The following is a 57,671-nucleotide window of genomic DNA, read 5'->3' as shown; positions in this document are numbered from 1 at the left end:
CGGGAGCTCAACCTGTGAGGACCATGGTCTGGAATTGGTTCAAACTCCATGGCGCAAGGAAAAAATCATGAATGGAGAGATGATTATTATCCCTTCTGTGGCGGCTCTGGAGCCAGGAGAGGAATCTGCAAAGACATGGCTTGAGGGAAAACATATAGGTTCCCTTTTCGAGACGCCTTTGAGCTACGAAGGTAATATCGTGGGACTTCTGGGGATTTCCTCTTCAAAGGACGGTGTAAAGTGGGACGATGTTGAAACAGCCTTTATGCAGCTCACGGGGCAGGTATTTACAAATGCGTTTAAACGCCAGAACTTTGAGCAAGCGTTACAAGAAAACGCTAAAGCATTGCGCATTGCCAATGACCGATTGCAGGAGCTCGACCACCTCAAGTCAATGTTTATCGCATCCATGTCTCACGAACTCCGCACGCCGCTTAACTCAATCATCGGCTTCACTGGAATCATGATTAAGGGCATGTCGGGTGAGCTGAACGATGTACAGAAGAGTCAGTTGGGCAGGGTTTACCAATCCTCCAAACATCTACTCGCGCTGATTACGGATGTTATAGACATTTCTAAGATCGAATCTGGCCGGGTAGACGTGTTCATCGAGCCATTCTCACTGTCCGAAGTGATCCAAGAGGCCGTGACCGTTGTTGAACCCGCGCGTGAGAAGAAAGGGCTTGCGCTTCAAGTCAATATGAACGGTGAAATCCTTATGAAGACCGACCGTAAACGGGTTCTGCAATGTCTGCTCAATTTTCTGAGTAACAGCATAAAGTACACGGAGAAGGGAACGGTTACATTAAGTGTTGTTCGTCAGGACAGCCAAGTGGAGATAGAGGTTAAGGATACAGGGATCGGCATCGAAGAAAAGGACATGCCTCGTCTGTTCGAGCCGTTCGAGCGAATGGAATCTCACTTGAAGGTCAAGGCCGGAGGGACCGGCTTAGGGCTCTATTTGACCAAAAAACTCGTCTCCGAGATGTTGCATGGCGAAGTGTTCATGCACAGCAAACCGGGACAAGGGAGCACATTCGGTATGCGTATTCCGATTGATCTGAATAACTTTTCCAAAAATAATGATAATAATGCAGGGAAAGATTTATGAAACGCGCCTTAATTATTGAAGACAATGATGACAATTTGGAGCTTATATCTTTCATTCTTAATGCATACGGTTATGAATATAGTTCAGCAATGAGTGGAATGGAAGGATATAACAAAGCCCTTACTGAGCATCCGGATTTCATCCTTCTGGATATCCAGCTTCCAGATATTTCCGGCACCGAAGTGTTGGCAAAGCTACGGGCTACAGAGGCGACAAAGTCTATCCCCGTCATCGCCATGACGTCATATGCAATGGCTGGAGACCGCGAGAAGCTTATGGACGCGGGGTGTAACGGATATATTGAAAAGCCCATAGATCCGGAGATAGTTATACAACAGATCCAGTCCTTTCTTGATAATACGTAATTAAGTCCTGCTCAGCGGAAGTGGTAATGCCACAAATTCTGTTATTTCGGAGGATTAAGTGATAAGTACATTAATCTTAATAGTAGAAGACGATGATAATTCCCTGACGCTCCTGGATACTCTGCTCACCAGTCAGGGGTTCAAGGTTTTAAGCGCGACAAACGGTCTTGAAGCCTGGAATCTGCTTCAGAAGCAGATTCCGGATCTGATCATTTCAGACATCCTCATGCCGGAGATGGACGGATTCACCTTATGCCGCAAGTGCAAGGAGACTGAAAAGCTGCGGAATATTCCGTTTGTATTTTACACCGCGACTTACACCGATGACTCCGAAGCCCGGTATGCCTACGAAATAGGAGTGTCCAAGTTTTTAATCAAGCCCATGGAAGTAGATCTCTTTCTGAAGGAAATAATTAAGGTGTTGGAAGAACACAGTTCTTCCAGTCCAGACATTTCCCCCATCCCGCCTAAGGATACGAGTAATCACGATAGCAGGCACACCGCGATCCTAACCAACAAACTGATCAAGAAGGATAAGGAAGTTAAGCTAGGGCGACATTGTGTGGAGATGAGCGAAGCGCAATATCGGCAGCTCGTGGAATTCGCACCCCTCGGCATCATGCGTACTTCGCCAAAGGGTGAGCTTCAAAGCGCAAACCAGCATCTGGCAGCCATGCTCGGTTACATCTCTTCCGATGACATGGTCGAACGGGTGGAAAATGTATCCCATGTCCTCTGCCGGAATAAAGAAGAGTGGGATCGCCATCTGGAGTTAATCCAAACAAACGACCAAGGTGGTTTTCCAGAATGCGTGCTCAAGAGCGTTGAAGGCAGGGATATATGGGTAGAGATACACGGTAGAGCTATTTCCGTAGAAAACGGAGAAGTAGAGGCATATGAATTTTTCATCATCGACATCACCGAACGCAAACAGGCTGAAGAATTCAGGGTCCAATCGGAGAAAATGAGGGCTATTGGCAGCTTGGCGGCTGGTCTCGTCCATGAGGTCAGTACCCCATGCAATTACATTCAGAACAACATTAACTACGTCATGGACACCTTCGCGGTCGTGCAGAACGTGATTCGGAAACTGAAAGAGCTGCCCGGGGCCGATCAACACGAGGATGTTGCCGCCCTTTTGAGCCAATTAGAAACGGAATCTCTGCTGACTGAAATTCCCGAGGCCTTGAACGAATCCAAGCAAGGTATTGAACATATTATCAGGATCGTGCGTTCGGCTAATCAATTTGCTCATCCTTCTAATAACAAAATGACCAGTGCCAATATGAACGAAGCCGTCCGCAACTCGGTTACCATAACCACCAACGAGTGGAAATACTCCGCCGATGTGAAGCTGAACCTAGATCAGAACCTTCCGCCCGTACCTTGTGTCGTGGATCAAATCCACCAAGTAATCATAAATCTAATCGTCAACGCGGTCCATGCCATAGTTCCGAAGCTTAAATCCGGAGAATTTGAAAAGGGTGTGATAACCCTAGGCACTTCGTTCGACGACTCATGGATCATGTTGACTTGCTCGGACAATGGAACAGGCATTCCAGAAAAGGTCCGTGACCTCATTTTCAACCCGTTTTTCACTACTAAGGAAATCGGCAAGGGAACGGGACAGGGATTAACTATAGCCCGTACCTTAGTAGTTAAAAACCATGGAGGAGAGCTAACATTCGAAACCGAGGAAGGTAAGGGAACAACTTTCACCGTTCTGCTTCCGAGACCCAAAATAGAGCCTTCTGAAAAGTTAATCACTCCGCAATAAAAATGCCCTTGGTAAGTCAGACTTGCTTTGTGCATACATGAGTTATCTTTCTAATCCTTTTCTGGTATAATCATTGTGAGTGCCAAGTCATTGGAGGCAAACGTGATGATAATTAAGAATTTTAGCAAAAAAACAATCGCTCTATCCGCAGTCATTGTGTCTCTTCTCTTTCTTCTTTTATTTGGTGTAGACTATTATTATAAGAATTTGCTGATCAAAGCAGAAAGATTAAGATATCATGATAAAGCTCTGGTTTCTGCCCGTTCTTTGTCTAATATTATTAATTCTAGATTAGCCTTATTATTGGGACTTAAAAATTTTACCAAAACAATAATTATTCCAGAGAATAAAACGAAAGATAAGTCGAGTTTTGATTTTTTTGCAGCTGGACTCTATTCTTCTGCGAAAGGGATTCGAAATTTTGTCGTTGCTCCAAAAGGGGTTAATACGTTTGTATACCCGATTGAGAGTAATAAAAAGGCAGTAGGTCATAATCTACTCAAAGATGAACGTCCAAATGTGCAGGCAGATGTGCAAAGGGCTATTCTTACAAGAAGAATGGTATTGAGTGGTCCGTATGAGTTAAGGCAAGGAGGACTTGGTCTTGTCAGCCGCATGGCTGTTTTTAAAGACGATGTTTTTTGGGGATTTGTTTCTATGGTTTTAGATATGCAGCCGATTTTAAATGAAGCGAATATCTCATCTCCAATGAACGGTTGTAAGTTTGCCCTAATCGGCAATGATGGAATAGTTTTTAAGGGAGATGAAAGCGTACTTAATACTCACCCTGTTTTGGTAACAATTCCTTTGCCGGATGGGAAATGGGAATTAGCCATTTCTCCTAAACTGGGTTGGGGGAATAGTTATTTTTTGCATCTATATATATGGCGTGTTTTGGCTTTAGTGTTTTCTTCGACAATTTTTTTGTTTATTTATTCAATGTTGATGCAGCAGAATCGACTTGAACAGTTAGTCTTGAAGAAAACAAAAGAGATTGGAGAAAGCGAGGCTCGGCTGGATTTTGCACTGCAAGTGAGTCGTATAGGAGCGTGGGATTTGAATTTGCAGAATCATGCAACAACACGCACCCTGCTTCATGACCAGATTTTTGGATATGAGGAGCTGCAACCTGTTTGGACATATGAAATGTTTTTAGAACATGTTTTGCCGGAAGACAGGGTTACAACTGATCTGATTTTCCAGAAGGCCATTGCAACACGTACAGCATTGGCCTTTGATTGTCGCATCCATCGTGTCGACGGTGAAGTGCGGTGGATTCACGTGGCTGGTGATCATAAGTTAGATTTTAACGGCGAGAACCTGACAATGACGGGTATTCTGCGGGATATAACTGAGTTTAAGCAGGCTGAGCTAGCATTGAAGCAGAGCGAAGAACGTTTTACATATGCAATTAATGCTACTCAGGATGGCCTTTTTGATTGGGATCTTAGCACTAACGTAATATATTATTCATTACGTTGGAAAAACATGTTCGGATACGCTTATGATGAACTTTCCAACGATTTTTCGGCGTGGAAAGACTTGATGAGCCCAGAGGATGCTGAGGCAGTATGGAATATGCTGGAACAGCTTATCAATAAAAAGCGTGATCGTTTTAAGATTGAATTCAAGATGAAACATAAAGATGGGCACTGGGTGAATATACTCTCCAAAGCGACGGCCATTTTTAACGAGGATGGTCAAGCTGTCAGGGTCGTTGGGACTAATTCTGACATTTCAGAGCGAGTTGATATGGAGCACAAGCTTGCGATGGCTCAAAGACTCGAAGCCGTTGGTCAACTGGCTTCTGGTATTGCTCATGAAATAAACACTCCTCTCCAATACATATTAGGCAACCTGACATTTATGAGAGACTCTTGGTCTGAAATTGAGGAGGATCTCAAAAGTCCTAAACAACTTGAAGGAAGGATATTTATAGATAGCGTTCCTGTCGAGGATACTTCACTTCAGCTTGCTCTGGAGTGGAAGAAATCCATTCTTGATAGTATAGAAGGCGTGGGGCAGATTTCAAAGATTGTTCAGGCCATGAAACTTTTTGCGCATCCTGATATTGAAAGTGTCCAGCTCACAGATTTTAATGAACTAGTCAAAAACACTGTTGTCATTGCGAAAAATGAATGGAAGTACGTTGCCGAGGTTGTAATGAATCTTGATGAGGATCTCCCATATATCGTATGCAATTCCGGTGAAATTAATCAAACGATTTTAATTCTCCTTGTGAATGCTGCCCACGCAATAGCCATGAATAATGGTAATAAGCCCGAAAAGGGCCGAATAACACTCACCACATTTCAAGAGAATGGAAACGTAGCGTTATCCGTACAGGATAACGGTTGTGGTATTTCGACACAAAATATAAATCGTGTTTTTGATCATTTCTTTACAACAAAAGAAGTTGGCAAAGGTACTGGGCAGGGGCTTGCCATTGCACACACCATAATAACAAAGCATAAGGGGTCTATTGTGTTGGATTCCCAAGAGGGCATTGGCGCGACTTTTACAATCAAATTACCATTAAAAGTGGATTGATTCTTTCGAGACAGGCAACGTCACTCTATCCCCCAGACCTTATTCTTTTGTCAAATCTTTCAGACCTAACTCCTATTGCTTACGAAAAAAAACATTTGAAATATAAGTGTTTAAATTATCAATTTTATGTGTGACAGTCTGCCTGTCATATTTAAAATAATACTCTAGTATGCAATGAATTCTCCCAAATAAAAAATAAAAACCGCACCATTCATCTGAATTCTACCGGGATCTTTATAAGGAAGGAATAGGTTTATGCTTTTCTCTGGAAAATCCAAAACATTTTGTTTAATCGTTTTGGATGTTTTACTGATTTTATGTTTGTCAGGATGTTTGTTTGGTGCTTCCGATGGAAATGAATCACTAAGCGATGAGAATATTAATTTGATCTTCGTGGTAAGTTCGGATTTGGCTTACAACGGTCCCGGTGATATTAATCCAGACACTGCAAACCTTACCAGTCAGGGGTTGCAGCGAGCGCTCCGCATGGGCACGTACTTGAAGAATCACGTGCTGGGAGGGGAAAATGTAACCAGCATTTATGCGCTCTCGCCGATGACTCATTTGCAAACCGTAAATAACTACCCGGACATGACAGCCATAGGATCAATACAGCATTTTGCCCTTCTTAATCGGCATACTGTAGCCATCCCTCCTGCTGCTGGATATTCTTCCTATACCGCTAACAGCTACCCCATTAAAGTGTCATATGGAGACGGTTCTGTGCCTGGCGGTGTTGTGGTTCCTGATGACTATTGCCCTGATTGTATCGGGTTGGATTTCAACGACATGAAAGATAATAACGTTGGTATAGCAACGGGTATTATCTATGAAAACAATCCGGGATTTTATGTTTTTTCTGCGCCATGGGAGACTTCCAGCGCTCTGATGGATAAGATCAATCGGTATCATGGACTTGCTCTGGATATACCGGCGAATTATAGCGGGCCGGATGTTGTTTATGTGATCTCCATCTCGCCTGATGGAAAGGCGAGTCTGATTATTTATGAAAGTTATCTGAATCCTCCTTCCACATACCCTGAACTTCCTTCGCCGATTGTAAGAGCTCCATGTACATATTTGCAGCAACCCTATTCTAAAATTTCGGTTGCTGGTACTAAAGCTCCTGCTAATATTAATAAAAGTGAGACTGTTTATATTGTCCGGCATGCAGAAGCGCATCCAGATCCGAAGCATGGTTTTGAAAACGGAAACTTTGTGGGGGCAGGACAATGGCGTGCGTTGGATCTTCCCAATGCTTTCTCCGGCAAAATAAGTCCCGATATGGTTTACTCCTGCGACCCCGCACAGTGGTATTCAACAGAAATTATCAATCCATCAGATTATATCAACGTTTCGTATGTCAGGCCATCATTAACCGTATGGCCTTATGCTATAGCCAATAATTTACCTTATCACTTGGTTTCCAGTTTCTTAGTTATGAAGCCGAATCAAGCAAAGAATGCCAGTGATTTTTTCTTTACCGGTGGAACTTTCACTGGGAAGTCTATATTGCTCGCGTGGGAATCAACAAGGATTAAGCCGATAATAAATAAGCTTCTCGAAAGCTATGGCTTAGCCGCAGGCTCATTACTCAATGAGAATTGGCCAGTCACGGATTACAACACCATCTGGACTGTGACGATTGATGCGAGCGGTAATCTTACGGTGGAAAACGGGCTGTGTGAAGGTATTGATTCTAATGCGCTGCCGGAACAGGCTCCTCATTTTTAATCTTTTTCGCTTAGTGCAGATTCCGCTATGCTTGCTGTTATTTCTTAGCTAAGTTATTCTGGAAAGTTAGGCCCATTAAAAAAGCTAGTCCTTGATTCGTTGTCACCGGATGAATTTGAAATCAACCGTCAGGATATTGATCACAACCTTAATATGTGGAAGTCATATTTAGTTAAAAAGGTTAAAGGGTTATGGAAAAATTTTCTAAAGTGATTTTGCTGAGCGTTATATTTACCTTTTTAGCTGCAAACGGTTTTGCCAGTTGGAATCAGGCTTCTCCGGTAACGGAGCGTGTGAAGCTTACAGCGGCTGCTATTTCTAGCGTTAAAGCCGTCGTTGTTGGAACAGAAGGAAAGATTTATTATAATAAAAATTTAGTTGCTGAGGATAGCACGTTCGAGGCTGTACCGTCCCCTGTGGGGGCTGATTATGCTGCTGTGGATGTTGTGACGAACCCTACCGGCACTGATTACAATGCATTTCATGCTGTCACTGTTGATGGCTATATGGCTTCCGATGCTGCTGTCTCGGGGACATTTACTAAGATCTCTCTTATTGGTGACAAAACAGTAGATTCTCATATTGATCTTGCAGATGGTGAGGAGGTGATTGATGTGCTCGCCACTCCTTCGTTTACGACCGCTAAAAGCATTAATATACCTAGGCGACTATATATACTCACAAACAAAGCAAAACTTTTTTTTATATCGATCTCTCAAAATAAACTCGTAGAATACACTGTTTCAGAAGTGAGTTTTACTTCTGATTCCTCCAGTCTTACTGATTTTACACCCACCAGTATTGGCTGCGGGTATAGAAAGTTGTATATCGGCGGTAATGAATTTGATCCCGATAATGATGAAACTACTGCAAGAACCAACTGTGCAACTATAAATTTGGAAAGCATCACCAGCGAATATGGACCTCTCACCATTCTTGCTAAGAAAATACCTAATATCACCGATATCACAGGTTTAGTTTGTGGAAGACCAAGCGGTCACAGCAAGGACTCCCTGCTTGCTGTCGGTCATGAAGGGCAGGCTGTTTTTAGTAATAATGGTGCTGAGACAGCCGCACTATTCACCGGCACAAATTCTGCCTCTTTCACAGATGTAACTTATAATTTTGAAGATGCAGTCGGATACGCCGTGGGTAGGGCTGGAGCTATTTATGAATTGGGAAGTGTCGTTGGCACAATCAATCATAGTCTTAGTTCCACCAGTACAGCAAACTTGCTTGCTGTGGTTGGTGGAGGTGGCCCGACAGTTATTGCTGTGGGTGAATATGGTACATTTTTAAAATCTAATATCAGTTATTGGGACCGTATTGCAGGTTGCAGTAAAGCTAGCACAACACTGTTGGGGGATAATAGTGAAAAAGGGAGATATTACCTTATAGGAACCGACTATTGTCCATATTATAGCAGGGATAGTGGTGAGACTTGGAAAAAGCACAGAAGACATATCGAGATTACAAAGAAACCCAAACAGCGCTTGCTGAATTCTAATTATTCCACCTTAACAACTGAAGATGTTGAGAAAACAAGCTTGCGGTTTTATTCTAAAAATAAGACGTGGAAAATCCTCGTCTCGGCATGGGTTGCTGCGGATATATACGCAGATATAGCCGCGAGACCTACATGGCGTAGTTTTTTATTAGGTTCTGAAGGGGACATAATGAGCACATGCTCTGAGTGGGGTTCCACTAAGACTGTAGATGTTCATAGTGGTTATTATTCCAGCATGGCTGCAACAGAGAACGGACTTTATACTTTGACAGGTAGTAGAGATAACGATGAAATAAAGGAAGACAGGTCGCTATTTGTTGTCGCTAGGGATGAGAAATATGACGGCAATTATATTATTAAAAAAAATCCCAAAAAAGAGAATGGTCATCAATTAAAAAGTTTAGAACAGAAGGCCATTTCTAATTCTCCGAAACTTTATGGATCATACAAGGGCTTATTCATAATTGCTAAGGACGGACCTATTAAATACATTAATGACATAGGCATGGCAGACAAAAATCCTGCGAACATTAAGGACAAAATGGTTCCGGTTGATATTGGGTTTGGTACTCACGAAGCGACCATGAGCCATACCATGACAAATAATGTAAATTGGATAACTGGAGAGATTGACAACCTATTTGTAATTGATGGCTGTACCCCTCCTCATGTCTGGAATTATTCTGGTGCTACTCCTGAAAATCCTACTGCTGGAACATGGAGAAATCTTGTGGGGATACCAGACAGTCCTTACGCCGCTCCTCAAAATCCTTTGGCAATTTCTTGTCAAGACAATTGCGCCATGGTCACAGGCAAAGCAACTCAAGATGGTGAAACTAAAAATTACATCTATCGAACCGAATCCAGACATTTTACCAAAATAGGTTATCAAAAAAAGCTTCAAGATATAAACGCTCTTTACACTGACACTGATGGCAGTGTGTATGCTGGTGGAGAAAAAGGCTTGCTCCGTAAGGGAACAGTGAATGCAAAAGGGACCGGCATCACATGGGGCAACCAAATTGTTATTTCTGAGAGCATCGATAAAAATAAAGCTGACGCTGATATTTTACAGATAGTAGGCTCGGGTGAAAATGTCTTTACCTTACATAACGGTACAATAGGCATGAGAGTTTCGTCAGGTGAATTTATAAAATATGACACAAACAATATTGATGAAAATAATATATATACGCAGATAGCCGCTATGCCTCGTACAAAGGGGGTATACGCTATTGATAGTAAGACCAGCATGTTACAGGCTATCACTGACGATGGAGCTTCAGTAGTTAATCAGAAATACTCAGATGGTAAAATGGTAACTGTATCAAATACTAAGTGCCTTGCTATCTCCGCTGATGGTAACACTATATATACCATTAAATCTGATGACTCTGGTAAAGTGAGCGAATACGTGTCGATGACTGAAATTGATGACGACGGGAATTCTATATCTTTTGATGGGGAAGAGACAACAGTTGATAGTTCTGAGGGGGTTAGTGCTAATGAGTATATAAATATTCAACTTCAAGTGCTGACGCAATCAGGGGAAGAGGATAAGTGGAATTCTAAGTTGATAGATATTCTTCCGGATCAGGAAACTATTAGTACGTTTACCTCTATCACTGTGCTTAGTCCCACAAGAATTATTATTACTTGCAGTAACCCCAAAGCCGTCTTTGAATATGATGGTACCAAGTGTACCATGCTTAAATTTGGACTTTCCGAAGCACCTTTGTGTGCTTCTGGAACAGAGGATACTCTTTTAGTAGGAGCAACAAACGGCAGGGTTTATCAGGCAGCTATTACTGCAAACGCTTGGACTTCTTTGCTTGCCGGAACCGATTCCAGCTCCGACATAAAAGCGATCACGAGTTCTCTTGATAAAAATTTTGCCGTGGCTGGAGGACATGAAGGTTTCGTATCAGTAACTTTCTTTGCGGACGGCGGCACAGACTCTGATGTTGACGGAGGCGTGGGCGAGGTCGAAGGACTTCTCGAATCGGCCACTTCAGACCCCGGCGCCACCCCTGAATCTTTGGCTGAAATTTATAAAACTCCAGTTGACGCTGTTCTTATATCCGCTCCGCAGATCTTTAAAACCGCTCCTGGGAAAATAGTTGCTGGCAGTGTACATAACTTTGCATTCTCCGTAATTCCCACAGAAAAAATGGCTGTGAAAGACTTAGTCCTTGCTAAGTTATATCCGGGGGATAAGGCCAATGTCAGATATAATATTACTTACTCAAAACCAACCGGCATGACAGACGGAGATTATTGGATAGTTAATCCCGCTGGTGCTGTTATGCAAGCCAGTGACACTTTAGTTGCCAATAAAGCCTATACTGTAAACTTCAGCATTAAGGATGGTGGGCCATACGATGCTGCGATATCAATTCCCGGTATCATTGAAGACCCTGTTGTACTTGGTTCTTACATCGTCCCGCCAACACCACCCACACCGTCAACTCCCGTAAGTGAAGGTTCTTCCACTGGTTGCGTTATGAACCCAGCCGCTGATTTTGGTCTGGAGTGGATGCTTATTGTTCTCATTCCTGTATTTGTTTTCATGAATAGACGTTTAAAAAAATATGGTAAATTTTAGGATATAATTATTATGTCTCCCCAATCTGTAAAGCATTGTAAGGATTCTTTTCTTGATATCCTGTTTCCCGATTTTGTAGTTACGAAAGATCCAGAGTCTCATATGGCGTATACTGGTCTTTATAGGATGATTCCATCCGGGCAAAAGAGCTTTCGATCTCTGAATCCGGTCCGGTCTGGTGTGCACCCATGGCTTTTGACTAAGCCGTTACTGTAATAAAGTTGAACCCGGGCAATGTTGACATTGTCCGGGTTTTTTTATTTTCAATATTAGAATTATTAAGCTGTTGTGCGTGTTTAAAAAAGATGTATACTTTTGGGAGGTATAGATACTTTTATTTTAGAGCCTGTTTCAAGTTCTCCATTAATAATTAAATTTCGAGGCACAAGGGCGTTAATTTCAATCCCCGCATAATCCAAAGTAACCCGGGCATGAAATCCTCCGACGGTTATGGTTTTTATTACCGCTTCAAAGCAGTTTGGATGTCCTTGTTCAAGTAGCTTATTTCCAAGTATAATTTCTTCCGGTCTGAATGCCATGTGGCATTTTTCATTGCTTATTTGTTTTTCGCATTGCAGCGACAGTTCCCCTGAACGCATACAGCCATTTTCAGGAGAGCATACATAAATGTTCGTCATGCCTACGAAATTAGCTACAAATTCAGATCCGGGTGTATTGAAAATATCCCGGATTAATCCTTTGCGGATTAATTTCCCATTTTTGATGATAGCGCCATTGGTTGCCAGATAGAGGGCTTCATCAAAGTCGTGGGTGACCATTACAAAGGTAATTCCGGTTTCCCTGTGAATAGATTTTAGCAGATCCTGAACTTCTTGTCTGAAAGCAGGATCAAGAGCGGAAAGAGGTTCATCCAAAAGCAGTACGGCAGGATCGACCAGCAGTGCGCGGGCGATGGAGGCCCGTTGTTTTTCTCCGCCGGAAAGGTTTCGGGGAGTGCGGTCCAGCAGGTGTGAAATGTTCAGCATTTCGGCTAGTTCATGAGCTTTTTTGTCAGCCTTAATTTTTTCAATATTTTTATATCTGGCACCGAAAGTAATGTTGTCTTTAACACTGAGGTGCGGAAAAAGGGCATAGTCCTGATAAACAATAGACAGACCACGTTTTTCTGGAGCCGTGTGGGTAATGTCAGTCCGGTTTATTTTAATTGATCCGCTCGAAACAGGGATGAGTCCGGCAATGGTTTCCAGCAGTACAGATTTTCCGGAACCGGTAGGGCCCAGCAGTGTAAAAAAATCACCTTCGTCTATTTGAAGGTTGATATTCTCAAGAGAAAAGTTTGGAAGATTTACATCTAAGTTTTCAATGGTAATCATATTTTCTTACCTTTTAATCCTCTTGAAAGAAGTCTGAGAGCTGCAAACAGAACGAGTGAAAGGGCAATAAGCCAAATCGCAACAGGGCGGGAGTATGAAAGGCCGTAAGCTGTGAATCTTTCGTACATAAGCACCGGAGCGACCATTGGATGGTAGGCTATAATAACCACTGCGCCGAATTCGCTGAGTGCCCGCGCCATGCACATGATCATCCCTGTGAGCAGAGATTTCCACGCCAGCGGGAATGTTACCCTGAAAAATGTCTGGCTTCTGTTTGCTCCGAGAGTCCGGGCTGCTTTTTCAAGCCGTTCAGGGACACTTTCAAAACCGTCCCGCGCCGCATTTATATAGAAGGGCAGTCCGACAAATAGCAGAACAGCCACAATTCCTGTGGTTGTTCCCATAAGCCGGATTCCGGCATCCAGCAGTCTTTGTCCTATCCAGTGGTTTCGTCCGGCAATGCTCAGCAGGGCTATGCCGATAACTGGATGCGGGATCATGATCGGCAGGTCGATTATGGAGTTAAGTAACTCTTTTCCTTTGAAATTGTTACGGGCCAGCATGAACGCAAATGGGGTTCCTATTGCAAAAGCTAATATGGCTGCAAGCCCGGAACAGGCCATACTGCGAATAATTGCCTCGCGGACATCCTTATCCATGATGGTATCAATTATTTCTGTAGGGCTTGAGCCAAAAATCAACTGGCTCAGTGGGAGGAGGATAAAGCCGAGAACAAGGAAAGCCGAGATAATATTGCTTACTGAAATATTGTGGAATTTTTTCATGAGGCTCTTAATAAGAAAGCCGGACGAATATTTCGTCCGGCTTTCAGATGTTGTGGGCTGATTATTTTTTTACTTTTACGAGTTTTTGCAGGGATGCAGGCATTTTTTTGAGCATTGCATCGTCGGGAATGATTGCAGGAACAAAAGGAGGCTGGCCCATTTCCTTGAGGATTTTGAGACCGCCTTCAGGAGAAAGCATATAAGCTAGGAATGCTGTTGCTGCCGGCTTGTTCGGCGCGTCTTTCAGTTCGGTGATGCCGTAAGTAATAGATTTACCGGTGCGAACAATAGTTGTGCCGGGTTTTTTACCGCTTACGGTTACTTTGGCCTGTTCGTAGAACTTATTATATTTGTAGTCGGAAAGATTGATGTGCTTATTAAGGGTGATGTATTTCAATCCATGCTGAACTGCTACGGAAAGGTATTCCCATGCGTAGTCCATGTTGCCTGTTTTAAGCAGAGAGATAAGCTCAACAGATTTGGGACGAACCCATTCTTTTTTGCGGACTGAAACCAGTTTTTCGTAAAGACCCGGTTTGTTGTAAAATTTTTCAGCCAGTTGCAGAACCATAACACTGCGGTATCCGCAAGGATCAAGGTTTGGATCAGAGTGACCCCAGATTACGCCGGGCTTCTGGAGGATGTCATACCAGTTGTCAGCATTAATTTCTGAAGCAAATTTGCTGTTGTCTGTATAGCAGAGAACAAGCTGGTTGGTAGCAAAGCGGATGTTGAAATCTGCATACTTGGGGATGAGGTTCTTATCAATAACCACGTAGTCGGCAGAAGCCATAATGTCCGCAGGTTTGCCCACTTCTGAAATCATACGGGCCATTTTGGTGGAACCGCCAGCTTCCCTTTTGATGTCAACGCCGGGGTGCATGGCTTCAAATTCTTTTTCCATTTTTGCCAGAGGAACAGAAAGTGATCCGGCATGGAACATGATTACATCGCCACTGATATCTTCACCTGCAAATGCAGGTGCAGCAGAAATAAGAGAAAGCATAAAGAGTGTAACTCCCAGTAAGAATAGACGCATATTCGCTCCAATTTAAATTATTATATATTATTAAGCATATATAATTACCGTATATTTTGAAGGGGAATTATTGTCAATTACTGTTGGAAGGTTAGCACAAATAAAAAAGTGTAATTATTTTTAGTTTCATCAAAGATATCAAAAGACCCCATCTGGATTGAGGTCTTTTGATTAAAAGTCAGTTTTCCGTTGTTAGGGGCGGGGAATGTCTGCAACGAATTTTTCAAGGAATGTGGCCAGATCCTGAGCTTTTTTATTGGAGATGGTTGGAACGTCCTTTGCGAGTGTTTCTACCTTATCCAAGGGGACATTGATGGCTTTGTGTACTGTGAAAGTTTCGATTTCGGAATCTTCGGGTACGCGTCCGCATCCGCCGACAATTCCGATGAATTCGCCATCAACGATGATGGGGGTACAAATCTTGAACATTCCTGCGTCGCATTGTTCGATGACGCTTTTTTCTGTTGTCCGGGCCAGCTGGGCCATGTGCTGGTGGGCCACTGAACAGATAGCTTGAATGCCTTCAGGGTGGGATTTAATTTCAGAACACAACGGATTTACGAAATTTTTGAAGCCGGTGAAGGTCATTCCCTTGGCATCGTATGCACTCGCATTGAAACCCCAGTCATTATGGATTGTTTTTTCCAGATCATTCCACTGATCTTTGGATAATAAGTCGGTCATGAGCATAAGAAACCTCTTACTTTAGTGTGTTTATGATATGAACTATAGTATCGTATTCGAAAAAAAAAATTCGGGCAAGTGGGGGGGGAGGGGATTGGCTGGCATGTACGAATGATTGCATATTCCTTGACATGTTAGAGTTTTAATAAGTATTAGCCAGTGGCAATAATTTATTAAGGGGAAATATATAATGTGCTCATTCAAAGCCTCCGCTACTAAGCCGCTGTTGGTTTTTTTGACTGTAATATTTTTTCTGTGCCCTTGTTCTGTTCGTGGCGAGGATAGTGATTCTTCCGGTCCAAAACTTTATTTTCAGAATCAGCAGGTGGACCCTTTAAAAGAATCTCTGAGCGGAACTCTTTTGCCCTCTGACAAGGCATCCCCTCCCTCAGAAAAATCAGATGCTTCTAGTCCTGCAACAAGTTTTGCAAGAACTTTTAAAAGGCTTTTTTCTTTTTCAGCCCCAACTGACGTTGTAGAGTACAATTACTACGTCGTTCAATTTATAGGTCCTGTTCAATCCTCATGGAAAAAGTCTCTTGCAGGTTTTGGAGCAGTGTTTTTTGATTATATCCCTCAATATGCGTTCATAATTAAGCTCGGTACTGCAAAGGTTGATGATGTCAAAGAACTGGAGTTTGTGCGTTGGATCGGCGAATATGCTGCTGATTTGAAGCTGTCCAGAGATGTATATGACATCACGCCTGATAAATTGCGGGAGCAGGAAGCTATGCTGAAAGTCAGGGTAGTTGCGTTCCCCGGCGAAGATATGGTCCTGCTTGGAAGTAAAATCAGCTCGGCCGGAGGGACTGTGCTTTCGAGTTCTTCGTCAGAGTGGCGTATTCTGATTAATGTTAAAATATCCATAAAAAATGTAGACGGGCTTAAAGATATAAAGGGTGTGAAATGGATTGAAAGGGCATCTGAGCTTCGCACTGATAATAATATTGCCCTCGGTATAATCGAAGCTCGTTCAGAACAGGAAAAAGTATGGCCGGTTTCCCGTAGTAAGCTTTTTGGTGAAGGTCAGATTGTAGCTATTTGCGACAGCGGGATTGATACTGGTGAGGTCTCCAGTATTCATGAGGATTTCAGCGATGGTCAAGGCGGAAGCCGGATCAACAGCAATGTAGTATTTCCAGGATCAAGTATTATTGACTACAGCGGTCACGGAACTCATGTGGCAGGGACTGTTCTCGGCAACGGTATGAAATCAGGTTCATCACCTCTGGCTAATTCATTTCCGAGTACATGTTATGCGGGGGCAGCACCAAAGGCCCGGCTTTATTTTCAAACTGTGGGGCCGGCTGATGGAGGGGCAAATCTGCCCGGAATACCTGCGGATCTGTTTGATATTTTTGACCCTGCACATGATGCCGGAGCACGTATCCACAGCAATAGCTGGGGGGCTTCCGGACCGGGAAATTATGACAGTTTATCTGTCAGCGTTGATCAGTTTATGTGGAGTAATAAAGATTTTTTAATTCTCTTTGCTGCAGGAAATGCCGGTAAAGACAAAGATTTGGATGGGGTTATTGATTCTTATTGTATTGATTCTCCGGGAACAGCTAAAAATTGTTTGACTGTCGGAGCTTCTGAATCCTATCGAATCGGCAGCAGTGAGGGGTATGGTTCCCAAGGCTGGAATATCTTCAATTTTTATGCTGAGCCTTTAGCTTCTGATCTGATTTCTAATAAGCCTTACGGTTTAGCTGCTTTTTCAAGTCGTGGGCCGACTATAGATGGTCGCTACAAACCGGAAATTGTTGCCCCGGGAACAAATATCCTTTCAACCCGTTCCTCGAATCAGTTGGGAAATGGATGGGGGTTTTTCAACGAAGATTATTACTGGTCGGGCGGAACCAGTATGGCAACCCCGCTAGTTGCCGGAACTGCCGCCGTTTTGCGTGAGTATTTGATCAAAGAGGAAGGTTTTACCGATCCAAGTGCCGCTCTGGTTAAAACTAGTCTTATCCACGGGGCAGGGTCACTTGTTCCCGGTCAGTACGGGACTGGTTCTACACAGGAAGTTTCCGGAGCACCTGATAATGTTCAGGGCTGGGGAAGAATGAACTTAGAGTCTTCTATCAATTCTGATGACAAGTATGAAACTGAATACCATGATATCGAGGACTTTGCCCCTTCAGACACAACTTATTCCCGGGTTTTTTCTTTTAAAGTGGAGAATAACGAGAAACCTTTCAAAGCTGTTCTTGGATGGACCGATTATCCAGGATCAGTTGCCGCGTCCGGCGGGTTGGTTAATGATTTGGATCTCAGGGTTCAACAACCTGATGGAACATGGGTCTATCCAGATAACGCTGTCAGTCTAAGCCCATTGACAAAATATCTGTATGCTACCGCTATTGACGGTTACTACAAGGAGGACGTAACCGGCTTGCGAGTTACACCGCCTTCTTATCCCTGTACCCTTGAGGCTGTAGGTCTTGCTTTCTCCAACCCCCTTGGTTTTATTGAGAATGTTGAAATTGTCATATATAAATATGATGGTGGAGTTGGGGATGAACTTTTCCGAAAATCATTTGCATATGTTCCATCTGGGCAATACGCCCTTCCGGTCGGATTGACTCTTACAGAAGGCAGCGTTGTGGTTGCTGTGGAAAAGCAAAACAGCTCATTCGGAGTTGGCTATCAGAATCTTAATCCCACGACCCTTGGAATGGTTAAGGTTGGGGGCATTTGGCAGGAGGCTGCTTTTACGCCGGTTATTGGCGTTAATTTCAGGACGCAGATAGCAGCAACTAATTTTGATCGTTTGAACAATACTGTATCTGTAACTGTTGAAAGTCCGCAGGCCGGCACATATAAGGCGGAAATTACCGCCAATAACATTCCTTTTGGCCCACAACCTTATGCTCTAGTTATGAGCGGTATGGTGGGTGACAATCCTACAGAAGGCGAGATTGAGTTGAACACTGATCAGCCCGGTGCTCCAATGTCGACCTTTTTGAGCAAAGCGCATTCGGCTAGCTCTGCTGTAAACGTAAATACTGTATACGGAACTGCTCTTGAGAGTGTTTATAGTGATAAGTCTTCATTTTGTGTTCAAACTGTAGCGGACAGTGTAATCAGTATTCGGTATTCTGTAACCGGATTGCCCACGGTGGAGGCAAAAGAATTAACGCTGGCTAAGTTGTTTACCAACGGAACTAATAAACAATTCAAATATGCAAACCTTGAGGATTATACGGACGGCAACTGGTGGCTTACAGATGTGTTAGGAAAATTTGTTGAGCCTGTTCAGGCTTTGAATTCTACTACTGCATATTATGTTGTTTCAGTTCTTAAGGACAACGGTTCTTATGATGATAACCCGGATCTGGGAGTTATCGACGACCCGCAGATTCTCGGTATGAGCTCGCCTGATACGGGCGGAACAGGATGCACTGTGGGAATGGATAATGAGTATGGCCCGATTCTCCTGATGCTGATCGCAATTCTGTCTCTGGTGTTAGGTCGGTTTTCCAAACTTAATTCCGGGGAACCTTTCATCACCGTAAAGTTCCGAAAATAGCCAAGAAGTGTTCCTGATAGGGTAATAAATTTAAATGGTTTACGAGTAAAATCGTAGACCATTTTTTTGTGCTGTTGTATGTCACTCTTATTTAAAGTATCGTTCTTCTGTTGCCGGGATTATAGCCGTATTTATTGTATTAGCAGTAATGAATGTATTTAACTTCTAGGAGAATCTTTTTTGTGGCTTAATCATCAGTTAAGCTATGAAAACCGACCACAGGACTAATATGCGGATTAGCAAATTAAAAATAGTTTCCTTTACTCTCTTGTCAGTTTTAATTTGTATTGAAATAGCTTTTGCAAAAGATAAAACATATTGGCCAAGTTTCGATTGTCCACCACTTTTCATGTACAATTCATCAGGAGAACGTTCTGGGTTAGGCAATACACTTAATGAATATATTCAGAACATGTTACCCAGTGACACACATATCAATGCAATTGGATCTCCAGTAAAAAGATTATTAGATGCAAAATCCGGGAAAAATATAGTCATTACAGGAATAGTTAAAACTACTGAACGAGAAAAATATTTATATTATTCAAAATATCCTTGTATGGTTTCATGGAGTATAGTTGCTGTTATTAGAAAAGAAGATAAAAATAAATTCACAAGCAACGGAAAATTTTCATTATATACCAATCTAAACAATACTAATAATATATTTAGCTATATGAAAGGAATATATTATGGGAAACTTTTGAATATAATAAAAGAAACAAATTCTAAAAATCACGGAGTCGCAGCTTTCGACACTATTGATCAAATAAATTTACTTCTTCACAATAGAATTGATTTCTTCTTTGCTGACCCACTTGTAGCCTATTATACACACCAAGATGATATAAAGAAATCGAATATAGAGTTCATTGAATGTTTAGAGCTGCCAGTTACCCCTATATATCGCTATTATGCTACGCCTAAAACCAAATGGGGAGAGGTCATGATTCGTAAAATTGATGCAATTTTAGAAGACATGATCTGTTCTGGTCGTCTTGAAACACTCGTAAAGAACTGGACTCCTGACAATTTCAAAAAGAAATTAGAAAAAGCATATCAAAATGATATTACAGATAAAGTTCTGTGTGACTAGCTGAGTTTTTAAGTGTCGTCATAATGTCAAAGGGCTAGCTAATTATTTAGCTAGCCCTTTTTTATTGAGGAGGGGCAGTGTCCCCTCAATGGTGCATGCTTTTTAATGAAACCTGAATGATAGTGTTAATAACATATTGATATTATTAACACTATACGCTAGAAAGAGTGAGAAATATAATAATCTTGAATAAAGGTTTGCAGGGCAATCGCTGCTGTAAAATAAAATTCGTATATTCACGGTTTTGGCGTTTGATATATTTCTGATTCTGGATTGAAAAGTATGCTGTCGGAGGGGGAAGGCCCTTTGATTTTAAATTGAGGGATGTAAGTTCTTATGAAATTATCTGCTGAAATAGGAAATCCTAAAGCTGAGAACAGTTTTAAAAAGAAAGGGATATCCCGCCGCGATTTTATGAAGTTCAGTGCAACAACAACTGCTGCAGTTATGAGCATGGGGCCCGCTTGCCTGCTGACTTCATGTTATCAGGGAGATGGTGGTCTTGACCCATTCAATAATGGCAGCAATGAAAGAGATTTGATTGTCGTTATAAGTGATCTTCATCTCGGTGCTGATATAAGTTATACAGAAACTAAAGACAATTTGATTCCTCTTGAAAATTTTCTCAAAAGGGTTGAAGATTCAACGAATGTTAAGGAACTGGTTATTGCGGGAGACTTGCTTGACGAGTGGTTTGTACCGGCAACAGTAGATACCTATCAGGGATATGATCAGTTCGATTTTGTTGAGCGTATAGCCGTAACGAACAAAAGGGTGTTTGATGCTTTTAATCGTATCATTACAGCTGGAAAAATTTTAGTTACATATGTTCCGGGAAATCATGATTTAACGATTACGGATGCAAATGTTGAAAACGTATTGCCCGGAATAAATCAGGCTCGTGATGCGGGGTTGTTGGGCCTGGGAACATATTCACCCGTTGGGCAGCCTAAAATTGCGATTGAGCATGGCCATCGATACAACTTTTTTTGTTCACCGGATCCGATTTCCAATCAAGTTGCCGCACCGGGAACAATATTGCCTCCGGGTTATTTTTTTACACGAATTGCAGCTTTGCATGTTGTACAGAACTGTAAAAGCGGAGCCGATGTAATACCCCTTGTCATTCCTGACCCTGCTGGGACTGATAGTCAGACTTTGTTATATAAATATTGGGTAAAATGGGCTTGGACGTTGAAGGCATTTCCTATAAAAAATCTTTTTAACGAAAGTATTATTGTTACAAATGTTAACAAATTTACCGTTACATATAAAGTTGAGGATTTACTTCCTTCGCAAGCTGTCGCGAAAGGTGTAATTTTGGTAAATCTTTTTAACGGAATTCAAGATAACTGGGCTGCAAGGTGTCTTCTTAATAATGTTCCTGTACCAATCCCTACTGCCGAGGCAATTGATAATGTTATTTCTGCAAGCCAAACGGATAGTATGGCAGTAACCCAATATTTTATGAATCCCGCTTCTGATAAAAAACTTGTTGTTTTCGGTCATAGCCATGTCCCTAAAATGAATGTCTCTACAAGTGATAAAGGGGAAAAAACAGTCTATGTAAACTCAGGAACATGGATTGATCATAATCCCGATAACGTCACAATGACTTTTGTAGTCATAACTCCACAGAGGGCGGATGAAAACTCACAAACAGCTGTAAAACTATATAATTTTGAAAATGAGGACGTAACTGAAATGGCTAAAGATTCAGTACGGCTTTAACATAAAACAGTTTTTTTTTGCTGTAGGATTTATTTGCTTTCATTACGATATTGACGAACCTCATTTTTTCAAGTGAGGTTCTTTTTTTATCTGAATATGGCATGAAAGGAAGAACATTCCTTTATATATGATGTGTTTTAACTGGTATAATATGCGTTAGAAGACATGATTGGATAATGCAGTTAACCATTGAGTGTTGAGGGGTGAGTATGCGTGATTTGTCTTTGAAACAGGTTGATTTTGGAGAGTTTACGATTCGGTATTTCGTTATTGAGAACGTCCCTTACTTTTGTCCTGAAGATATTAATGCCGTGATGGCTACAGCTTCAGAAGAGCTTGCAGTCGGCGAGAATGCAGTATGGGATAAAGTAGAAGTTGGACGCCGTATTTTTAGTAATGATCTTTTTTTTGAATGGTTTGCAGTTCAGTTTGAGGGATACGATTATGCTGAGGATATAGTTATCCCAGATCCTCTCCCTTGGTAAACTGAGTTGTAAACAGCTTGTTGGTCATGATGACTCGAGCATCCATCTTTATAAGATGGGTGCTCTTTTTTTGTTCAAGATCGAAACGATAACAAGCATATTTGTAATAAAAAAATTGAGGATTAGCCATAGGGCGTTATAGCTTAATGTGATTGATAATATTTTGTGTTGCAGGTTTTTTAAATAATTGACGTTTACTTGGGGATAAGTAACTGACTGATCCTTTTTAACAAGTGTTGTGCTGTAGAATTTTTTTGAGCAAATTATTTATATTTTGTGGATAGTTCATTTTATTAATTAAAAGAATAGAAGGTCTTTTGTATGAAGTTCAGTATTTTGAATAAGATAGTATTGATGTCAGTATGTATGGTGCTTTTAACTGCATCATCCATTTTTTTTACGGTTGATTATTACATGTCCCAAGGGTTTGCAATTGAATCAAGCAACAACATCAAGACCTTAAAAAAAGTTGTCGATAATCATATTGCCACGCTTTCGAATGGGTATCTTGAAGAATCTAAAATGGCAGCTAACGAGGACGAGCTGGTTGAAGCTGTTCAGTCGAAAAATTATTCTAAGCTAAAATCAGTGATTGACTCATTTTTAAGAGAAACAGGAGCCGATCTGATTACTGTGACAGATGCTGATGGTAAAGTTCTTGCCCGCGGTCATTCTGATAGGCGTGGAGATAATGTAAACAGTCAAGCTACGGTGCGGTCCGCGCTTAGCAATCAAAGTCAGGTCGGGATTGTCAGGGGAACAGAAGTTCCTTTCTCATTACGTGCTTCTTCACCGGTTAAATATGATGGCAGAGTAATTGGAACCGTTTCTCTTGGTGTTTCCTTGAACAAGGAATCCTTTGTTGATGATATTAAAGAATTTACAGGTCTGGAAGTTACGGTTTTTAATAAAGAAACACGCGCAATGACAACAATATTTAAGTCCGGGCAACGAGTCGTCGGCTCCAGAATTAGTAATCCTGAAGTAATTGCGACTGTTCTTGATAGAGGGGCAACTTTTTTAGCTCGTAACAATATTCTCGGCAAAGAATTTCAGACAGCATATTGGCCTATAAAAGGAATCTCCGGGCAAAATTTAGGTATGTGGTTCATTGGAATGCCTGTTGAAGCATTAATGAAGGCGGAGTCTAATGTTGTTAATTCATCATTGCTTGTAATTCTGGTAATTGTTCCTCTTATGATTCTTGCAGCATGGTTGATAGGAAAATCTTTAGCGAAACCCATCGTTCTTACTACTGAATTTGCTTCTTTTGTTGCGGAAGGTAATTTGGATCACGAACTTACTGTTACAACCAGAGATGAGGTCGGAGTCCTCGCAGGCGCTCTGATAAAAATGGTTGCAAATCTTAAAGACATGATTGCACATGCTCAGGAACAGACTCGTTTGGCTGCAGGCGAGACAGAAAAAGCTCACCAAGCCATGGCCGAAGCAGAGGAAGCTAGAGCACAGGCTGAAACAGCCAAGCGTGAAGGCATGTTGCAGGCGGCTCGCGAACTTGAAGGAGTTGTAGCTATAATTTCCACAGCATCAGAAGAATTATCAGCTCAAATAGAGCAGTCGTCCACAGGTTCCGACATACAGGCTCAGCGTACAAGTGAAACTGCAACTGCTATGGAGCAGATGACGGCCTCTGTATTAGAAGTTGCAGAAAGCACAGGTCATGCTTCGGGTACGGCGCATGATGCGAAAGCCACTGCATCCTCCGGTGCAAATATTGTAGATACAATGATTGGTGGAATCAGTGAAGTCCAAAAACATTCTGAAAATCTTCAGAATGAAATGGTTCAGCTTGGACATAGCTCTGAAAAAATTGGAGAAATTATAGATGTAATTTCTGATATTGCTGATCAAACTAATCTGTTGGCACTGAACGCCGCAATTGAGGCCGCACGTGCAGGTGAAGCCGGGCGGGGTTTTGCTGTAGTAGCGGATGAAGTTCGCAAGCTTGCTGAAAAAACAATGACAGCAACAAAAGAAGTTGAAGATGCTATTTCAGGTATCCAGAATGGCACACGCAACAGTATGGCTCAGTGTGAAGACACTGTAAAAGAAGTTGTTTCAGTCTCTGAAATGGCGAAGAATGCCGGTGAATCGCTAATAGGAATTCAGAAGTTGACCGATGAAGTTTCTGATCAGATCAGGGGCATAGCCACCGCTTGTGAAGAGCAGTCGTCCACGTCTGAAGAAATAAATCGCGCAATAGATGAAATTAATAATATCTCAACTGAAACAAGTGATGCGATGCGTCAGTCTTCTGAAGCTGTGATGAATCTAGCTTCGCAGGCACAACGTCTTCAAAGTATAATTGAAGAAATTAATAGTGATAATAGTTAATCCTGATTCTACGCGAGTAGAACATTCTTCTTGTATGTAATAAGAGCCGTTCCGATTTAAATCGGAACGGCTCTTGCTTTTTTATCTTAAATGTTTTGCAATGAATTTTGAGAAAAAGTTATATTTTGCATGCTCTGAAAGTCTTTCGGGAACGGCAATTAATTTGATAAACATTTAGTGCGATGGTATTTGGGTTTGCAGGACTTGCATCGCGAACTTTCACGAGAGGTTTTGATATGCGTAAACTCTTGTCATATTTCCTCGTATTAATTCTGACGGCAACGGTTGTTCTTATTCCGGCCTGTTCCCAAGCTCCTCAGCCTGTTCAGTCCAAGCCTCTGCGTGTGGGATGGTTTCTATGGCCCGGATGGTACCCCATTGTTATTGCCAAAGAAAAAGGTTTTTTCGATAAGCACGGCGTGCAGGTAGAGCCAATACTTTACTCCTCTTATACGGACATATTTTCCGACTTTGCGGCTTCCAAGATTGATGCTGCTCACGGAGGGCTTTACGAACTTTTGAAAATCAATGTTCCGGATATGAAGGTGGTTCTGGCCACTGATAACTCAGACGGAGCTGAAGGAGTTGTTGTAACCTCGGATATTGTTACTCCGGAGGATTTGGCAGGAAAGCGCATAGGCATTCAAGGAGCGCTGTCCGGAAGCGAGTTCATAATCACCACTTTGTTGCGCCGTCACGGTCTTTCGCGAAACGATCTTATCCTTGTAGATGTCGGGCCGGAAATAGTTCTGGATACTATGCCTGAACAGATTCAAGGGGGGTACACATGGGAACCTTATCTCTCAAAGGCTGAGGCAAAAGGTTATAAAGTACTTTTTACCACGGCTGATACGCCGGGAATGGTTCCTGATGTAATCGTTTTTCAGGGGGCAGTTGCGAAAAAGCGCCGCCCAGAGGTGCAGGCTTTTGTGGATGCGTGGTTTGAGGCACAGGAATACTGGATGGCAAACAGGGAAGAGTGTGATGCTATCATTGCCAAGGCCACCGGGCAGCGTGCCGAAGATATTTCTATAGAAGGTTGTCGAATTTTGTCGCGCTCGGATAATCAGAAGGCTTTTACTAAAGAGGATGAGCGTACTTCGCTCTTCGACACCGGCGCTAAGCAGGTAGATTTTTTTATAAGTGTAGGTGACGTTTTCACGGCTCCTGATCTGAACAAAATTCTTGATCCGTCATATGTGCAAGGCATGGGAGCCGACGTAAAATGATCAAGTTTATCCGGCGCATTCTCAGCTTCAGAATTACACTGTCTATGTGTATAAGCTTGGCTGTGCTTCTTTTTGCAAGATCTGTATTGGCAAGCCATGCAGAGGAGCCTGTTTTTTTATTTTTTTCTAATGCTACAGAGGTGGTGCTGGTTTCCATAGCGTTGCTGGTAGTGCTTTTGGCGTTACGTGCTTTTTTATGGACAACGGGGCTACGGACCAAGCTGATCAGTTCCTTTTTATTTATATCGCTGGTTCCCATTTGTATTTTATCCATTTTAGATCAGAAAGTGACCTCTGAAGCCCTTTCGGAGAACAGCCGTCAGGCCATGCTTGCCGCAGCTTCGCATACAGCAGAATCTATCGATTCTTTTATCTTGGCAAATCTTTCCACTGTTCGAACAGAATCTACAATCTCACAATTTGCGCAATACCTGTCTCTGCCTCCTGATAAGCGGGCAGGCTCTCCTGAAGAGCTGGCGGCTATGGGTATTCTCACCTCGCTCAAGCGGCGTGATCCGACCAACATAACTTCTCTAGCTCTTTTGGATTTGAGTGGTCGCGCAGTGGCTGACACTTTCGGGTTTGATACAGGGTTGGACAAATCTAATCGGGATTATTTTTTAATTCCCATAGAAACGGGATTGCCTTACGTCGCTGCTGTGGGGGTATCAGAAAGTGCGCAGCAACCGTCTTTATATTTCAGCTCTCCGGTGCGTGATACCTCCGGACGTATACTGGGTGTACTGCGGTCCCGTTACAATGCTGCTGTTCTCCAGCAGATGATTCTGCCGAGGATGGACATTGAGGATCATGCTTTCAGCGCCGCTCTTTTCGGTGACGAGGGACTCCGATTGGCGGACAGCCATCGACCGGATTTAGTGCTTACTCCTACTTTTTCACTGTATCAGAACGTCAAGGCGCAGATTGCATCCGAGAGGCGTATCACTGTTGAATCCGATCAAGGGCTTGTTATTGGTATGAGCAAGAAGGAACTGTCTGATCCCGGTGTTACATTTTTCCACACTTCTCTATATGGGCCAGACAGCGAACCTACGTTGAACGTTAAGGTTCGCCTTCGCTACATGCCGTGGACCATAGTGCTCGGTTATTCCGAAGCTGCGAATCTGGCTAAAATTGCTACGCAGTCGCACTATGCCCTTGTGGTTGTGTTGTGCATAGTACTGGCGGTCCTTATTGTCGCCGTACGCGTTACCCGCGGCATCACGCATCCGGTCCTTGCGCTCACTGGCGCCGCCCGGGCTTTGTCCGGAGGAGAGGATAAGGTCTTTATTCCTATCGAATCCGACGATGAAATTGGCGAATTGGCCGCGACTTTCAACCAGATGAGTAAGGCTCTCTTTCAATCTCGTCAGCGTTTACTGGCTTCGACTGAAAGATTGCAGTCTCTTCTCGATACTTTGCCCGACACTGTTATTTTGCACGATGCAGAAGGTGCTATTTTCGATGTAAGCCAAAGCTTTGAGAATACGTTCGGTCATCCTCAGAATGAGGCTCATAATCTGAGTATTGAAGATCTCAGTGGTGGTGGATTGACTGAGAAGGACGCTCTGCTTTTGATAGATTCGTGCGTCGAACATGGCTTGCAGGCCTTTGACTGGGTAGCACGCCGTAAGGATGGAAGTGAATTTCCTACTTATATAAGGTTGCGGCGGCTCGATTTGCCTGAGGGATTGCGTATCATGGCTGTGGTTACAGATATAACTGAACGTAAACAGGCCGAACTTGATCTGCTCAATGCACGAAATTATATAGCGAACATTATTGATTCTATGCCGTCGGTATTGGTGAGTGTGGATGCCGAGGGGGATATTACTCAGTGGAATATTCAGGCTGAAAAGGCCACTGGATTAAAGAAGAAAGCGGTTACCGGACATCCTCTGGGAGAGATTTTGCCTTATCTTTCTGACGAGATGGAGCGGGTTCGTGAAGCTATGCGCTGTCGTTCCCCTTTGGAGGATTCCAAGCGGGTCCATATGGTTGACGGGGTGATACGATATGAAGATATAACCATCTTTCCCCTAATCGCTAACGGAATAGACGGGGCGGTTATCCGTGTTGACGATGTAACAGAACGCGTCCGCCTTGAACAGATTCTGGTGCAGTCCGAGAAGATGCTTTCTGTGGGAGGGTTAGCCGCAGGAATGGCTCACGAAATTAACAATCCTCTGGCCGCCATCCTTGGGTACACTCAGAATATAAGGAATCGCCTTTTTGGGGAAAAGAAGAGTAATATTGATGCTGCAAATGAGTGCGATGTTGCCTTGGATAAGTTGCGTGCCTATCTGGAATTGCGTGAAATTCCTAAGATGCTTGACGGTATTCATGAATCTGGAAACCGGGCGGCAAAAATTGTAAGCAATATGCTCAATTTCAGCAGAAAAAGCGGTGATAATTTCACCAAACACGACATAGCTGTTCTTCTGGATCAATCTATAGAATTGATTGTGAGCGATTATGATCTTAAAAAATCTTATGATTTTAAGCAAATAGCAGTGTATCGGGAGTACGATCCAAGTTTGCCTCCTGTATATTGTGAAGGTAATCAGATTCAGCAGGTTTTTCTTAACCTTTTTAAGAACGCCGGCGAGGCTATGACTGAAAAGGATTACAAAGACGGCAGTCCTTTTTTCGTGTTGCGGACTTCTGAAAAGGATGGCATGGCAGTCATTCAAATTGAAGATAACGGCCCGGGCATGAATCCAGATATTTGTAATAGAGCTTTTGAGCCTTTTTTCTCCACTAAGGCTACGGGAAAAGGTACAGGTCTAGGTTTATCGGTTTCCTACTTTATCATAACCGATCAGCACGGCGGTAGTATGGAAGTCTTTTCTGAACCGGGTCAGTGGACCAGATTCGTAATCAAGCTTCCGTTGCTTCGCGAAAGTGATATAAATAACATCGAAAAAAAACACATCTGATAATCTTCACATCTGTTTCCAGTTAGATAAATTAGCTATATAGGAGCTTTTTAATGGATAATATTGTTTCTGAATCTTTAGTTGTTTCACCTGTTAAACGTAAAGACGGCACTTATTCTTTGCGGTTATGTATTAATCAGGGACAACTCACTGTCGGTATGTTGAAAACGGTCATGGATACCATGGCTAAGTTCAATCTGACTTCGCTGAGAGCGACGACCGGACAACGCATGAATCTTGAAGGTATTCCCGAAGCAAAACTAAGTGAAGTCGTGGCAAGTCTAGGCACAGCTGTTGAGAAAGCACCTCCCGGATTATCAGTTTGCAGTGGCGCTGGAGTCTGTCTCTACGGTGTGCAGGAATCTCGTGCTGTGGGTGATAAAGTATTGGCCTTGGTCAAAGAGAACGGGCCTTATCCGTTTAAAGTTAAAAGCGGCGTGTCCGGTTGTAAGCTGGCGTGTGGTTTAAGCTTTATCCGTGATATCGGCTTAGTTGGAGCTCCCAAAGGTTGGGATGTTTATTTCGGCGGCGCAGCGACAAGAAACGCGGGTGTTGGAATTCAATTGGGCAAAAATGTAAGTGAAGACGAAGCCTTGAGCATGATTGGTAAAGCTCTAGTTTATTACCGCGAAAACGGTAGAAAACGCGAACGCACAAGCGGCACCATTAAACGTTTAGGTGCAGATGCATTGCTGGCTGCCGTAAAATAAAAATATAAGTTTAATAGTTGTAATTAGAAAGGCTTAGAAGAAAATCTTCTAAGCCTTTTTTTATGTCATGTGATCAGGAAACAGGTTTTAGTATTTAAATTATGCAGAAAAATGTTCTGGCTATTAACTTCGAAAACCAGGAGGTTGATTGATTTTTGCCTCAGTCTTGCCCTGAAGCTTCCGGTCCAGATGGATATAGCGCTTTACAGCTCTTTCGGTTAGGCGCTCCAGAATATTTGCAAGGTCTGATTGTTCCACAATCTCTTGAAATTCGGAGCTCTCAATGAGAACCGGAGAAAGCTTGTATCCTTGTTTAGAATCTGGAGCAAATGTGATAGATTCAGGGTTAATATCAATCCGATCTCCGACAGTTTCTTGTAAAAAATCTAAGGCAGTTCGTTCGAAGAAATTGTGAATGTCCACAGTAGATTCAGCCTTATCAATCATATCCCGATATGCTGGTTCCAGTTCGCGTTCATAAGCATTGAAGGAAACTTTATCCATAATTCGCCTCCATAATGTGTGATACCTCTGATGACCTGCTCAGAAGCTGGGTTTAGGGGGAGTATAACACACATGCGGAGGGATGGACAAAGGAAATGCGGATTATTTGATTTGGTCTAGTTTTCTGTTTGTTTTTATGAACTATTTTAAGATAGGTTTATGTCTTCGGGGGCGGATAATTATAAACATCAGGAGAGATTATGCAAAATAAGGTCATTAACATAAAAGAAAAATTATCAAAATTTTCTGAACAGTGGTCGCCACGTGTCGTGGCAGAAATGAATGATTACCAGTTCAAGGTTGTTAAAATAAAAGGTGATTTTACGTGGCACGATCATAAAGACACGGATGAAGTCTTTATGGTGATTGATGGTAAAATGAATATTGATTTTCGGGATGGAAGAGTTGAACTCTCTGCCGGAGAGATGTTTGTTGTACCTAAAGGGGTAGAGCACAAACCTTTTGCCGAAAGCGAATGTCACGTTTTATTAGTGGAGCCTTCCGGTGTGATTAATACGGGAGAGAGCGGCGGGGAGTTTACTGCGGATAATGATGTTTGGGTTTAAAACAAAAAACCCCGACAGACACAAAGTCCGCCGGGGTAATCTAATTTCAAATATTCCAGATATATATAATTAATTAAAATTAATCATCAAGCTGAATATCCTTACCAGCAAGAACGCGATTCATATTTCTAACCGCACACATCTTGCCGCACATGGTGCAGGAATCTTCGTGCTCAGGTTTGGAGGATTCGCGGAACTCTTTAGGGCGAACGGGGTCCATAGCGAGTTCGAACATGCCGTTCCAGTCTAGGGCGGCGCGTGCTTTACTCATTTTGTCGTCCCAGTCTCTTGCGCCGGGGTGACCCTTGGCAACGTCGGCAGCGTGGGCTGCAATGCGGGTTGCTATGATGCCTTCTTTCATATCATCAAGTGTTGGGAGGCGAAGGTGTTCAGCAGGTGTTACGTAGCAGAGGAAATCTGCCCCGTTCATAGCTGCGATTGCACCGCCGATTGCGGCTGTGATGTGGTCATAACCGGGGGCAACGTCTGTTACCAGTGGTCCTAATACGTAGAACGGTGCACCGTGGCAGAGACGTTTTTCCATCATCATGTTGCCTGCGATTTCGTTCATAGCCATGTGACCCGGGCCTTCGATCATGACCTGTACGTTACGTTCCCATGCGCGTTTGGTGAGTTCACCTAAAGTGATAAGCTCTTCAACCTGACATGCATCGGTGGCATCATGCAGACAACCGGGACGGCAGCCGTCACCAAGACTTAGTGTAACGTCGTACTCTTCGCAGATATCTAGCAGGCGGTCGAAATGTTCGTAGAATGGATTTTCAGCTTGGTTGATTTCCATCCATGTGAACAGCAGTGAACCGCCACGGGATACGATGTTTGTGAGCCTTCCGCCCTGTTTAACTTTATCAGCGGTGTGTCTGTTCAGACCGCAGTGAATGGTGAGAAAGTCAACGCCGTCTTCAACGTGTTTCTGAACAACGTCAAAAAATTCGTCTACGGTGATATCCTGTAGGTTTTTATCATAGAAACCAACGGCATCGTAGATTGGAACAGTTCCGATCATAGCCGGTGAAATTTCAAGCAGACGCTGACGGAATTCACGTGTTTTTCCGTAACAGCTGAGGTCCATGATAGCTTCGGCTTTCATTTCCAAAGCCATTCTGACTTTGTCCATTTCAGGTTCAATTTCAGAGCAGTCTTTGGAGATACCAAGGTTTACGTTGATCTTGGTGCTCATGCCTTCGCCCACAGCTTCGGGATCAAGGTTTTTGTGATTCTTGTTCGCGGGGATGATTACAGTCCCTTTAGCCATGCGTTCCATGAGGTCTTCAATGCGGACGTTTTCCTTGCGGGCAACGATTTTCATCTGAGGGGTGACAATGCCTTTGCGGGCTGCGTCCATTTGAGTGGTGTATGTCATGAATAAACTCCTTATCAGGCTTTTTTAGCTTTCTGCCGCGGACTGCATAGCGTCACGCAGGGCGTTGATTTTGTTTCCGATATTGTCGGCTTCTACTATTTCAGTAACCAGTGCCACACAGCGTGCGCCGTGCCGGATCACTTCTGCTACATTGTTTTCTTTGATGCCGCCGATGGCGACAAAAGGGATGTCTATGTTTTCTACAACATATTCCAGATATTCAAATCCTACTGGATCGCAGACATCGTCTTTGGTAAAGGTGCGGAAAACCGGACCTACTCCGATGTAATCCGCGCCGCGATTAAGTGCATCGCGTGCCTGTTCGGGGCTGTGGGTGGAAAGGCCGATTGCCATGTCATTTCCAACCAGTTTACGCACTGCTTCAATGGGGAAATCCTCTTGCCCGATATGCACGCCGTCAGCTTCAACCAGTATGGCGAGGTCGATGTCATCATTAATAATGAACGCGGCTCCGGCATCGCGGGTCATCTTGCGGATTTCAAGACACTCCTGATATTTGAGTCCCATCTTCTTTTCTTTTTCGCGGTACTGAACAAGCTTGATTCCGTTGTCGAGCATGGCCTTGATCACTTCCAGATTGGAACGACCCTGCGAAAACTTTTCTGCGGTCAGACAGTAAATGTCTGTGTCGAGAATAGTTTTTTTGGTGATTTTTCTCGCGCTCATTTTGCGCCTCCTTCTGTCTCGAACTTATCAAGATAGTAGCTGAGAATAACGTCAGCCTGTTTGGCTGCGGCAATGGCGACCTTCGGTGAAAAGGGCGGTTGTTTAGCGGAACACTCGGTTACCATGTCTCCGATTATGTAAAAGTTATCACGCACCTTGCGCGTGATGATGGCATCAGCATTGCCGGTGCCACCTATGCCCGAGGCTGCAACAACCAGTTTTTCGGTAGACAGGAATGTTTCGACAAAACTCCTTTTGATCTTTGGGTCATCGAAAGCTTCGACCACTGCATCGCAGCGGTCGAAAAGGGGTTGCATATTCTCCAGAGTAACTTTCGTTGCCAGCACATCAAGGTCTAGGGCCGGGTTCACTGCGAGCATATTTTCGGAAAGAGCTGTGACTTTGTACTGATCCAGCTGTTTCAATGTATAGCTCTGGCGGTTGAGGTTGGACTTTTCAATCTGATCAAAATCCACCAGCACAAACTGTTTGAATCCACTACGGACCAGATGCATGGCACAGTTGGAACCAAGGCCGCCTGCTCCGGCAATACCGATAGTAACGGTCTGGATATATTTTAACCGTTCTTCGCCCAAGTAGGCGGCTATGCCTTGTTCCGTCAGGTTCAAATCGGTTCTCCGTAATGTTCGTCCAGACACTGCCAGTCTTTGAAAACCGGCTGGTAACCGTGTTTCTTGAGATCTGCGCATAATTCTGCGGCACTGCGTCCGTCGGAGATATCGAACTGTCCGACTTTTTCACCTTTCTGACTGTGTCCGCCAACTTCAGTTGAAACTCCGGCTGACATCTTAGTAACGCCTAGCGGTAGAATCTGTTCACGGAATTCAGGGCTTTCTCTTGTGGAAACAGTGATACCTACACGCGGCAGAAAAAGGCGGAGTGCAAGCATGTTCTGAACCATGTCACGGTCAGTGGCTATAGAAGCGGGCTGAAATGATCCCGCATGGGGACGCATTCTGGGAAGGGATACAGCTATATCAACATTGGGATATTTTTTCTGTAAATAAGCGGCATGGATTCCGGTAAGCAGCGAGTCTTTTCTCCAGTCATCCAGTCCAAGCAGAGCACCGATGTTGACCACCCGCATTCCCGCTTTGCAAGCACGTTCCGGTGCATTCAGGCGGAAGTGGAAATCCTTTTTAGGTCCGGCAGGGTGCAGTGTGGGATAAAGTTCTTCGTTGTAGGTCTCTTGGAACATGGTCATCCCGTCCACTCCGACTTTTACCAGGGCGGCGTATTCATCAACTTCCATAGCGTAAATTTCAATTGAGATTGACGGGAAATACTTGCTGAGAATCTTTGTGCAGGATTCAAGGTATTCCGGGGAAGCCTTGGTGCGTGCATCTCCGGTAAGGATGAGCAGCTGTTTCATTCCCGTGGCGGCAATGGCGATAGCTTCTTCTTCGACCTGTTCCGGCTCCAGATGATCGCGTTTGATATTATTTGTGGTGTTGAAACCGCAATATACGCAACGGTTGGTGCAATAATTGGAAAGGTATAACGGGGTGAACATTTGAATTGTTTTACCGAAATACTGCTCAGTCAGCTTGTTCGCTTTTTGCGCCATTTCTTCGAGAAAGGGGACAGCCGCAGGGCTTAACATGGCCATGAAATCTTCGGGGCTGGCTGTGGTAGCGTTTATTGCGCGCCGGACATCGTCTTCTGTTACCTCGGCAAATTTCTCTGCGAGGGGTAAAGCTCCGTATTCAGCGCAGATGGGATAAAAGCTCATTGCCTAATCCTCGCTCAAAAAGCCGGTAAGAGGAGATGAAGCCATCGCTTGGCGATGTTTTGCTCCGGGGCCGGAAAGGTATGCTTCGCGCCCAGCTTTGACTGCCCGTCCGAAAGCTTTTGCCATTGTGACAGGATCACAGGCTGTAGCAATAGCAGTGTTGACCAGACATGCGTCAGCGCCCATTTCCATTGCTTCGCATGCTTCAGAAGGACGACCTATGCCAGCATCAACGATGATGGGCAGGGATATTTCTTCAATGAGGATGCGTATCATTTCACGGGTTTGGATGCCTCGATTTGTTCCGATAGGGGAGCCGAGAGGCATGACAGCGGCAGCTCCGGCGTCAACCAGAGAGCGTGCTATGTAGAGATCAGCATTGACGTACGGCAGAACAATGAAACCTTCTTTGGCAAGAATTTCGGTGGCCTTGGCTGTCTCATATCCGTCAGGTAAAAGATATTTGTTGTCTGAGATAACTTCGATTTTTATCCAGTCTCCGCATCCCATAGCTCTGGCTAAACGGGCGATGCGTACAGCTTCATCGGCTGTTCTTGCACCGGAAGTGTTGGGCAGAAGCTGCATGTGCTTAGGAATAAAATTAATGACATTGTCAGTTTTTGATTCAAGATCAACCCGGCGTAGTGCGACGGTGATAATCTCAGAACCGGAAGCTTCGCATACAGCAGGAATAATTGAATCGTCGGCAAATTTGCCTGTGCCGCTAAGCAGTCGGCTGTTAAATTTGCGACCACCGAGTTCAAAAAGATCTTCGCTCATTGTGTTTTTCATCCTCCGCCAACGAAACGGAGCACTTCGAGATGATCTCCGTCGTTTAGCATTGTATTACAGAAAGTGTCGGAAGGGATTATTTCCTTGTTCAATTCAACAACGACTGTGTCCGCAGCTATTTGCTTGGAATCAAGCAGTGCAAGCACGCTTGTATCATTGTTTATTTCGGTTTTTTCCCCATTCAGTATGACAATCATAATTTGCTCCGGCAAAAAAAAAGCGCTTACCTTAAAAAAAGGTAAGCGCAGATAGAAAAAGCATAAGAATCTATTGCAGCTTCCCTCCGGCAGAATTACCCGCATCAGGTTCGAAGGGACAGGCGTTAATGCCATCTCAGTCTAAAAAGACGCCCCTAGCTGAAAAAACCGTATGTTAATCGATTTTGGTTGTAAAGAGGAAAAGTGAACACTTCTGAATTTCTTTAATCAGTAAATTACTCTCCACCGAGTGTTCCAAATTCCTTCTGAATAATCTCTTCCCGTATTTGTTGTATCCTTCCTTCTTTTTGCATTTGTTTCAGCACTGCTGTCAGTTTGGGAACGAGGCGGGAATGTTTTTTATTGAGGTAGTGATAAACAGGGAAGCTTTCAAGAGGTGGTTCGATGAGTTTTATTTCGGTTGGTCCGGCTTTCCGTAAAAGACTCAATCCGGCAATTTTTGCGACAATAGCCACGTCAATTCTGTTTGCTTCAAGCATTTTGAGCATTTGATCGTGTGTGTCCAATTCAAAGACTTGGGTGCAGCCGGCTTTTGCTGTTTTTTCTTTTGTAAAAGCCACTCCACGGTAGATTCCTATTCTGAACGGGGCAAGTGATTGCCAGTCTGTAAAGGGAGGGGATGATTTATTAGTGAGAACCATAGATTCAATGTTGTTCACAGGAACATGAATCATTGTGAGGTTGGGATATTTATTCTCAAGTCCTTTTTTTTTGAATAATTCACCATCCACAATACCTGAATCGGATGAGTGTAATGCACGCAGGATCGGATAATGTTTTAGTTCTATTTTAATTCCGATACGTCCATATGCTTCTTTAAGGACTTTGAAACTTATATCAGAGTTAATGGATTCAATACCTGAGAAGACAAGTTTTTCCACGGCATGTGCAGAAAATGGCGTAGCAAAATACAATAGTGCCATTATTAGGAGTGTAAAAGTTGCCTTGCGGTTCATTAATGTCTCCAGCTAAAGTTAAATTTATTTATAGAATTAACTTGGCTTGCTATTGCGCATATCCCCATGAACTAAGCCGTCCATATGCGTGCTTAGCATATTTACCTTCACGATTGTTCTGGAGGAATTTGTAATATTCACTCGCGGCCATGCGGCGATTCCCTAAAGCTTCGTAGGAAATTCCTTTGAAAAAAGTAATCATGGAGTTGCCGGGCAATCTTTTGTCGTACCCATTAAAATCAACTAATGCCTGTTTATATTGCTTTGTTTCAAAGTTTAATATTCCCGCAATCTGGAGAGCCTGCGCTTCGGCCGGATAAACATTCTTGGCGTGTTCAGCAAATTGCAGTGCTTCTCTGTTTTTATTCTGCGCCATTTGACATTTAGACATGAGCAACAGCCCTACATAATCGTTTGGTGCAATTTTGAGGGCTTTGGAAAAGTGTTCCTCAGCGCTTACAAAAGCCCTTTTGCTCATGGATTCTTCACCTTTTTGCATTTCTTCAATGGCAGGCTGGATTTTGCGGATGGAGGCGATGTTGTCCATGTATCGTTCACGCAGAATTTTACCGTGTTTACCGGCGTAGGTTGTGTTGCGTTTTTTAACTGCGTCGTCGTAACGTTCTTTGCTCATGGGGTGGGATGCAAACATCTGCTGTACGAATGAAGGTTCCGTTTTGTGTAGTTTATTGAGCTCATCCATAAGTCCGACCATACCTTCCGTGTCATATCCCGCTTTGTTCATATAGCTCATGCCGAGGCTGTCCGCCTGTCGTTCGTCGGCACGGGAATAGTTGGCGAGCAGCAGGCTTGCACCTATTCCGCCAAGTCCGGCGGCCAGCGGGACGAGCTCGCTGCTTTGTGTCGCGAGAACTCCAACACCTATGGCGAGAACACCCTGAGTTGCCATGCTGGAACTCATGCGTGCTGCTGTGTGTCTTGCATTTACGTGGCCTATTTCGTGACCTATCAGCGCCGCCAATTCAGCTTCGTTTTCGAGCTTGAGCATAATACCTCGGGTGCAGGCAATGCTGCCGCCGGGAAAGGCGTATGCATTGACGTAATTGGCATTAACGCAACGGAAATTATAGGGCATGTCCGGTCTGTGACTGGTGGCGGCGAGAGATTGCCCCACCTGTGTGACGTATTGATTGATTTCACTGTCCTGCACAGGGCCGTAGTCGGCAGAAAACTGATGAGGGGAGTTCTGTTTGTCGAGCTGTATTTCTTCTTGTTTTGAAACCAGCATGAGTTGTTGTTCACCGGTAACGGGATTAACGGCACATCCGGTAAGAACGCCTAACGTGCCCCCGGCAATCAGTTTAAGCGCTTGTCTTCTGGATATATCTTTTGTTGCTTTTTTCTTGGACATGCTTCCTCCGGTGTCATTCATTATGCCCAAGATATCTCGACTTATGTGGTTTGGCAACCGCACAACAGGTGGGTTTTTTATTCTGGGGTCAGTATTTTAAAAGTTTCACCAATCAATATTTTAAATTCAGGAATCAGTTCTTTAATTTGCTCAGCAGTTATTCCTATATTTTTTAATGCGTCTTTATTTAAATTGCCTATAGTCGTTGACAATCCAAGTTCATAGCCAAGAGCCCTGGCGATGTAATCAGCAATATGGACAACTGCAGCTTCAGGATCAGTTTTGATTATTTCAGGATCGTGATGACCCTTCGCGGCTCTTATAAGTGTTTGCGGAAGATCCCAGTCTTTGCTGATAATTCCTCCCAGAACCGCATGATTAAATCCCAGCACTTCCGTTTCTGCATCATAAAAACTTATTTGTTTTGTTTCGGCGACACGAATTAGTTCAAGAGCAAGACTCTTTTCACTTTCAAAAATTATTTGAACCCCAATGTCGTGGAGAAGACCAGACACAAAGAAATGTTCAGGATCGCCAAGTTTTACGGTGCGGGCAATTTCCTGTGCAATTATTCCGCAGGCTATGGAGTGTTTCCAGAATTTTTCAAGTTCAAGAACGGCAACCTCAGACTTTTTAAACATACTGAGTGACACTGTTCCGAGAGATAAAAGCCCCGCCTTTTTTAAGCCCAAAACAGCAACGGCTTTGCTCGGCGTGTCAACCTTCTCGCTAAGATTATATATGTTACTGTTGGCAAGGCGCAGTACTGCCGCAACCAGTTTAGGGTCTTTGCTTATTACTGCAACTAGATCCTCAATGGTGCTTTGAGGATCGTTAATGACACGTTTAATTTGAATTAAAACTTGCGGTAAAGAAGGTAGTACAACCTTCTTTTTGCTTAAAAATTCACGAGGGTTTGAAGGCTTTGTACCATTCCAAGGTTCAATAGATAAAAGCTGAGGTTTTTGTTTAAACTCATCGGGGTTATCAACCATATCATGGTAAACCCTTTCATTTGCATCTTTTTTTAATATTTTTACTATTTCACAATCACTGTCTGACTGGCAAAAAATATGTTCGACATACTCTTCTGCTGCTTTCTTAGTCTCTGAATTAATGTTATTTTTATTGATAGTCACTTTTATTAGCCGTAGTTAATTAGGTATAGTTGATTGATAATTTAGTGTCAGTGAGTTGATATTGATTCCGATAACTCTTTATTTATATAGCGGACATATCTTGGAACATCAATTAAAGAGGATACATGCTTAAAGGGTAAACCGCTCTTTATTCTTATCGCGTGATATAACTTTCAGGAGGGGACATGTCTTTTTTCAGAGCTATTCGCATACTTTTATTAACAGGTTTAAGTTTGGTGGTTCTGGCAATCCTTTCTGTTGCCGCGATCCTTTTTTTTGAGATTCCGGTTGATGCCACTTTGCTTAAGCCGTCTTTGGAAAAAGTCTCTTCCTATGCTTTAGGTCGTAAAGTTACATTCGGCGGCGAGCTTAAGTTTGTTACGTCCCTCAGTCCCGCCATTGAAGTTGCTGATATTACTATCGCCAATCCCCCCGGTTTTTCAGACAAAAATTTTGCTGTCCTGAAATTCGCAAGACTGCATGTTAATGCCCTCAAACTATTGGCAGCCAAGATTGAAATTCATGAGCTTACGGTTGAAGGTATCCGGCTTAATCTTGAAAGTAAGCAGGATGGCTCTGTCAACTGGGATATGGAAATTAAAGGAACCGACGCTGAGGCTCATTCGAAAATTGATGAAAAAAAAGAATCTGAACCTGTCGCTGAGAAAAAGCATTTAGAGCTGAGCTCTGATTCTTTAAGTATCCAGAAAATTTTATTTAAAGATATTCAGGTTACCGAAATAGTTCCCGGACTGAGGTCCGAGTATCGTATTGATGAATGCAATGGAGCCGGCCGGGCCGGGGAACCTTTTTATCTTGATTTTAAGGGGATAATAGGTGCGCATCCTTATATTGTCGGTGTGAAGGTCGGATCGCTTTCAGAATTTTTAGCAACGCAGAAAAGTTGGGCGGAAATAAATGGCGAGATTGCCCGGACTCAGTTCACTCTGACTGGAGAAGTACAGTTTCCATCTTCAACCGGATTTGCCAATCTGAGTGTTTCAGTAAAAGGTAATAATCTAAATAGTCTAAATTCTTTACTTAAAGTTGACCTTCCTCCTTTTAAAAATTACGGAATCATTTGCGAATTGAACGCGCAAAAAGGCAAAGCCAGTTTGCAAAAGCTGGATGTGCGGGTAGGGGAAAGCAGGTTGGTCGGTAGCGGAAGTTTATCTAATTATATCGCTAAAGTGCCCGGGACAAAGGCGAAACTGGATATAAAAACGCAGCTTACAGCCGAACTAATTCAACTTGATGATTTTAATTTGGACGGCTGGTCCCCTTCCGGTGGAAGTCAGGATGAGCCACCCGTTAATGCTACTTCCAAAGTTGATGTTGAGATAGATTCCGGCTCTGAGGTCAGACATCTTTTAAGTCCGGAACTTATGAACAGTCTGGATGCCCAGTTTAAATTCGAAGCAAAGGAAGTTAAAAAAGGTAAGAGCAGTCTCGGGCGCGGAGTGCTGGCTATATCTCTTAAAAACGGAGTGCTCTCCATTGATCCTCTGGATTTATATATCCCGGGGGGGGCCGCTCATTTTGACGGAACCTTTGCTATAACAAAGCAGGGAGTTAATGCTGGTATTAATGCTCTGATAGATAAATTCGATTACGGTATTATAGCCCGCGAAGCTAAACCTGATACGGATATGGGCGGGCTTATCAGTTTAGATATTTCTTTAAAGTCCGAAGCTCCGGATTTTAATTCCATTATGGAATATGCAAATGGTCATTTTCGCATCGGTGCCAAGCCTCAGAATCTCGAATCAGGAATTATTGATCTTTGGGCAGTAAACCTGTTTACCGCTGTTATGGACAGTGTGGAAAAGGAAAAGTCAAAGATAAACTGCGCCATACTTCAAATGGACATTAAGAACGGTATGATGGATTCCGAATCCATTGTGGTTGATACGTCAAAGATGCGTATTTTTGGAAAGGCTGCGATTGATTTTAAGAAGCGCACTATTGACCTTGAAGCCGCACCTACACCGAAGCGGCCTGAGTTTTTCAACCTTGCGACTCCGGTGGCTGTTCACGGGACTTTTAAAGACTTCGGCATCAAACTCAGTGCGCTGAATCTTGTCGGCACAGTTGTTTCGTTTGTCGCCAGTCCGGTCGTCGTGCCTATAGAGCGTATATTTATGAAAGACCTTCCCGTAGACGGTTCTGATGTGTGTTTTATGAATTTTACGAAACAGGAAAGTTTTCCTGATAATATGAAGAATGCAACTGCTCAGCCCCGCCGTGTGATTAAGAAGAAAGGTAAGGTTAAATAGGGTTGGGTTTAAACAATTTAACCGAGACAAAAATGAACATTCCACAACCGGATAAAGGTGAGCAGGGCGTTCCTGTTCTAGAATTTAAAAACGTGAATTTTAGTTGGCCCGATGGGCTTGAGTTGAATGATATTTCTTTTGCTGTGCCTGCGGGACAATTTGTTTTGATTTCAGGGCCGTCCGGTGCGGGCAAGTCTACTTTACTTCGTCTTGCCGTCCGGCTGGAAGAAGTACAGCAGGGCACAATTCTTTTGCGCGGTACTTCAATTGATACTTTTTACCCGCCGGAGCTTAGAACTAGAATCGGCTTTGTTCAGCAGACTCCTATTGTTCTGCCCGGCAGTGTTCGTGATAATTTATTGATGCCGTTCACTCTGCAAATTAGAAAAAAAACCATTACTCCAGATGATAAATTTCTCATGCAATGGATGGAAAAACTTGCTCTTGATGGAGTTTCGCTTGATGCGGAAGCCAGTTCACTTTCGGTGGGGCAGCGGCAGCGAATATGTCTTATCAGGTCTGTTTTGAGTAAGCCGGATGCTATTTGTTTTGATGAGCCTACAAGTTCGCTTGACCGCGAAAGCCGGGAACGGGTTGAGGAAGTTGCGGAGGATCTGGCAAGGCAGGGAATTGCTATATTAATGGTAAGTCACACCAGCTATCACCCGACATGTCCGCATATGCATATTACCGTGGCAGACGGCAAAGTTGAGGTGCTCTGATGACAACTTCTTTTATATCCATTTCATGGCCGCAGTTGATGATAGCGCTCAGTCTTGTGACTATTTCGGGCGCAGTTTCAGTGTTTTATCAATTGAAACTGGAGAAAGATCTTGCCATAGGTGCTGTTCGTACTTTCTTGCAATTATTTGCAATGGGCTATCTGCTGAACGTTCTTTTCGGGCTTAATAATGCGTTGCTGGTGATGGGATTGTACGCTGTAATGGCGTTTTTTTCAGTGCGTATTGTTCACGGGCGGGTAAAGGAAAAAAGTGTATCTTATTTGTTTCCTACAACGGTGGCAGTTCTTTTCAGCTGCACCCTCATTACGGCGTTGGTGACAAAAGTTGTTATCGGCGCTGATCCGTGGTGGACTCCTCAATATTTTATCCCGATTGGCGGCATGGTGGCGGGAAATTCCATGAACGCTCTTGCTATCTCGCTCGAGCGGTTGTTTTCCGAACTCAGAACTCGCCGCGATGAAGTTGAAATGATGCTTTGTCACGGAGCGGATTTCAAGGAAGCCACGGTTGATATTTTCCGCAAAGCTTTGCGCGCGGGCATGATTCCGTCGATTAACGCTATGATGGGTGTGGGGCTGGTTTCAATACCCGGTATGATGACAGGTCAGATTCTGGCAGGAGCAAATCCTGAAGAAGCTGTGCGTTATCAGATTGTCGTCATGTTTATGCTTGTTGCTTCAACCGCGCTTTCATCAATTATTGTTCTTCTGCTGGTGCGGAGACGTTGTTTTTCATCTGCTATGACCTTGGTTCTTAAAAAATAGAGTCAGGTTGCCTTCACCGCTTATTGCTTTGTTTCTCGTTATTTTGCCGTTCAACTAAAATTATAATCAGGTAACTTTGTTATGGTTTTGTAAAAAAGTGGCAGGATTTAACTTTCTTTGTTATTAATTAGTTCTAAGTCTGTTTTTTTTGCAGATTGTTAGAAACATTTAATACTAGGCCGCCTATGTTGAATGATAAAAATATACTTAAAAGGTATCTTCTTTTTGTCTGTTTAGTCGTCGGGCTTTGCATGGCGGGTCTTTTTCTTGCTTTGGCTTTGCGTAATAAGATTCTTTTGCAAGATCAGTTGATAGTTCAAGCCCGTGCAAATTTTAGAAACATTGTGCTTACGCGTCAGTGGATAGCTCAGCACGGCGGTGTCTATGTATTCAAGAGGCCCGGTGTGGAGTCCAATCCTTATTTAGAGCATCCGGATCTTCTTGCCGATGACGGGCGTGTGCTGACTTTGAAGAATCCTGCTCTCATGACTCGTGAAATTTCAGAGCTTGCGGGCAATGATGATCTCTTCGCGTTTCGTATCACCAGCCTGAATCCTTTGAATCCTGATAACGCTCCTGACTCATTTGAATCTCAGTCTTTGCAGTCCTTTAAAGCCGGAAAGAAAGAGGCTTTTCTCGTTGAGGATGATGTAAACGGGGGGCGCTTGCGCTATATGGCTCCTCTGATGGTAGATAAGTCCTGCTTAGTCTGTCATGGCAAGCAGGGATATGCAGTTGGGCAGGTGCGTGGCGGCATCAGTGTTTCCTTTAAGCTTGATGAAATAAATAAGTCTTTGCATCATAATTATTTTGTTATCGTAGCTCTTGGAGTTGTCACTGTCGGTGTTTTGCTGCTCATCCTGTGGCTTTTCTTTCGCAATATGCAGCAGCGTCTGGACAAGACTCAGGCCTTGTTAAAGAGGATGGCAACAACTGACGCCCTTACAAATGTGGCTAACCGTGCATCTATTATGACCCGTCTTACCGAAGGGTTTGCCCGTCATCGTAGAAAGCTTGTCTCACTTGGCTGTCTCATGATTGACGTGGATTTTTTTAAGTCGGTTAATGATAACTTTGGTCATCAGAAGGGAGATACCGTTCTGCAGGAACTTGCCAGTTTAGTCTCCGATTCCCTGCGTCCGTATGACTCTTTTGGGCGCTACGGCGGAGAAGAGTTTCTTCTCGTGCTGGATGGGGCTGATGCGGACAGTTTAGCTTTTGTGGCCGAACGTGTCAGGGCGATGATTGAGGAAAAATTGGGAAAGCAGTCTGATCTGTCTGTCCCTGTGACAGTCAGTATAGGTGCCACGTTGGCAACTTCGGCGGATCAGTCAATTGATGATATTATTCTTCGCGCTGATCTTGCATTATATGAAGCTAAAGATCAGGGCCGAAACCGGGTGGTTCTTTTGCTGGGAGAAGATTCGGATGATTCTGCGGATTGAAATTAACTGTAACCGTTCACATAATAAGTATTAAAAAATATGAAAGAGATTCGTAAATTTATCAATGGGTTCAAGAATTTTCGTGATGAATATTATTTCCGTGAAAATTCTCCTTTTTTAGAGCTGCAAAAGCACCAAAATCCTTCGACGATGGTTATAGCGTGTAGTGATTCACGAACAGACCCTTCCCTGATTCTGCAATGTGAACCGGGTGAGATTTTTGTTGTGCGGAATATTGCGAATATTGTTCCCCCTTATGAACCTGACAGTAAGCATCACGGGGTTTCTTCTGCTCTTGAATATGCTGTGAAGTTCCTTAAAGTTCAAAATATAATGATTCTTGGTCATAGTTCCTGTGGTGGTATTAAGTCTTTGATGGAAAATAAAATTTCGGACGAAGACGAATTTATCAGCATGTGGCTTTCCATTTTGAGTTCTGTACGGGATAAAGTTTTCGCTCAGTATCCGACTTTAAGTGTGGAAGCGTGTACAGCCTGCGAGATGGCAGGAATTCTGCATTCCATGAATAATCTTCTGAGTTTTCCGTGGGTTGCGGAGCAGGTCAAGAATGGCAATCTGGAAATTCATGGCTGGTATTTTGACCTTAAAGACGGTCAGCTTCTAAGCTATAATGATGAAAGTCATCTGTTCGAGCCATTAACTTTATCATATTTGAATGTGAAAGGTTAGGCTGTCAGCCTGATTGAACAATATTATTAGCTAGGGAGAAATGGTTTGGAATTCAGTCATTTTGTAATCACGCGTTTTAATGTAAATATCTATCCTAAAGATTTTCCTGCACGTCTGGAGGAGACTTGGCTTTCTCTGCGTCTTGATTATTTTCAGAGGTTTTGTTTTCCCTCTATTTGTGCGCAAGAGAATCAGAATTTTAAGTGGCTGGTACTTTTCGATGAAAAGACTCCCCAGCTCTATAGAAAGCTTATTCAGGCTTACAGCAAGTATTCCAATTTTATTCCCTTATTTTGTGGAGAGTACTCCACTATTTTACCTCAAGTAAAAGCATGTATGCAGGATATGGCTCCTGATGCAAACTGGCTTCTCACAACCCGGCTTGATAGTGATGATGCTCTTGCAACCGGATTTTTTAAGGCTCTTCATAATATTGCAGGGTCTTTGAATGAGAGTCAGCTGGGTGAGTCCGAAACACTTTATATTAATTTCCCTAAGGGGCTCCAATATTTTGAAGGTAACTTTTACGACTTTGAAGACATTACCAACGCCTTTGTAAGTCTGATCGAACGCCCTGCCGATCCGCATACTGTTTTCTGGGTTGATCATCCCGCAATTTATGATGTCGCTCCAGTTATGCAGGTTCAAACTCGACCTTTATGGCTGCAAAATGTTCACGAGACTAATGTGTATAATTACGTTCGCGGAAAACTTCTTGAACGTCGTGATTTTTCGAAAGATTTTAAATGCAGCTTTGATGATAGCTAAAATGGTTTAGTCGGCTTGGATTTACTCAGCACCGGGCCAGTCAAAAAGATGCTTCAACCTATCCCAGAATTGACTGCCCAGAGTTAACATTGAAGTCATGAAGAGAAGCTCACTCAAGATTAATGCTCCGGTAAGAATCCCGTGGTCCAAAGGCAAGAAGAAAATTTCGCTAAACAGAACGTAGTAATATGGTAGCAAGCTCGCTATCATTAACCCTACCCCTATGCGATGTCTGGTTCTGCTTATTCGTTTAAGGCTGGGCGTTTTTTTGAATATACTCATAAAGCGGGTCTTCATAAGTAAGATGAATTCTTTGCCTAAAAGAGCCGCTGCGCTGAGAAAAGCAACTTCTCCCGTCGCTAGAAATATTACGGCAAAAGTTCCTGATTTGGCGATGTCGACATCAATAAACGGGAGCATTGCAAAGACTAAGAACGGCAGAAAGCTGTAACTGATAAGAATTATTCCCAGATAATATTTCCAGTCTTTGTTCATCGTGCTCACCTTAAAAAGTAAAAGTGGTTATTTGAATGTTTATTAATAACCTAAGAAACAAGCGCACTCACAGCTATTTTAACAACAACTTTTTTCACAGCTTCCGGTTTATTGCCAACGGCGAGTCCCGGCATATGTCCGTCTTCCGGGAAAAAAGCCATGAATATTCCCGGAACAAGCGTGGACAGGCTCGGTGTTACGGGGAGCGGTTTCAAAAATTCCACGTCACGCTCAGGGGCGTACAGGATTTCCGTTTCCAGACTTGGCAAGTCGGCCCAGCCAAGGATTTCCCGTCCGGAAAGCAGAAACTGAATATCCACATATTTGCGGTGAGCCTCAAAGCGTCCCTCTTCCTGAAGTTTGGTATGGTATTCACTTACCTGTGCAAAGACTTTCTCTCCGTCGATCACATGTCTGCCGGGCTCAATAGAAATATCCAGCTCACGGAGAAACTCAAAAGCTTTTTCCCATGCTGGGCCGAAATTATATATTGAAGACTGTTCCAGATTGTCTAAAATCATGATGTTTTCCTGCCTGTTTTTACCATCTTTAGTTCGGCTAGTTTAAATCAATTAATAGTTTGCATCGTGATTTTATCAAGACTTTTTATTTATTAATTTTTCTGAGTGAACGGATAATTTCGCCTAAATCCGGACGTGTGTTTATGTCGTGAACATCAATGTAGCGGATGATTCCCTTCTTATCTATTATGAAAATTGCCCGCTCAGTGGTTCCGTCTGTTCTAAGAACTCCATATAATTGTGCAACTTTGCCGTGAGGCCAGAAATCAGAGAGTACGGGGAACCATACTCCGCCTTCATTCATCTGGCGTGTCCATGCATATTGGGTCGGAATATTGTCTGCTGTAATACCCAGTAGGATTGCATCATTCTGTTCAAAGAGCTCCTGTGCAATATTGTATCCGGGCCATTGGTCCGAGCATATTGGAGTGAATGCTGCGGGGACAAAGGATATTACAACATTTTTCTTACCACTAAAGGATGAAAGTTGCACAGCTTTACCAGCAAGAGATGGTAGAGCAAAGTCCGGTGCGGTTTCACCGACAGCAACCTTAAGCACGCTGTCCACTGGTTTAAGTTTACCGGTTTGATAAACAAGTTCGGCAGGAACTTTCGCCCATGAAGGCGCGGCGCATATACATATCAGAAGGGCGGCAAGTGAACTGTAAAGACGTAGGTATTTAGTCATGTTTGTTCCTTTATTTTTTCAGACTTTCTATTAGTCTGCGGCTTTTTGCAGACTTATCAGAAACTTCTTAGGATCTTTCATTCTTCCCGCAAAAGATGAAACAGTTTTAAGTTTATTTTTATCCTTTAGGTCAACCATAAAAAAATGTGGTGTTCCGGGCTTTCCGACTTCTTCATATATTTTAAAATCAAGATCATCAAAAAGTGGAAATTCTATTTGGTATTTTTTTCTGAAAAAATTTACTTCGAAGTCAGAATTTCCAACGCCTACACCTATAAGCTTTATGCGGGCATTTGATTTGGACTTTTTGAGGGCCGCAAACAGTTTGTTAACGCTTGGAGCCTCCGCCTGACAGTGTGGGCAGTACATGCTGAAAATTTCAATAATAACAAAGTCAGCATCAATATCTTTAAGCTGCCACGGGCCATTGCCGGATAATCCAAGGTAGGAAAGCTGAACTGCGGTCTGGTTGCCAGTCAGGGTAATGTCGGGGAAGTTTTCTCCTTTCTGCATAGGTTCAGCAAAGGCGGCTCCGGCAAACAGAAAGACAGTTAATATTGCGCTTGATAAATATCGAAACATAGTTGCACCTCTTAGTTTTTAATCTCAAATAATGACCGAAAGAATAGAGAATAGTCCAGTGTTAAAATACTAGATTCGGTCTGGCACCGGTTGAAGTTTTTTAATCCGGGGCAGGAAATATAATAATCAGATTAAATGTTTTTATTGAACTGAAACAAAAAAAAGGTATATTGGTTATAACTTGCGGTTTTTTTACTTAGGCTGTTTTCGTGGGACTCATAACTCGGGAGTGAACAAATGTTGAAGAATGTTAAGCTTGGAGTTAAATTGGGGCTCGCTTTCGGCCTAATTATTACACTTCTGGTTGTTGTTATTTCTGTTGATCGCTATGCCGCTAATTCTATGTCTTCGGGATTTAAAAAGCATATGGAAGTGGACATGGCTATTGGTCTTCACGCGGGTCGTATTGAGTCTTTGATGCTTCAAAGCCGCCGAAACGAAAAAGATTTCATGCTTCGGATGGATAAAAAATATCTGGCGAGACTTGATGAAAACATCGCGCAATTGACTGATCAGGCAAAAGCAATTGTCAGGTTAGCCGGTGAGAATGGAAATTCAGAAATTGAAGGATTAGCTTCCGGTGTAATTGGTTTTGCATCCAGTTATAAAAGTTCATTTCGGAAGCTGGTTGAGGCTTATGAGACAAAAGGGTTGGACCCTAAATCCGGTTTACAAGGGGAGTTCAGACGTGCGGCTCATGCATTGCAGAATTTTTTCGGAGAAAGGAATGTAGACGAATTGTACATTTCTCTTTTGCAGATTCGCCGTTATGAAAAGGACTATATCCGCACCGGTTCTCCTAAGTATAAAGACAAATTGCTGAACGCTATTACTATATATGAAGAGCAGCTTAACGTTAGTAAGTGTTCTGATTCTGCTAAAGTAGAACAGCAGAAGGGGCTCAAAGAATATTCTGACGCACTGAATGGTTATTTGAGAAATCCTGAAGCCAGTTATACAGGAACTATGCGTTCTGCCGCTCGCATTATGGAGCAGGCTCTTGGTTCCATATATATTCCCAATGGTAATGCTCTTATACTTTCGATCCGCAAAGAGGAAAAAGACTATATTCTAAGGGGTGCTAAAAAGTACGCATCAAATGTAGAAGCCGGATTAGAGCGTTTGACTGAATCTGTGAATCTTTCTGAAATCTCGGATGCAGATAAAAATGAATCTAAAGCTTATGTTGCAAAATATGAGAAGGCCTTTAAGTCTCTCGTTGAAGAAGACATAATTATCACTGAATTGACATCTGCGATGCGTGCGGAAGTTCATAAAATTGAACCTGCTGTTGACAGTATTTCAAAAAAAGCAATGGCGCTTGCTGATGTAACTGCGAAAAAAACTGCTGAGCATGTTGATATGCTTGGAACTATAAGTATAACCATAGGTCTTTTGGCCATTGTTGCAGGAATTTTGTTTGCATGGTGTATTGTAAAAATAATTACCGGGCCGATTATCAAGGCTGTAACGTTTGCTCAGGAAATTAGAAGAGGAAATCTTACTGCAACGGTTGATATTCATCAGAAGGATGAAATTGGAATGCTTGCTGATGCATTAAGGCAGATGGGTGAGAAGTTGGCTGATATTGTATCTGATATTACCGGTGCATCTCAGAATGTCACAGCAGGAAGTGAAGAATTGTCATCTTCGTCCTCTGTGATGGCTCAAGGCTCTACAGAACAAGCTTCTTCAATTGAGGAAATTGCGGCATCAATGGAAGAGATGGGGGCGACTATAAGGAAAACCGCTGATAATGCAAAAGAAACTGAAAGGATTGCAGTTGAATCCTCTAAGGACGGTGAAGAAAGCGGGGTAGCTGTAACTCAAACAGTTGAAGCTATGAAGAATATTGCGGAAAAGATTTCAATTATTGAGGAGATTTCACGGCAGACTAATCTTCTTGCTCTTAATGCCGCTATTGAAGCCGCTCGTGCCGGAGAGCACGGAAAAGGTTTTGCTGTAGTTGCCGCAGAGGTCAGAAAACTTGCAGAAAGAAGCGGGCAATCCGCTGCTGAGATCAGCGAGTTGTCGAGTTCCTCTGTTGCCACCGCAGAGGCGGCCGGACGTATGCTTGAGAAGCTGGTTCCTAATATCAAGAGGACCGCTGATCTTGTTCAGGAAATATCAGCAGCCTCGGAAGAACAGGATTCAGGAACTCAGCAGATTTCAAAGGCTGTTGAACAGCTGGACATGGTCGTTCAACAGAACGCTTCAGTTTCTGAAGAGATGGCTTCGACCTCTGAAGAGCTGGCGAGTCAGGCGCAGCAGATGCAGTCGTTAATGAGCTTTTTCAAGACAGATGGTGAGTTCGGAGATTCTCCTTCAATGCGGGCTTTGGAGCAAAAGCGTTCAACTCCAGAAAAGTTAGACGGTGCCCCTCTTGATTTGAGTGATGATCTCAGTTCTGAATTTGAACGGTTTTAAGTTTGTTTATTAAATGAGTTGCACCAGCCGTCTAGTGTTGACGGCTGGTGTTTTTGTTGAAGAGATTATGCAATTTTGAATTGCGACGTGGAATGTTGACTAAAGCTTTAAAGCCATATAATCACCGTCTGCTTGAGGATAAGTCTTATATTTATGCACACCGTTTCGATGTACCCCTCTTTCGTACTTCTTTCCGTTTCATAAGTAATAGCAATCATTTTAAATAAAGAGCCTTGTCAGGGGCTTTAATTACTATTGTAGTAATTAAGATATAATAGCGTTCTGTTCCGGATTGCCGGGATTGTTTTTCTACGTGATATTTTCGGCTTGGATTTCAAATATTTGATTGAAGGCCATAGGAGCGATTTTTTATCGCTCCATATTGCGCCGTATTATGTTAGGCTGGGCCTGTGTGTCTCGTCTTTTTTTTGTTAATAAATAAAAAGGAATTATTGATGGAAGCCAGTCATACTTTAGTATCGAATTCAAAGGGCAGTATTCAAAGTGATATTTTTTCAGGGCTTACGGTGGCGTTGGCATTAGTGCCGGAAGCAGTAGCATTTTCTTTTGTAGCAGGAGTTTCTCCGATTGTAGGTCTGTACGGTGCATTCATGATGTGCATTATGACCTCCATTTTAGGTGGACGCCCCGGCATGATTTCAGGAGCTACAGGCGCAATGGCCGTTGTTATGGTTAATCTGGTCCTGGAAGGAAATGCTTTGGGTGGAGCCGGTTCTCATGCTGGACTTCAATATCTGTTTTTTACTTTGCTGCTGGTAGGTATTTTTCAAAGTCTGGCTGGAATCTTTCGCTTAGGAAAGTTTATAAGAATGGTTCCAAGGTCCGTTATGATGGGATTTGTAAACGGGCTGGCAATTGTAATTTTTCTATCCCAGTTAAATATGTTTCAGGCTGAGGGCACATGGATTCAGGGAGAACCTCTCTGGATAATGATAGGATTGGTAGCTTTGACAATGGGTATTTTATTCACAGTTCCTATGGTTTATAAAAAAGCACCGGGCGCACTCATAGCTATAATCGCTGTTTCTCTTCTGGTTATTTTTGCTCAGATTGATACGGCAACAGTTCTCTCTTTTATTAAGGTTAATGGAGGCACAGGAATAAAAGCGGGACTTCCTACTTTTGCAATTCCTCAGATTCCTTTCACTTGGGAAACTCTCACCTTTGTTACTCCTTACGCCTTGATTCTGGCAGCCATCGGACTGATTGAATCTTTAATGACATTAACTCTTATTGATGAATTGACTGACACTCACGGAAGCGGAAACCGTGAATGTATAGCTCAGGGTGTTGCTAATTTCACCAACGGGTTGTTCGGCGGAATGGGCGGATGTGCAATGATCGGGCAGAGTATCATCAATATTACTTCCGGTGGTCGCGGTCGCCTATCCGGTATCACCGCCGCTGTTGCCTTGCTGTTCTTTATTTTGTTTACTTCTACTTATATTGAAATGGTTCCTATTGCCGCGCTGGTCGGTGTTATGTTTATCGTCGTCATCAAGACTTTTGCATGGAGCACATTCAATATAGTGAATAAAGTTCCTAAATGGGATGTTGCTGTTATCGTTCTGGTAACTTTTCTCACCGTCAAATATGATTTGGCTATTGCTGTAATCTGCGGTGTTATTATCTCCGCTATGATTTTCGCATGGGAAAATGCACTTAGAATTCGTGCCAGAAAGATTGTTGATGAACATGGAATCAAACATTATCAGATATACGGACCGTTATTCTTTGGTTCCACAACATTATTTCTAAGTAAGTTTGATGTGAAAGATGATCCGGAGAATATTATTATCGACTTTCAGGAGTCCCGTATAATGGATCAATCCGCAATTGAAATGGTCAATAAAGTTACCGAGCTGTATTTGCGGTCGGGCAAGACTGTTCATCTGTGGCATCTTAGCAAGGATTGCGTCCGCTTGATTAAGAAGGCGGAGAAGATCTGTGTTGTTAACGTGCTGTCCGATCCTGACTATTTCGTCAGTGTTGATAATTATAATAAACTTCAGGATGAGTTAAAGGCGTAGTATTTGCTGATCATTTTACTTGCAATTATCAATTCAAAAAAGGCTTAGAAGATTAATCTTCTAAGCCTTTTTATTTTGTTCGTATGTCTCGTCTTAAAATAGATTTAAGCTAAAAAGACCTATTCTATGAAACACTTTGGCAGTAATGCCGATTCACAAGCGATTTCATCCACAAAAGATTAATGTGCAAAAAATGATTAGTGGCGTTACGAATTGAACCGTTAGCATATAACATTAATATATAGAAGTGCCCACATTCCGTGTTATAAATTGTTTTAAGTGTTTGTCCTTAAATTAAAAGCATAGTATTAATATGGCAGTCTATTTTGTAAAATTTGGGAATATATGAAAAATATTGTTGTTTTTATGTTGTTTTTCTTTTTAGTTTTTCCTTTTTTCGGTGCTACTTCTACTTCTGCTGCTAAATCATTTTCTCATGTTGAACTCACAAAAAAAGAGAAAGCCTTTATCAAAGCTCATCCTGTGATTACTCTGGGGACAGAGAAAGACTGGGAGCCGTATATCGTTGTTAACGAAGATGGTTCTATTTCTGGATTTGATAAGGGAGTGCTCGATAAAATAAATGAACTGACTGGATCTAATTTTCAATTGCTGCCTGGAAAATGGGTTGAAATGCAGAAAAAGGCTAAATTGCGACAGATTGACGGATTGAGCACAGGCATCGCCCATGAGGAACGCAAAGCATATCTCAATTTTTCCGATGTTTATTCAATTATACAAAAGATGATGCTGGTTCCGCTGGGAAATCCTAAAAATATTAAATCTGATAGAGATTTAGATGGCAAAATTATTGCTGTCCATAAAGGTAATATGGCTGATGAAAAATTAGCCCGTTCGTTTAAGAATTCCAGTGTTTTAGAATGTGCGACTATAGAAGAAATGATTAAAGCTGTTGTTAACAACAAAGCCGATGTTACATTTGGAAATGGTGGAACACTGTTTTCTGCAAACAAACTTGGTCTTCCATATTTGCAGATAGCATATCCTTTGGGAGAATATCTTAAATTTGTTTTCGGAGTTCGAAATGATTGGCCCGAAGCAATCGGGATTCTCAATAAGGGGCTTGCCGCAATTCCCGAATATGAAAAGAATCAACTTCGCCGCAAGTGGCTTGTGGGTGATGTAAATCACGATCCATATATTGATTCTCTTAGATTTGATGCTGATGAAAGAGCTTATCTGTCTGGAATTGATTATATTTCCATGAGTATTGATCCTAGCTGGATGCCTTATGAACAGATAGATAGAAAAGGTCAGAGTACAGGAATCACTGTAGATTTTATGAATCTTTTATCGCAGCGGATAGGGAAGGATTTTCGGCTTATCCCTACTGATTCATGGGAACAGACTCTATCCTTCGCTCGTGAGCGTAAGTGCGACATTCTTCCGTCTGCTATTTCTACCCCGACGCGCCGGGAATATTTAAAATTCAGTTCTTCATATATATCCTTTCCGTTGGTTGTGGCGACTGCTCTTGATAAAATGTTCATAGATGATTTTGACAGCGTTGCCGATCAAACTTTTGCCGTTACCAAAGGATACGCTGCAATTGAATTGCTACGTAATAAGTATCCGAATATAAAAATTATAGAGGTTGAAGACGCGCTTACGGGGCTTGAAAAAATCCACGAAGAAGGCGTTCTGGGATACATTGATACTGTTCCTGCAATCAGCTATCAAATTCAAAAAAATGGTATGTTTGATGTTAAAATTTCCGGGAAGCTTGATCTGATCTATGACCTGTCTGTTGGAGTAAGAAATGACAGACCTCAGTTATTATCAATTTTGAACAAGGCTATTGCTTCTATTTCATATGAAGAGCGACAGGGAATTCTTAATCGCTGGATATCTGTTCATTATGATAAAGGAGTGGATTATTCGCTGGTTTGGAAGGTTTTAGCCGTGTTGGTTTTCTTCATTTTGCTGTTGCTGTATCGATATAATATTATTTCAAGGTATAATAAGAAGCTTCTTTTAATGAATTCAAAGCTGGATTCTCTCTATAAAACCGACAGATTAACGCAAGTTTTCAATAGATATATGCTCGATAGTGAAATGGAGAGGGAGCTTGCCCGGTCCGTCCGTTATGACACTCCTTTCTCCGTGATTTTGTTGGATATAGATTACTTTAAAAGAGTTAACGATATATATGGGCATCATGCCGGGGATACCGTTCTCGTGGCAATTTCATCATTGCTTTCAATCAGTGTAAGAGAAACGGATGTTCTTGGACGCTGGGGAGGCGAAGAGTTTTTGATTATCTGTCCGGAAACGAAGCTTGACGGTGCAGTACAGCTTGCAGAGAAACTGCGCGGAAAAATTGAAGAGTTGCATTTCCCGGTGATGAAAGAGAATGTAACAGCAAGTTTGGGTGTGGCTGCTTATGTAAAGGGTGAAACAGGTGAAGCCCTTATTAAACGAGCTGACGCCGCCCTTTACAGAGCAAAAGACGGTTCTCGAAATTGTGTGATCGTTGCAAAGAGTGGTTCTTGAGATGTCTATTGGGTAGATATATCAAACGCATCTTGCTCAGAAAGCGGCATAGACAGGTAGAAGCCTTGCACCATATCGCAATCTAGTTCTTCAAGAATTTTAAGTTGTGATTTCATTTCAACTCCTTCGGCAACTACTACCATATTCAAACCATGAGCAAGATCTATGACTGATTTCACAATCTGTTTCGCACTTGCGCTTGATTCAATTCCTTTAATGAAGCTCTTATCAATTTTAAGGATGTCAGTCGGGAATTTGGTCAGATAGGTCAATGACGAGTAACCTGTTCCAAAGTCGTCAATAGCACATTGAATGCCTAACGCATGCAAAGCATCAAGTTTCTGAGACGCGAGATCAGGGTCTGCAATAATAGCTGATTCAGTCAGTTCAATTACCAGTGAATCTGTAGGAATGTTGTATTTAGTAGTGGTTTGCTCTGCGAAATGGACAAATGTCGGAATTTTCATATGGTATGCACTGATGTTGACCGATATCTGTAAGGATGAGCATGATGGGTTCTTTCCCAGCCAATCAGCCCATATTCTACAGGCATTATCGAGTACATAGCGGTCCAGCTTAAGAATTAATCCGGTTTCTTCGGCAAGCGGAATAAATTGTATGGGGCTGATTAAGCCTTTGTCAGGGTGATTCCAACGGATAAGAGCTTCGAAACCTTTCAGTGCCAGTTCGGGTTTAAGTGTATATTGGGGTTGGAAGACTAGATAAAATTCGTTGTTGAGCAAGCCGTTATGAAAATCATTTTCAAATTTAAGAAGATCCTGAGCTGAGTTCAGCATGGATTCGACAAAGAAAGAGAAATAATTTTTTCCGCGTTTTTTTGAAATTCGCATTGCCATGTTTGCTTTGTTGATGAGATCTTCGGGATGATTGTCCCCATGCTTATCGGTGCAAATTCCATAGCTTATGTCTAGACTAAACTCCACCCCGTCAATGGTATAGGGCGCTTGCAGTGCTTTTTTAATGTTTTTCATGAACCAGACGGTTTGCCGTGGGGTCACATTTTCAATAAGGATGACGAAGTCATCTCCGCCCAATCTGGCCACAGTATCAATGTTTCGTACTGCTCCCGTTATCCGGTCAGCTGTTTGAACAAGAATCTCGTCTCCGACAAAATGTCCGAAACTGTCATTTACCCGTTTGAAATTTAATATGTCTATAAATGCAACAGCGAATCCTTTGTTCTTGTTATTATGTTTATTAACCAATGCGAGACTGATCTTACGCACGAGCAGTCGTCTGTTCGGCAGTCCCGTCATATAGTCGTGAAGTGCCTGTTTTTTCAGCTCCACATTAGAATTTAGTAATTTTTTAAATAACCCGACATTGAAATAGGCCGAGGCAAGAACAAAAATAGATCCCAAAAAAAGAATGGGGCCGAATATGGCATTAAAATCAAAATGATAGTGGAATATTACGGAAAAGATAACAACCGAATAGCCGATCATAAAGGCGCAAATGAATGAAATGAGAATTGCGAAGCCTGTTTTGGTTACCTTATACAGGTTTTCTTCATTGGTACGGATGTGTTTGATCAAAGCAATATAACAAGCTGCGCCGGCTATTAAAATAAGTAGTCCAATGCCTATTTCTGTAAAAAAAATAGTGTTACCGGTGTCTTTTAAAATGTGCATTATCAATGAATATCTCGCTGCATGTGTACTGTCAACAAAAGTGAACAACCTTATAACATGATATGTTCAACTCAATAAAATAATGACAAAAAAGTGTTGAAGAGTTTTGTTGTGATTGTAGCTTTCAATTTGTAACTCGGGTATGTGTTATTAGAAGAATCCTTATTAGGTGGAGGTAAATAGCATATGAATTATGAAGAGCGGGGATCTTGCAACAAGGTTAAACTGGGTATTGCAAGGTGTCTTTTGGGAGAAAGTGTCAGGTATGACGGATCTCAAAAACTGGATCGTTATTTACGGGATATTCTCGGGCAATACGTAGAATGGGTTCCTGTTTGTCCTGAGGTCGAGTGCGGTATGTCCATCCCTCGTGAAGCCGTTCGTCTTGTGGGCGATTTGGATTCTCCCAGACTGGTCGGACGCAGTTCCGGTAAAGACTGGACTGCTCAGATGTATGATTGGGGACAAAAGAGATTGGATCAATTGGAGCGTGAAGATATATGCGGTTATGTTTTCAGGTTTGGATCTCCTTCAAACGGTATGAACAGGGTTAAAGTTTATAATGACGGCAACAGAGTACGTCATGATGGTATTGGAATGTGGGCACGCATGGTAATGGAAAGATTTCCCGGTTTGCCGTTTGAAGATGACGGAAGACTGCATGATCCTGCATTACGGGAGAATTTTATTTCGCGGGTTTTTACGTTGAAACGCTGGCGGGATGCGATGTCTGATGGATTTACTGCTGGAGCCTTGGTTGAATTTCACACTCGTCATAAAATGCTGATAATGGCTCATAATGTACAGATTTACCGGGCCATGGGAAAGATTGTTGCAAAAGCCGGAACTGAACTTCCTGAACTTCTTTTTGCTGAGTATTTTGAAATGCTTTTCAAAGGTTTGACTTATAAACTGACAGTTAAAAAACATATAAACGTTTTGATGCACGCTTTTGGATATTTTAAAAAGGATTTAAGTGCAGATGAAAAACAGGAAATGCTTGAATTGCTGGATCAATTCAGCAAAGGGTTGATTCCATTGATTGCGTCGATCACATTACTTAATCATTATGTCAGAAAGTATTCAAAAGACTATTTAGCAAAGCAATATTAT

Annotated in this window: 44 protein-coding genes and 1 riboswitch (2 of these 45 cut by a window edge); of the genes, 25 read left to right on the top strand and 19 right to left on the bottom strand. The window is 42.7% G+C overall.

Going from position 1 to position 57,671, the window contains the following annotated elements:
• From BLT41_RS08585 to BLT41_RS08560, 6 genes are all read left to right on the top strand, one after another.
• Nucleotides 1-1,111: the end of a transporter substrate-binding domain-containing protein gene (locus tag BLT41_RS08585; protein ID WP_092160147.1), read on the top strand. 1,916 nt of this gene lie to the left of the window's left edge; the window shows 1,111 of its 3,027 coding nt (coding positions 1,917-3,027); the start codon falls outside the window, past its left edge; the stop codon is at nucleotides 1,109-1,111.
• Nucleotides 1,108-1,476, top strand: coding sequence for a response regulator (locus BLT41_RS08580; RefSeq protein ID WP_092160146.1), 369 nt, complete (start codon nucleotides 1,108-1,110; stop codon nucleotides 1,474-1,476). The genes BLT41_RS08585 and BLT41_RS08580 overlap by 4 nt, the downstream gene beginning before the upstream one ends.
• 58 nt (nucleotides 1,477-1,534) lie before the next feature.
• Complete coding sequence (locus tag BLT41_RS08575; RefSeq protein ID WP_092160145.1) at nucleotides 1,535-3,253, top strand: ATP-binding protein; 1,719 nt, start codon at nucleotides 1,535-1,537, stop codon at nucleotides 3,251-3,253.
• Between the two features lie 105 nt (nucleotides 3,254-3,358).
• The gene (locus tag BLT41_RS08570; RefSeq protein ID WP_092160144.1) at nucleotides 3,359-5,803 is read left to right on the top strand and encodes a PAS domain-containing protein; all 2,445 of its coding nucleotides are present in this window, start codon (nucleotides 3,359-3,361) and stop codon (nucleotides 5,801-5,803) included.
• A gap of 255 nt (nucleotides 5,804-6,058) precedes the next feature.
• Nucleotides 6,059-7,537, top strand: coding sequence for a hypothetical protein (locus tag BLT41_RS08565; protein WP_092160143.1), 1,479 nt, complete (start codon nucleotides 6,059-6,061; stop codon nucleotides 7,535-7,537).
• A gap of 191 nt (nucleotides 7,538-7,728) precedes the next feature.
• On the top strand, nucleotides 7,729-11,649 hold the full coding sequence (locus BLT41_RS08560) for a hypothetical protein (protein ID WP_092160142.1): 3,921 nt from the start codon (nucleotides 7,729-7,731) through the stop codon (nucleotides 11,647-11,649).
• 296 nt (nucleotides 11,650-11,945) lie between these two features.
• Here the strand turns inward: BLT41_RS08560 and BLT41_RS08555 are convergent, their stop codons facing one another.
• The 4 genes from BLT41_RS08555 to BLT41_RS08540 all read right to left on the bottom strand — a co-directional run bounded on the left by BLT41_RS08555 (nucleotide 11,946) and on the right by BLT41_RS08540 (nucleotide 15,491).
• Entirely contained in the window at nucleotides 11,946-12,983 is a 1,038-nt protein-coding gene (locus BLT41_RS08555) for an ABC transporter ATP-binding protein (protein WP_092160140.1), read from the bottom strand.
• The gene (locus tag BLT41_RS08550) at nucleotides 12,980-13,768 is read right to left on the bottom strand and encodes an ABC transporter permease (protein ID WP_092160139.1); all 789 of its coding nucleotides are present in this window, start codon (nucleotides 13,766-13,768) and stop codon (nucleotides 12,980-12,982) included. The genes BLT41_RS08555 and BLT41_RS08550 overlap by 4 nt, the downstream gene beginning before the upstream one ends.
• Nucleotides 13,769-13,829: 61 nt before the next feature.
• Nucleotides 13,830-14,807: a tungstate ABC transporter substrate-binding protein WtpA gene (gene wtpA / locus BLT41_RS08545; protein WP_092160138.1), complete on the bottom strand. Its 978-nt coding sequence runs from the start codon at nucleotides 14,805-14,807 to the stop codon at nucleotides 13,830-13,832.
• Between the two features lie 192 nt (nucleotides 14,808-14,999).
• Nucleotides 15,000-15,491 (bottom strand): PocR ligand-binding domain-containing protein, encoded by a 492-nt coding sequence (locus BLT41_RS08540; RefSeq protein ID WP_170830342.1) that lies wholly within the window; start codon nucleotides 15,489-15,491, stop codon nucleotides 15,000-15,002.
• A gap of 190 nt (nucleotides 15,492-15,681) precedes the next feature.
• Here BLT41_RS08540 and BLT41_RS08535 point away from each other — a divergent pair, with 190 nt between their 5' ends.
• The 8 genes from BLT41_RS08535 (at nucleotide 15,682) to BLT41_RS08500 (ending at nucleotide 29,571) form a co-directional block, all read left to right on the top strand.
• Nucleotides 15,682-19,026: a S8 family serine peptidase gene (locus BLT41_RS08535; protein ID WP_092160136.1), complete on the top strand. Its 3,345-nt coding sequence runs from the start codon at nucleotides 15,682-15,684 to the stop codon at nucleotides 19,024-19,026.
• Between the two features lie 229 nt (nucleotides 19,027-19,255).
• Complete coding sequence (locus tag BLT41_RS08530) at nucleotides 19,256-20,122, top strand: transporter substrate-binding domain-containing protein (protein ID WP_170830341.1); 867 nt, start codon at nucleotides 19,256-19,258, stop codon at nucleotides 20,120-20,122.
• Nucleotides 20,123-20,458: 336 nt separating this feature from the next.
• A complete protein-coding gene (locus tag BLT41_RS08525) occupies nucleotides 20,459-21,853 on the top strand; it encodes a metallophosphoesterase (RefSeq protein ID WP_092160134.1) in 1,395 nt (464 codons plus the stop codon).
• Nucleotides 21,854-22,062: 209 nt separating this feature from the next.
• The gene (locus BLT41_RS08520; protein WP_092160133.1) at nucleotides 22,063-22,338 is read left to right on the top strand and encodes a hypothetical protein; all 276 of its coding nucleotides are present in this window, start codon (nucleotides 22,063-22,065) and stop codon (nucleotides 22,336-22,338) included.
• Between the two features lie 321 nt (nucleotides 22,339-22,659).
• Nucleotides 22,660-24,693 (top strand): methyl-accepting chemotaxis protein, encoded by a 2,034-nt coding sequence (locus BLT41_RS08515; protein WP_092160132.1) that lies wholly within the window; start codon nucleotides 22,660-22,662, stop codon nucleotides 24,691-24,693.
• 236 nt (nucleotides 24,694-24,929) lie between these two features.
• On the top strand, nucleotides 24,930-25,922 hold the full coding sequence (locus BLT41_RS08510; protein WP_170830340.1) for an ABC transporter substrate-binding protein: 993 nt from the start codon (nucleotides 24,930-24,932) through the stop codon (nucleotides 25,920-25,922).
• Nucleotides 25,919-28,861 carry a PAS domain S-box protein gene (locus BLT41_RS08505; RefSeq protein ID WP_092160130.1) on the top strand — a complete coding sequence of 981 codons (2,943 nt, stop codon included), beginning with the start codon at nucleotides 25,919-25,921 and terminating at the stop codon, nucleotides 28,859-28,861. Before BLT41_RS08510 ends, BLT41_RS08505 begins: the two co-directional genes overlap by 4 nt.
• A gap of 53 nt (nucleotides 28,862-28,914) precedes the next feature.
• Complete coding sequence (locus tag BLT41_RS08500; RefSeq protein ID WP_092160129.1) at nucleotides 28,915-29,571, top strand: nitrite/sulfite reductase domain-containing protein; 657 nt, start codon at nucleotides 28,915-28,917, stop codon at nucleotides 29,569-29,571.
• Between the two features lie 123 nt (nucleotides 29,572-29,694).
• Here BLT41_RS08500 and BLT41_RS08495 read toward each other — a convergent pair whose 3' ends face one another.
• Nucleotides 29,695-30,075: a hypothetical protein gene (locus BLT41_RS08495; protein WP_092160127.1), complete on the bottom strand. Its 381-nt coding sequence runs from the start codon at nucleotides 30,073-30,075 to the stop codon at nucleotides 29,695-29,697.
• Between the two features lie 200 nt (nucleotides 30,076-30,275).
• Here BLT41_RS08495 and BLT41_RS08490 point away from each other — a divergent pair, with 200 nt between their 5' ends.
• Nucleotides 30,276-30,641: a cupin domain-containing protein gene (locus tag BLT41_RS08490; protein ID WP_092160126.1), complete on the top strand. Its 366-nt coding sequence runs from the start codon at nucleotides 30,276-30,278 to the stop codon at nucleotides 30,639-30,641.
• A 79-nt stretch (nucleotides 30,642-30,720) separates the two neighbouring features.
• Here the strand turns inward: BLT41_RS08490 and thiC are convergent, their stop codons facing one another.
• The 9 genes from thiC to BLT41_RS08445 form a co-directional block, all read right to left on the bottom strand.
• Nucleotides 30,721-32,025 carry a phosphomethylpyrimidine synthase ThiC gene (gene thiC / locus BLT41_RS08485; RefSeq protein ID WP_092160125.1) on the bottom strand — a complete coding sequence of 435 codons (1,305 nt, stop codon included), beginning with the start codon at nucleotides 32,023-32,025 and terminating at the stop codon, nucleotides 30,721-30,723.
• 24 nt (nucleotides 32,026-32,049) lie between these two features.
• Entirely contained in the window at nucleotides 32,050-32,712 is a 663-nt protein-coding gene (gene thiE / locus BLT41_RS08480; protein ID WP_092160124.1) for a thiamine phosphate synthase, read from the bottom strand.
• A complete protein-coding gene (gene thiF, locus BLT41_RS08475) occupies nucleotides 32,709-33,341 on the bottom strand; it encodes a sulfur carrier protein ThiS adenylyltransferase ThiF (protein WP_092160123.1) in 633 nt (210 codons plus the stop codon). The genes thiE and thiF overlap by 4 nt, the downstream gene beginning before the upstream one ends.
• Nucleotides 33,338-34,465, bottom strand: coding sequence for a 2-iminoacetate synthase ThiH (gene thiH / locus BLT41_RS08470; protein ID WP_092160122.1), 1,128 nt, complete (start codon nucleotides 34,463-34,465; stop codon nucleotides 33,338-33,340). Before thiH ends, thiF begins: the two co-directional genes overlap by 4 nt.
• A 3-nt stretch (nucleotides 34,466-34,468) precedes the next feature.
• Nucleotides 34,469-35,245: a thiazole synthase gene (locus BLT41_RS08465; RefSeq protein ID WP_092160389.1), complete on the bottom strand. Its 777-nt coding sequence runs from the start codon at nucleotides 35,243-35,245 to the stop codon at nucleotides 34,469-34,471.
• 8 nt (nucleotides 35,246-35,253) lie between these two features.
• Entirely contained in the window at nucleotides 35,254-35,454 is a 201-nt protein-coding gene (gene thiS, locus BLT41_RS08460) for a sulfur carrier protein ThiS (protein WP_092160121.1), read from the bottom strand.
• 64 nt (nucleotides 35,455-35,518) lie between these two features.
• Nucleotides 35,519-35,621, bottom strand: a riboswitch (TPP riboswitch).
• Nucleotides 35,622-35,690: 69 nt separating this feature from the next.
• Nucleotides 35,691-36,431 (bottom strand): substrate-binding periplasmic protein, encoded by a 741-nt coding sequence (locus BLT41_RS08455; RefSeq protein WP_092160120.1) that lies wholly within the window; start codon nucleotides 36,429-36,431, stop codon nucleotides 35,691-35,693.
• A gap of 49 nt (nucleotides 36,432-36,480) precedes the next feature.
• Entirely contained in the window at nucleotides 36,481-37,803 is a 1,323-nt protein-coding gene (locus tag BLT41_RS08450) for a M48 family metalloprotease (protein WP_092160119.1), read from the bottom strand.
• A 77-nt stretch (nucleotides 37,804-37,880) separates the two neighbouring features.
• Complete coding sequence (locus tag BLT41_RS08445; protein WP_244512230.1) at nucleotides 37,881-38,942, bottom strand: HDOD domain-containing protein; 1,062 nt, start codon at nucleotides 38,940-38,942, stop codon at nucleotides 37,881-37,883.
• A gap of 185 nt (nucleotides 38,943-39,127) precedes the next feature.
• Here BLT41_RS08445 and BLT41_RS08440 point away from each other — a divergent pair, with 185 nt between their 5' ends.
• The 6 genes from BLT41_RS08440 (at nucleotide 39,128) to BLT41_RS08415 (ending at nucleotide 45,628) form a co-directional block, all read left to right on the top strand.
• Nucleotides 39,128-41,218 (top strand): AsmA family protein, encoded by a 2,091-nt coding sequence (locus BLT41_RS08440; protein ID WP_092160117.1) that lies wholly within the window; start codon nucleotides 39,128-39,130, stop codon nucleotides 41,216-41,218.
• A gap of 32 nt (nucleotides 41,219-41,250) precedes the next feature.
• Nucleotides 41,251-41,940: an ABC transporter ATP-binding protein gene (locus tag BLT41_RS08435; RefSeq protein ID WP_092160116.1), complete on the top strand. Its 690-nt coding sequence runs from the start codon at nucleotides 41,251-41,253 to the stop codon at nucleotides 41,938-41,940.
• A complete protein-coding gene (locus tag BLT41_RS08430) occupies nucleotides 41,940-42,725 on the top strand; it encodes an ABC transporter permease (RefSeq protein WP_092160115.1) in 786 nt (261 codons plus the stop codon). The genes BLT41_RS08435 and BLT41_RS08430 overlap by 1 nt, the downstream gene beginning before the upstream one ends.
• Nucleotides 42,726-42,910: 185 nt before the next feature.
• Nucleotides 42,911-44,170, top strand: coding sequence for a diguanylate cyclase (locus BLT41_RS08425; RefSeq protein WP_092160114.1), 1,260 nt, complete (start codon nucleotides 42,911-42,913; stop codon nucleotides 44,168-44,170).
• A 39-nt stretch (nucleotides 44,171-44,209) separates the two neighbouring features.
• A complete protein-coding gene (locus BLT41_RS08420) occupies nucleotides 44,210-44,860 on the top strand; it encodes a carbonic anhydrase (RefSeq protein WP_092160113.1) in 651 nt (216 codons plus the stop codon).
• 45 nt (nucleotides 44,861-44,905) lie between these two features.
• Entirely contained in the window at nucleotides 44,906-45,628 is a 723-nt protein-coding gene (locus tag BLT41_RS08415; RefSeq protein ID WP_092160112.1) for a glycosyltransferase, read from the top strand.
• A gap of 21 nt (nucleotides 45,629-45,649) precedes the next feature.
• Here the strand turns inward: BLT41_RS08415 and BLT41_RS08410 are convergent, their stop codons facing one another.
• The 4 genes from BLT41_RS08410 to BLT41_RS08395 form a co-directional block, all read right to left on the bottom strand.
• Nucleotides 45,650-46,123 (bottom strand): transporter suffix domain-containing protein, encoded by a 474-nt coding sequence (locus BLT41_RS08410; protein ID WP_092160110.1) that lies wholly within the window; start codon nucleotides 46,121-46,123, stop codon nucleotides 45,650-45,652.
• A gap of 50 nt (nucleotides 46,124-46,173) precedes the next feature.
• Nucleotides 46,174-46,644, bottom strand: a complete 471-nt coding sequence (locus BLT41_RS08405; protein WP_092160109.1) for a NanQ anomerase/TabA/YiaL family protein — start codon at nucleotides 46,642-46,644, stop codon at nucleotides 46,174-46,176.
• A gap of 85 nt (nucleotides 46,645-46,729) precedes the next feature.
• The gene (locus BLT41_RS08400) at nucleotides 46,730-47,332 is read right to left on the bottom strand and encodes a peroxiredoxin (protein WP_092160104.1); all 603 of its coding nucleotides are present in this window, start codon (nucleotides 47,330-47,332) and stop codon (nucleotides 46,730-46,732) included.
• 30 nt (nucleotides 47,333-47,362) lie between these two features.
• On the bottom strand, nucleotides 47,363-47,914 hold the full coding sequence (locus tag BLT41_RS08395) for a peroxiredoxin family protein (protein WP_092160097.1): 552 nt from the start codon (nucleotides 47,912-47,914) through the stop codon (nucleotides 47,363-47,365).
• Nucleotides 47,915-48,151: 237 nt separating this feature from the next.
• On the opposite strand from BLT41_RS08395, the gene BLT41_RS17435 reads away from it, so the two are divergent.
• From BLT41_RS17435 to BLT41_RS08380, 3 genes are all read left to right on the top strand, one after another.
• Nucleotides 48,152-50,341, top strand: coding sequence for a HAMP domain-containing methyl-accepting chemotaxis protein (locus tag BLT41_RS17435; RefSeq protein WP_244512229.1), 2,190 nt, complete (start codon nucleotides 48,152-48,154; stop codon nucleotides 50,339-50,341).
• Nucleotides 50,342-50,796: 455 nt separating this feature from the next.
• On the top strand, nucleotides 50,797-52,392 hold the full coding sequence (locus tag BLT41_RS08385; protein ID WP_092160095.1) for a SulP family inorganic anion transporter: 1,596 nt from the start codon (nucleotides 50,797-50,799) through the stop codon (nucleotides 52,390-52,392).
• Nucleotides 52,393-52,737: 345 nt separating this feature from the next.
• Nucleotides 52,738-54,906, top strand: a complete 2,169-nt coding sequence (locus BLT41_RS08380; RefSeq protein ID WP_092160093.1) for a transporter substrate-binding domain-containing diguanylate cyclase — start codon at nucleotides 52,738-52,740, stop codon at nucleotides 54,904-54,906.
• A gap of 5 nt (nucleotides 54,907-54,911) precedes the next feature.
• On the opposite strand, the gene BLT41_RS08375 is transcribed toward BLT41_RS08380, so the two are convergent.
• Complete coding sequence (locus BLT41_RS08375; protein WP_092160091.1) at nucleotides 54,912-56,558, bottom strand: putative bifunctional diguanylate cyclase/phosphodiesterase; 1,647 nt, start codon at nucleotides 56,556-56,558, stop codon at nucleotides 54,912-54,914.
• 186 nt (nucleotides 56,559-56,744) lie between these two features.
• On the opposite strand from BLT41_RS08375, the gene BLT41_RS08370 reads away from it, so the two are divergent.
• A protein-coding gene (locus BLT41_RS08370) for a YbgA family protein (protein ID WP_092160089.1) crosses the window boundary here: on the top strand, nucleotides 56,745-57,671 show its 5' portion. It continues 45 nt past the right edge of the window; the window shows 927 of its 972 coding nt (coding positions 1-927); the start codon lies at nucleotides 56,745-56,747; the stop codon falls past the right edge of the window.

This window comes from Maridesulfovibrio ferrireducens (assembly GCF_900101105.1).
GTDB lineage: Bacteria > Desulfobacterota > Desulfovibrionia > Desulfovibrionales > Desulfovibrionaceae > Maridesulfovibrio > Maridesulfovibrio ferrireducens.
Note: the sequence above shows the minus strand (reverse complement) of the source record. Positions and strands in the feature narration are given on the sequence as shown.

Excerpts from the sequence above, each read along its gene's own strand:
- BLT41_RS08540 (WP_170830342.1), bottom strand. The coding sequence starts at position 15,491 with ATGACCGACTTATTATCCAAAGATCAGTGGAATGATCTGGAAAAAACA.
- BLT41_RS08410 (WP_092160110.1), bottom strand. The coding sequence starts at position 46,123 with ATGAACAAAGACTGGAAATATTATCTGGGAATAATTCTTATCAGTTAC.
- BLT41_RS08505 (WP_092160130.1), top strand. The coding sequence starts at position 25,919 with ATGATCAAGTTTATCCGGCGCATTCTCAGCTTCAGAATTACACTGTCT.
- BLT41_RS08500 (WP_092160129.1), top strand. The coding sequence starts at position 28,915 with ATGGATAATATTGTTTCTGAATCTTTAGTTGTTTCACCTGTTAAACGT.
- BLT41_RS08550 (WP_092160139.1), bottom strand. The coding sequence starts at position 13,768 with ATGAAAAAATTCCACAATATTTCAGTAAGCAATATTATCTCGGCTTTC.
- BLT41_RS08435 (WP_092160116.1), top strand. The coding sequence starts at position 41,251 with ATGAACATTCCACAACCGGATAAAGGTGAGCAGGGCGTTCCTGTTCTA.
- BLT41_RS08560 (WP_092160142.1), top strand. The coding sequence starts at position 7,729 with ATGGAAAAATTTTCTAAAGTGATTTTGCTGAGCGTTATATTTACCTTT.
- BLT41_RS17435 (WP_244512229.1), top strand. The coding sequence starts at position 48,152 with ATGTTGAAGAATGTTAAGCTTGGAGTTAAATTGGGGCTCGCTTTCGGC.
- BLT41_RS08510 (WP_170830340.1), top strand. The coding sequence starts at position 24,930 with ATGCGTAAACTCTTGTCATATTTCCTCGTATTAATTCTGACGGCAACG.
- BLT41_RS08450 (WP_092160119.1), bottom strand. The coding sequence starts at position 37,803 with ATGTCCAAGAAAAAAGCAACAAAAGATATATCCAGAAGACAAGCGCTT.
- BLT41_RS08525 (WP_092160134.1), top strand. The coding sequence starts at position 20,459 with ATGAAATTATCTGCTGAAATAGGAAATCCTAAAGCTGAGAACAGTTTT.
- BLT41_RS08535 (WP_092160136.1), top strand. The coding sequence starts at position 15,682 with ATGTGCTCATTCAAAGCCTCCGCTACTAAGCCGCTGTTGGTTTTTTTG.
- wtpA (WP_092160138.1), bottom strand. The coding sequence starts at position 14,807 with ATGCGTCTATTCTTACTGGGAGTTACACTCTTTATGCTTTCTCTTATT.
- BLT41_RS08385 (WP_092160095.1), top strand. The coding sequence starts at position 50,797 with ATGGAAGCCAGTCATACTTTAGTATCGAATTCAAAGGGCAGTATTCAA.
- BLT41_RS08570 (WP_092160144.1), top strand. The coding sequence starts at position 3,359 with ATGATAATTAAGAATTTTAGCAAAAAAACAATCGCTCTATCCGCAGTC.
- BLT41_RS08380 (WP_092160093.1), top strand. The coding sequence starts at position 52,738 with ATGAAAAATATTGTTGTTTTTATGTTGTTTTTCTTTTTAGTTTTTCCT.
- BLT41_RS08520 (WP_092160133.1), top strand. The coding sequence starts at position 22,063 with ATGCGTGATTTGTCTTTGAAACAGGTTGATTTTGGAGAGTTTACGATT.
- thiH (WP_092160122.1), bottom strand. The coding sequence starts at position 34,465 with ATGAGCTTTTATCCCATCTGCGCTGAATACGGAGCTTTACCCCTCGCA.
- BLT41_RS08555 (WP_092160140.1), bottom strand. The coding sequence starts at position 12,983 with ATGATTACCATTGAAAACTTAGATGTAAATCTTCCAAACTTTTCTCTT.
- BLT41_RS08400 (WP_092160104.1), bottom strand. The coding sequence starts at position 47,332 with ATGACTAAATACCTACGTCTTTACAGTTCACTTGCCGCCCTTCTGATA.
- thiE (WP_092160124.1), bottom strand. The coding sequence starts at position 32,712 with ATGAGCGCGAGAAAAATCACCAAAAAAACTATTCTCGACACAGACATT.
- BLT41_RS08565 (WP_092160143.1), top strand. The coding sequence starts at position 6,059 with ATGCTTTTCTCTGGAAAATCCAAAACATTTTGTTTAATCGTTTTGGAT.
- BLT41_RS08530 (WP_170830341.1), top strand. The coding sequence starts at position 19,256 with ATGCGGATTAGCAAATTAAAAATAGTTTCCTTTACTCTCTTGTCAGTT.
- BLT41_RS08440 (WP_092160117.1), top strand. The coding sequence starts at position 39,128 with ATGTCTTTTTTCAGAGCTATTCGCATACTTTTATTAACAGGTTTAAGT.
- BLT41_RS08580 (WP_092160146.1), top strand. The coding sequence starts at position 1,108 with ATGAAACGCGCCTTAATTATTGAAGACAATGATGACAATTTGGAGCTT.
- BLT41_RS08430 (WP_092160115.1), top strand. The coding sequence starts at position 41,940 with ATGACAACTTCTTTTATATCCATTTCATGGCCGCAGTTGATGATAGCG.
- BLT41_RS08425 (WP_092160114.1), top strand. The coding sequence starts at position 42,911 with ATGTTGAATGATAAAAATATACTTAAAAGGTATCTTCTTTTTGTCTGT.
- thiS (WP_092160121.1), bottom strand. The coding sequence starts at position 35,454 with ATGATTGTCATACTGAATGGGGAAAAAACCGAAATAAACAATGATACA.
- BLT41_RS08515 (WP_092160132.1), top strand. The coding sequence starts at position 22,660 with ATGAAGTTCAGTATTTTGAATAAGATAGTATTGATGTCAGTATGTATG.
- BLT41_RS08375 (WP_092160091.1), bottom strand. The coding sequence starts at position 56,558 with ATGCACATTTTAAAAGACACCGGTAACACTATTTTTTTTACAGAAATA.
- thiC (WP_092160125.1), bottom strand. The coding sequence starts at position 32,025 with ATGACATACACCACTCAAATGGACGCAGCCCGCAAAGGCATTGTCACC.
- BLT41_RS08490 (WP_092160126.1), top strand. The coding sequence starts at position 30,276 with ATGCAAAATAAGGTCATTAACATAAAAGAAAAATTATCAAAATTTTCT.
- BLT41_RS08405 (WP_092160109.1), bottom strand. The coding sequence starts at position 46,644 with ATGATTTTAGACAATCTGGAACAGTCTTCAATATATAATTTCGGCCCA.
- BLT41_RS08495 (WP_092160127.1), bottom strand. The coding sequence starts at position 30,075 with ATGGATAAAGTTTCCTTCAATGCTTATGAACGCGAACTGGAACCAGCA.
- BLT41_RS08420 (WP_092160113.1), top strand. The coding sequence starts at position 44,210 with ATGAAAGAGATTCGTAAATTTATCAATGGGTTCAAGAATTTTCGTGAT.
- BLT41_RS08465 (WP_092160389.1), bottom strand. The coding sequence starts at position 35,245 with ATGAGCGAAGATCTTTTTGAACTCGGTGGTCGCAAATTTAACAGCCGA.
- BLT41_RS08395 (WP_092160097.1), bottom strand. The coding sequence starts at position 47,914 with ATGTTTCGATATTTATCAAGCGCAATATTAACTGTCTTTCTGTTTGCC.
- BLT41_RS08455 (WP_092160120.1), bottom strand. The coding sequence starts at position 36,431 with ATGAACCGCAAGGCAACTTTTACACTCCTAATAATGGCACTATTGTAT.